Annotated in this window: 55 protein-coding genes and 1 tRNA gene (1 of these 56 running past the window's edge); 28 read left to right on the top strand and 28 right to left on the bottom strand. The window is 35.2% G+C overall.

What is annotated here, in order from left to right; all coding sequences use genetic code 11:
- Window positions 1–10: 10 nt before the first annotated feature.
- Entirely contained in the window at window positions 11–904 is an 894-nt protein-coding gene (locus tag ACXX8U_RS09550) for a restriction endonuclease (RefSeq protein WP_458565654.1), read from the bottom strand.
- Window positions 905–1313: 409 nt separating this feature from the next.
- Between ACXX8U_RS09550 and mtaB the strand changes: the two genes are divergently transcribed.
- Complete coding sequence (gene mtaB / locus ACXX8U_RS09545) at window positions 1314–2642, top strand: tRNA (N(6)-L-threonylcarbamoyladenosine(37)-C(2))-methylthiotransferase MtaB (RefSeq protein ID WP_458565653.1); 1329 nt, start codon at window positions 1314–1316, stop codon at window positions 2640–2642.
- 524 nt (window positions 2643–3166) lie between these two features.
- Window positions 3167–4042 (top strand): L,D-transpeptidase, encoded by an 876-nt coding sequence (locus ACXX8U_RS09540; protein WP_458565652.1) that lies wholly within the window; start codon window positions 3167–3169, stop codon window positions 4040–4042.
- Between the two features lie 272 nt (window positions 4043–4314).
- On the opposite strand, the gene ACXX8U_RS09535 is transcribed toward ACXX8U_RS09540, so the two are convergent.
- Both ACXX8U_RS09535 and ACXX8U_RS09530 read right to left on the bottom strand, forming a co-directional pair.
- Window positions 4315–5031, bottom strand: coding sequence for a 3-ketoacyl-ACP reductase (locus ACXX8U_RS09535; RefSeq protein ID WP_458565651.1), 717 nt, complete (start codon window positions 5029–5031; stop codon window positions 4315–4317).
- 136 nt (window positions 5032–5167) lie between these two features.
- Entirely contained in the window at window positions 5168–6007 is an 840-nt protein-coding gene (locus tag ACXX8U_RS09530; protein ID WP_458565650.1) for a DUF6929 family protein, read from the bottom strand.
- Between the two features lie 168 nt (window positions 6008–6175).
- Between ACXX8U_RS09530 and ACXX8U_RS09525 the strand changes: the two genes are divergently transcribed.
- Complete coding sequence (locus ACXX8U_RS09525) at window positions 6176–7054, top strand: PPK2 family polyphosphate kinase (RefSeq protein WP_458566402.1); 879 nt, start codon at window positions 6176–6178, stop codon at window positions 7052–7054.
- A 64-nt stretch (window positions 7055–7118) separates the two neighbouring features.
- Here the strand turns inward: ACXX8U_RS09525 and ACXX8U_RS09520 are convergent, their stop codons facing one another.
- On the bottom strand, window positions 7119–7703 hold the full coding sequence (locus tag ACXX8U_RS09520) for a hypothetical protein (RefSeq protein WP_458565649.1): 585 nt from the start codon (window positions 7701–7703) through the stop codon (window positions 7119–7121).
- Window positions 7704–7930: 227 nt separating this feature from the next.
- On the opposite strand from ACXX8U_RS09520, the gene ACXX8U_RS09515 reads away from it, so the two are divergent.
- From ACXX8U_RS09515 to ACXX8U_RS09505, 3 genes are all read left to right on the top strand, one after another.
- Complete coding sequence (locus ACXX8U_RS09515) at window positions 7931–9313, top strand: MATE family efflux transporter (RefSeq protein ID WP_458565648.1); 1383 nt, start codon at window positions 7931–7933, stop codon at window positions 9311–9313.
- A gap of 28 nt (window positions 9314–9341) precedes the next feature.
- On the top strand, window positions 9342–9572 hold the full coding sequence (locus ACXX8U_RS09510) for a DUF8828 family protein (protein ID WP_086453598.1): 231 nt from the start codon (window positions 9342–9344) through the stop codon (window positions 9570–9572).
- Between the two features lie 238 nt (window positions 9573–9810).
- Window positions 9811–10566: a hypothetical protein gene (locus ACXX8U_RS09505; protein WP_458565647.1), complete on the top strand. Its 756-nt coding sequence runs from the start codon at window positions 9811–9813 to the stop codon at window positions 10564–10566.
- A 15-nt stretch (window positions 10567–10581) separates the two neighbouring features.
- Here ACXX8U_RS09505 and meaB read toward each other — a convergent pair whose 3' ends face one another.
- Window positions 10582–11670: a methylmalonyl Co-A mutase-associated GTPase MeaB gene (gene meaB, locus ACXX8U_RS09500; RefSeq protein WP_458565646.1), complete on the bottom strand. Its 1089-nt coding sequence runs from the start codon at window positions 11668–11670 to the stop codon at window positions 10582–10584.
- Window positions 11671–11837: 167 nt separating this feature from the next.
- Between meaB and ACXX8U_RS09495 the strand changes: the two genes are divergently transcribed.
- Both ACXX8U_RS09495 and ACXX8U_RS09490 read left to right on the top strand, forming a co-directional pair.
- On the top strand, window positions 11838–12749 hold the full coding sequence (locus tag ACXX8U_RS09495; RefSeq protein ID WP_458565645.1) for an AEC family transporter: 912 nt from the start codon (window positions 11838–11840) through the stop codon (window positions 12747–12749).
- Between the two features lie 39 nt (window positions 12750–12788).
- Window positions 12789–14009: an MFS transporter gene (locus ACXX8U_RS09490; protein ID WP_236362932.1), complete on the top strand. Its 1221-nt coding sequence runs from the start codon at window positions 12789–12791 to the stop codon at window positions 14007–14009.
- Here the strand turns inward: ACXX8U_RS09490 and ACXX8U_RS09485 are convergent.
- The 7 genes from ACXX8U_RS09485 to ACXX8U_RS09455 all read right to left on the bottom strand — a co-directional run bounded on the left by ACXX8U_RS09485 (window position 14006) and on the right by ACXX8U_RS09455 (window position 20986).
- Window positions 14006–14893 carry a DMT family transporter gene (locus ACXX8U_RS09485; RefSeq protein ID WP_458565644.1) on the bottom strand — a complete coding sequence of 296 codons (888 nt, stop codon included), beginning with the start codon at window positions 14891–14893 and terminating at the stop codon, window positions 14006–14008. The two genes, ACXX8U_RS09490 and ACXX8U_RS09485, sit on opposite strands and share 4 nt — an antisense overlap.
- The gene (nudK, locus tag ACXX8U_RS09480; RefSeq protein WP_458565643.1) at window positions 14893–15474 is read right to left on the bottom strand and encodes a GDP-mannose pyrophosphatase NudK; all 582 of its coding nucleotides are present in this window, start codon (window positions 15472–15474) and stop codon (window positions 14893–14895) included. Before nudK ends, ACXX8U_RS09485 begins: the two co-directional genes overlap by 1 nt.
- Window positions 15475–15530: 56 nt before the next feature.
- On the bottom strand, window positions 15531–16802 hold the full coding sequence (locus tag ACXX8U_RS09475) for an adenylosuccinate synthase (protein WP_458565642.1): 1272 nt from the start codon (window positions 16800–16802) through the stop codon (window positions 15531–15533).
- Window positions 16803–16829: 27 nt separating this feature from the next.
- Window positions 16830–17318: a Fur family transcriptional regulator gene (locus tag ACXX8U_RS09470; RefSeq protein ID WP_166138460.1), complete on the bottom strand. Its 489-nt coding sequence runs from the start codon at window positions 17316–17318 to the stop codon at window positions 16830–16832.
- 114 nt (window positions 17319–17432) lie between these two features.
- Complete coding sequence (locus ACXX8U_RS09465; protein WP_458566401.1) at window positions 17433–19658, bottom strand: RelA/SpoT family protein; 2226 nt, start codon at window positions 19656–19658, stop codon at window positions 17433–17435.
- An 83-nt stretch (window positions 19659–19741) separates the two neighbouring features.
- Complete coding sequence (locus ACXX8U_RS09460; RefSeq protein WP_210788321.1) at window positions 19742–20143, bottom strand: acyl-CoA thioesterase; 402 nt, start codon at window positions 20141–20143, stop codon at window positions 19742–19744.
- Between the two features lie 57 nt (window positions 20144–20200).
- On the bottom strand, window positions 20201–20986 hold the full coding sequence (locus ACXX8U_RS09455) for a TrmH family RNA methyltransferase (protein WP_458565641.1): 786 nt from the start codon (window positions 20984–20986) through the stop codon (window positions 20201–20203).
- Between the two features lie 161 nt (window positions 20987–21147).
- Here ACXX8U_RS09455 and ACXX8U_RS09450 point away from each other — a divergent pair, with 161 nt between their 5' ends.
- From ACXX8U_RS09450 to ACXX8U_RS09420, 7 genes are all read left to right on the top strand, one after another.
- A complete protein-coding gene (locus tag ACXX8U_RS09450) occupies window positions 21148–21750 on the top strand; it encodes a trimeric intracellular cation channel family protein (RefSeq protein WP_458565640.1) in 603 nt (200 codons plus the stop codon).
- A gap of 36 nt (window positions 21751–21786) precedes the next feature.
- Window positions 21787–22788 carry a GNAT family N-acetyltransferase gene (locus ACXX8U_RS09445; RefSeq protein ID WP_458565639.1) on the top strand — a complete coding sequence of 334 codons (1002 nt, stop codon included), beginning with the start codon at window positions 21787–21789 and terminating at the stop codon, window positions 22786–22788.
- A complete protein-coding gene (locus ACXX8U_RS09440) occupies window positions 22781–23893 on the top strand; it encodes a DegT/DnrJ/EryC1/StrS family aminotransferase (RefSeq protein ID WP_458565638.1) in 1113 nt (370 codons plus the stop codon). Before ACXX8U_RS09445 ends, ACXX8U_RS09440 begins: the two co-directional genes overlap by 8 nt.
- A gap of 46 nt (window positions 23894–23939) precedes the next feature.
- Complete coding sequence (locus ACXX8U_RS09435) at window positions 23940–25175, top strand: O-antigen translocase (protein ID WP_458565637.1); 1236 nt, start codon at window positions 23940–23942, stop codon at window positions 25173–25175.
- Between the two features lie 290 nt (window positions 25176–25465).
- Window positions 25466–27187, top strand: coding sequence for a tetratricopeptide repeat-containing sensor histidine kinase (locus ACXX8U_RS09430; RefSeq protein ID WP_458565636.1), 1722 nt, complete (start codon window positions 25466–25468; stop codon window positions 27185–27187).
- Window positions 27188–27194: 7 nt separating this feature from the next.
- Window positions 27195–27863 (top strand): response regulator, encoded by a 669-nt coding sequence (locus ACXX8U_RS09425; protein ID WP_458565635.1) that lies wholly within the window; start codon window positions 27195–27197, stop codon window positions 27861–27863.
- A 252-nt stretch (window positions 27864–28115) separates the two neighbouring features.
- Window positions 28116–28286, top strand: coding sequence for a hypothetical protein (locus ACXX8U_RS09420; protein WP_458565634.1), 171 nt, complete (start codon window positions 28116–28118; stop codon window positions 28284–28286).
- Between the two features lie 82 nt (window positions 28287–28368).
- On the opposite strand, the gene ACXX8U_RS09415 is transcribed toward ACXX8U_RS09420, so the two are convergent.
- Window positions 28369–28442: transfer RNA gene (locus tag ACXX8U_RS09415), tRNA-Met, on the bottom strand.
- 153 nt (window positions 28443–28595) lie between these two features.
- Here ACXX8U_RS09415 and ACXX8U_RS09410 point away from each other — a divergent pair.
- Window positions 28596–28988, top strand: a complete 393-nt coding sequence (locus ACXX8U_RS09410; RefSeq protein ID WP_166138427.1) for an START-like domain-containing protein — start codon at window positions 28596–28598, stop codon at window positions 28986–28988.
- A 54-nt stretch (window positions 28989–29042) separates the two neighbouring features.
- Window positions 29043–29882 (top strand): aminotransferase class IV, encoded by an 840-nt coding sequence (locus ACXX8U_RS09405; protein WP_458565633.1) that lies wholly within the window; start codon window positions 29043–29045, stop codon window positions 29880–29882.
- On the opposite strand, the gene ACXX8U_RS09400 is transcribed toward ACXX8U_RS09405, so the two are convergent.
- The 5 genes from ACXX8U_RS09400 to ACXX8U_RS09380 all read right to left on the bottom strand — a co-directional run bounded on the left by ACXX8U_RS09400 (window position 29879) and on the right by ACXX8U_RS09380 (window position 34460).
- Window positions 29879–30439 carry a YqgE/AlgH family protein gene (locus ACXX8U_RS09400; protein ID WP_210788255.1) on the bottom strand — a complete coding sequence of 187 codons (561 nt, stop codon included), beginning with the start codon at window positions 30437–30439 and terminating at the stop codon, window positions 29879–29881. The two genes, ACXX8U_RS09405 and ACXX8U_RS09400, sit on opposite strands and share 4 nt — an antisense overlap.
- Before the next feature lie 118 nt (window positions 30440–30557).
- Window positions 30558–30830 carry an HU family DNA-binding protein gene (locus ACXX8U_RS09395; RefSeq protein ID WP_166138418.1) on the bottom strand — a complete coding sequence of 91 codons (273 nt, stop codon included), beginning with the start codon at window positions 30828–30830 and terminating at the stop codon, window positions 30558–30560.
- A gap of 168 nt (window positions 30831–30998) precedes the next feature.
- Window positions 30999–31946, bottom strand: coding sequence for a methionyl-tRNA formyltransferase (gene fmt / locus ACXX8U_RS09390; RefSeq protein WP_458565632.1), 948 nt, complete (start codon window positions 31944–31946; stop codon window positions 30999–31001).
- Window positions 31946–33841 (bottom strand): RecQ family ATP-dependent DNA helicase, encoded by a 1896-nt coding sequence (locus tag ACXX8U_RS09385; protein ID WP_458565631.1) that lies wholly within the window; start codon window positions 33839–33841, stop codon window positions 31946–31948. The genes fmt and ACXX8U_RS09385 overlap by 1 nt, the downstream gene beginning before the upstream one ends.
- An 85-nt stretch (window positions 33842–33926) precedes the next feature.
- On the bottom strand, window positions 33927–34460 hold the full coding sequence (locus ACXX8U_RS09380; protein ID WP_458565630.1) for an AAA family ATPase: 534 nt from the start codon (window positions 34458–34460) through the stop codon (window positions 33927–33929).
- Window positions 34461–34608: 148 nt separating this feature from the next.
- On the opposite strand from ACXX8U_RS09380, the gene ACXX8U_RS09375 reads away from it, so the two are divergent.
- The 4 genes from ACXX8U_RS09375 to ACXX8U_RS09360 all read left to right on the top strand — a co-directional run bounded on the left by ACXX8U_RS09375 (window position 34609) and on the right by ACXX8U_RS09360 (window position 38075).
- Window positions 34609–34893 (top strand): DUF493 family protein, encoded by a 285-nt coding sequence (locus ACXX8U_RS09375; RefSeq protein WP_458565629.1) that lies wholly within the window; start codon window positions 34609–34611, stop codon window positions 34891–34893.
- Window positions 34894–34981: 88 nt separating this feature from the next.
- On the top strand, window positions 34982–35707 hold the full coding sequence (locus ACXX8U_RS09370; protein WP_458565628.1) for a DUF4290 domain-containing protein: 726 nt from the start codon (window positions 34982–34984) through the stop codon (window positions 35705–35707).
- 95 nt (window positions 35708–35802) lie between these two features.
- Entirely contained in the window at window positions 35803–37113 is a 1311-nt protein-coding gene (gene murA / locus ACXX8U_RS09365) for a UDP-N-acetylglucosamine 1-carboxyvinyltransferase (RefSeq protein WP_458565627.1), read from the top strand.
- 95 nt (window positions 37114–37208) lie between these two features.
- Entirely contained in the window at window positions 37209–38075 is an 867-nt protein-coding gene (locus tag ACXX8U_RS09360) for a cation diffusion facilitator family transporter (RefSeq protein WP_458565626.1), read from the top strand.
- A gap of 63 nt (window positions 38076–38138) precedes the next feature.
- Here ACXX8U_RS09360 and ACXX8U_RS09355 read toward each other — a convergent pair whose 3' ends face one another.
- The 3 genes from ACXX8U_RS09355 to ACXX8U_RS09345 form a co-directional block, all read right to left on the bottom strand.
- Window positions 38139–40625 (bottom strand): DUF5686 and carboxypeptidase regulatory-like domain-containing protein, encoded by a 2487-nt coding sequence (locus tag ACXX8U_RS09355; RefSeq protein ID WP_458565625.1) that lies wholly within the window; start codon window positions 40623–40625, stop codon window positions 38139–38141.
- Between the two features lie 89 nt (window positions 40626–40714).
- A complete protein-coding gene (aroQ, locus tag ACXX8U_RS09350) occupies window positions 40715–41128 on the bottom strand; it encodes a type II 3-dehydroquinate dehydratase (RefSeq protein WP_458565624.1) in 414 nt (137 codons plus the stop codon).
- Between the two features lie 77 nt (window positions 41129–41205).
- Window positions 41206–41769: a porin family protein gene (locus ACXX8U_RS09345; protein WP_458565623.1), complete on the bottom strand. Its 564-nt coding sequence runs from the start codon at window positions 41767–41769 to the stop codon at window positions 41206–41208.
- A gap of 475 nt (window positions 41770–42244) precedes the next feature.
- Between ACXX8U_RS09345 and ACXX8U_RS09340 the strand changes: the two genes are divergently transcribed.
- From ACXX8U_RS09340 to ACXX8U_RS09330, 3 genes are all read left to right on the top strand, one after another.
- On the top strand, window positions 42245–42847 hold the full coding sequence (locus tag ACXX8U_RS09340; RefSeq protein ID WP_458565622.1) for a porin family protein: 603 nt from the start codon (window positions 42245–42247) through the stop codon (window positions 42845–42847).
- Between the two features lie 76 nt (window positions 42848–42923).
- Complete coding sequence (gene xerD, locus ACXX8U_RS09335) at window positions 42924–43823, top strand: site-specific tyrosine recombinase XerD (RefSeq protein WP_458566400.1); 900 nt, start codon at window positions 42924–42926, stop codon at window positions 43821–43823.
- 172 nt (window positions 43824–43995) lie between these two features.
- Window positions 43996–45510, top strand: a complete 1515-nt coding sequence (locus tag ACXX8U_RS09330; protein ID WP_458565621.1) for a sensor histidine kinase — start codon at window positions 43996–43998, stop codon at window positions 45508–45510.
- 117 nt (window positions 45511–45627) lie between these two features.
- On the opposite strand, the gene rny is transcribed toward ACXX8U_RS09330, so the two are convergent.
- The 3 genes from rny to ACXX8U_RS09315 form a co-directional block, all read right to left on the bottom strand.
- Window positions 45628–47193: a ribonuclease Y gene (gene rny / locus ACXX8U_RS09325; RefSeq protein ID WP_210788243.1), complete on the bottom strand. Its 1566-nt coding sequence runs from the start codon at window positions 47191–47193 to the stop codon at window positions 45628–45630.
- A 209-nt stretch (window positions 47194–47402) separates the two neighbouring features.
- Window positions 47403–47696, bottom strand: coding sequence for a cell division protein ZapA (locus tag ACXX8U_RS09320; protein WP_458565620.1), 294 nt, complete (start codon window positions 47694–47696; stop codon window positions 47403–47405).
- A 7-nt stretch (window positions 47697–47703) separates the two neighbouring features.
- Window positions 47704–47994, bottom strand: a complete 291-nt coding sequence (locus tag ACXX8U_RS09315; protein WP_458565619.1) for a coiled-coil domain-containing protein — start codon at window positions 47992–47994, stop codon at window positions 47704–47706.
- A 174-nt stretch (window positions 47995–48168) separates the two neighbouring features.
- Here ACXX8U_RS09315 and ACXX8U_RS09310 point away from each other — a divergent pair, with 174 nt between their 5' ends.
- The 4 genes from ACXX8U_RS09310 to ACXX8U_RS09295 are packed head-to-tail and all read left to right on the top strand — an operon-like array spanning window position 48169 to window position 53765.
- The gene (locus tag ACXX8U_RS09310) at window positions 48169–49866 is read left to right on the top strand and encodes a M23 family metallopeptidase (protein WP_458565618.1); all 1698 of its coding nucleotides are present in this window, start codon (window positions 48169–48171) and stop codon (window positions 49864–49866) included.
- Window positions 49867–49877: 11 nt separating this feature from the next.
- Entirely contained in the window at window positions 49878–52346 is a 2469-nt protein-coding gene (locus ACXX8U_RS09305) for a TonB-dependent receptor (protein WP_458565617.1), read from the top strand.
- Window positions 52343–52987, top strand: a complete 645-nt coding sequence (locus ACXX8U_RS09300; protein ID WP_458565616.1) for a hypothetical protein — start codon at window positions 52343–52345, stop codon at window positions 52985–52987. The genes ACXX8U_RS09305 and ACXX8U_RS09300 overlap by 4 nt, the downstream gene beginning before the upstream one ends.
- 55 nt (window positions 52988–53042) lie before the next feature.
- Window positions 53043–53765 carry a hypothetical protein gene (locus tag ACXX8U_RS09295; protein WP_458565615.1) on the top strand — a complete coding sequence of 241 codons (723 nt, stop codon included), beginning with the start codon at window positions 53043–53045 and terminating at the stop codon, window positions 53763–53765.
- Between the two features lie 9 nt (window positions 53766–53774).
- On the opposite strand, the gene ACXX8U_RS09290 is transcribed toward ACXX8U_RS09295, so the two are convergent.
- The 4 genes from ACXX8U_RS09290 to ACXX8U_RS09275 form a co-directional block, all read right to left on the bottom strand.
- On the bottom strand, window positions 53775–54476 hold the full coding sequence (locus ACXX8U_RS09290; protein WP_458565614.1) for a hypothetical protein: 702 nt from the start codon (window positions 54474–54476) through the stop codon (window positions 53775–53777).
- Window positions 54477–54670: 194 nt separating this feature from the next.
- On the bottom strand, window positions 54671–55318 hold the full coding sequence (locus tag ACXX8U_RS09285) for a DUF2306 domain-containing protein (protein WP_458565613.1): 648 nt from the start codon (window positions 55316–55318) through the stop codon (window positions 54671–54673).
- A gap of 110 nt (window positions 55319–55428) precedes the next feature.
- The gene (locus ACXX8U_RS09280) at window positions 55429–57258 is read right to left on the bottom strand and encodes an ABC transporter ATP-binding protein (protein ID WP_458565612.1); all 1830 of its coding nucleotides are present in this window, start codon (window positions 57256–57258) and stop codon (window positions 55429–55431) included.
- On the bottom strand, window positions 57258–57671 hold the 3' portion of the coding sequence (locus tag ACXX8U_RS09275; protein ID WP_458565611.1) for a phospho-sugar mutase. The gene runs 1314 nt beyond the window's last position; the window shows 414 of its 1728 coding nt (coding positions 1315–1728); its start codon lies beyond the right edge, outside the window; its stop codon occupies window positions 57258–57260. The genes ACXX8U_RS09280 and ACXX8U_RS09275 overlap by 1 nt, the downstream gene beginning before the upstream one ends.

Genomic DNA, 57671 nt, shown 5'->3' with positions numbered 1-57671 from the left:
TAAATTGTTTTTATTGTTCTTCAAAGAAATCTTCGTCCAATTGTTTTACTTCATAAGTTGCTTTTATTTGAATTCCGACGTTAAATTCATGCATTAAGTCAACTAATTTATTGCCGTCTAATAAAATTATTTTGTGATGTGCATTTTTAGCTTTTTCAATTGCCCCGACGTCAAACAATGAAGTTGTCACAAAAACACCCTTATTTGTATCTCCACTCATCGCGCCAATAAAATTTCTAATATCTTTTTCGCGAACTTTATTTTCACTAAATCTCTTTGCTTGAATATAAATTTTATCTAAGCCAAGTTTATCTTCATTTATAATTCCATCAATTCCGCCGTCTCCAGATTTTGAGGTTTCAATAAATTCTCCGTAGCCCATTTTTTTTAGCAATATTAAAATTACTTTTTCAAAATAATATGGGTCAATTGTCTTTAACTTTTCTAGTAAATCATTTTTTACTTCTTTCTCGATTTGAGAAAAACCTGTATCAATTAAATCTTGAGGTGAAGAATTTATTAATCCTTTTAGATCGCTTTTTTTGGAGTTAGTTTTTGGATTTTCTTCGGAATAAAAATTTACAATTCCAGAATCTTCAACAACATTTTTTAAAGATAACTCAGATTTTTGTTTGAGGCCTTTATCTGTAATTTTTACATTTCCTCTTTCAGGATAAAATATATAACCGCCTTTTTTTAAATATGATTTCCCCCAAGCAATTCGGTTATTTACTAAATTTTCTCCTGATTTTGTTTTTTCTATTAATTGTTCTTCAGTTAGTTGAGAAAAATATTTTTCAATTACCAATTTTTGCAATTCTCTTGTATGAATTGTTTCTCCATTACTTAATATTTCTAAAATAGGATTAAAAGTTTCGTGAAATTTTGGTATCTCTATATTCATTATCGTTTCTAAATGTTATTTTTTACGTGTAGTTTAGGTAATATCACTAACCACTTGAAAGGTGCAGCAAATCCTCCCCGATTTCAACCAATTGAAAATGATTTTCAGGTGATATACTTAGTTTGCACTTACCAAATATAGAAATAATAATTTTATTACAAAAGTGATAATTTGTTTCTTGTTGCCGTAGATTTGGTTTGCAGCGAGTTGGTTCGCGTGAGGGATAGCAGCGGCATCCTTTATTTTTTTCTTTAAAAAAATAAAGATAGAGCGTAGAGCCCGACCCGCAGTTTACGGAGGGGCACTCCCTAATTAATAAAAATTCAAATCGTTGTCGTATTCTCGTATTTGTTCGTAAATTTGCGCACGCTATTTTTTTGACAACGATTTCATTAGATAGCGCTTACTTATGGAAAAACGCAAAAAAGTAGCCTTTTATACTTTAGGCTGTAAACTCAATTTCTCAGAAACATCAACTATTGCGCGCAATCTTCAAGACGAGGGGTTTGATCGCGTTGATTTTGAAGAAGTGGCTGATATGTATGTGATTAATACGTGTTCAGTTACTGAAAATGCCGATAAACAATTCAAACAAGTGGTGCGTAAGGCTATGAAGCTCAACGATAAAGCTTTTGTAGCTGCGGTGGGTTGTTATGCGCAACTTAAACCGGAGGAATTGGCGGCGGTGGATGGCGTTGATTTGGTGCTTGGTGCTACCGAAAAATTCAAACTGGCCGATTATATCAATGATTTGTCTAAAAATGATATGGGCGAGGTGCATTCGTGCGAGATTGCCGAAGCTGATTTTTATGTAGGCAGTTATTCTATAGGCGATAGAACGCGTGCGTTCTTGAAAGTTCAGGATGGTTGTGATTATAAATGTACCTATTGCACGATTCCGCTGGCGAGAGGAATTTCTAGAAGTGATGATTTAGAAAATGTATTGAAAAATGCAGCTGAAATTTCGAAACAAGGCATTAAAGAAATTGTGCTTACGGGCGTAAATATTGGCGATTACGGTAAAGGGGAATTTGGAAATAAAAAACACGAACATACTTTTCTGGAATTAGTTCAGGCTTTGGATGAAGTGGACGGTATTGAGCGTTTGCGAATATCCTCTATTGAACCGAATTTATTGAAAAACGAAACGATTGAATTTGTATCCACAAGCAGGACTTTTGTACCGCATTTTCATATTCCGTTGCAATCTGGGAGTAATGATATTTTGAAGTTAATGAAGCGTCGTTACTTGCGCGAGGTATACACGGAGCGCGTTAGTAAAATTCGCGAGGTGATGCCACATGCGTGTATAGGTGTGGATGTCATTGTAGGTTTTCCGGGTGAAACAGACGAGCATTTTCTGGAAACGTATCATTTTTTGAATGATTTGGATATTTCGTACTTGCATGTTTTTACGTATTCGGAGCGTGATAATACCGAAGCTGCTGCTATGAATGGCGTAGTTCCGGCCAATGTGCGTGCGAAACGCAGTAAAATGTTACGTGGATTATCTGTGAAAAAACGTCGTGCTTTTTACGAAAGTCAATTGGGAACGCAACGCAAAGTGTTGTTTGAAAGCGAAAACAAGGAAGGTTATATTCACGGATTTACTGAGAATTACGTAAAGGTTAAAACGCCTTGGAATCCTGAATTGGTGAATACGCTACACGATATCAACTTGACTAGAATTGATGAGGATGGCAGTGTGCGCATGGATTTTGTATCTGTGTTAGTGTAGGTTTTAAACATATAAGTCATTTAAGTAAAAGAACTTTAAACCATTAAGTAAGTTAAGTTTATTAAGTTTTAGGCTTAATTTTCTTCATTTTCTTAATGATTTTTGTTTGAAACATATAAGTCATTTAAGTAAAACAATTTTAAACCATTAAGTGAGTTAAGGTTATTAAGTTTTACGCTTAATTTTCTTCATTCTCTTAATGGTTTTTTTCATACTAAAAAGTAAGTTCATTTATAGTTTTTGATGATAATTTTTCGTCAGTTCGAGTGTTTTTCGGTAGAAAAATGTATCGAGAACAAGAAAAATTTCAGTAAAAACAGTTCTCGATACAGGTCGCATCGTTCAGTCTAGCGAATCGAGAAGTTTGTTCCGTTTTAAAACACAAAAAAAACTCCAACTGTCGTTTTCTAATACTTTTATCTAATTGGTTTAAATGAGGTTTAATTCTATAACAACTAGTACAAATTGTGTAAGAGACTTGATAGCTGATTGAGGTAATTTTAGACTAATTAAAATTTAGCCTGATGAAGCCAATAGTTTATATCCTTAGTGTATTAGTTTGCTCTGTTTTGTTTTCTTGTAAAGAGGGCGCAGCAAGTTCTAAAAACAAAAATCAAACAGAAAAAGTTCCAACTAAAATTGAACGAAAAAAACCTGGTAAGGTCACTTATCATTTTGAAAACACGAAAGAATGGTTACAGACAGCTACCAATGATAGCACTCAATTGCAACTTGCTTATGCGATTAATAGAACAGATGCCGAGAACTTCAAAAAATTAGATTCGGTTATTGTTCCAAATGATTTTACGGGTGATATTGCTTATTATTTGCCTTTTCCTTTGAAAGTTTCGTCCTTAAAAGATGTTGACAAGATTATCTATTTTTCGTACCCAACACAAACCTTTGCAGCCTATGAAAACGGCGAATTGATTTATACCGGCCCAACCAATATGGGAAGGGAAAAAGATAAAACACCAACTGGTTTGTTTTTTACCAACTGGAAAGCTGAAGAAACAACCAGTACTTTTAATGACGAGTGGGATTTAAAATGGAATTTTAACATCGAAAATAAATTGGGTGTTGGTTTTCATCAGTATGCTCTACCAGGGTATCCTGCTTCGCACTCTTGTTTGAGACTACAGGAAGCGGATGCCAAAAAATTGTACAGTTGGGCGGACGAATGGATACTTCAAGATGATCAAAATGTAAAAGTAAAAGGAACTCCTGTAATTGTTTTTGGAGCCTATCCGTTTGGTAAAGCCAAACCCTGGTATGTTTTGGTTGAAGATGCTAAAGGTTTACAACTCACCGAAAGTGATATCGAAAGAGAAACAAAACCACACTTGAATTCCATTTTAAAAGAACAGAAAAATAGAGTTACGCAACAAAATCAAGAATAGCCACATCTTGTAAAATTGAAAAAACCATTGAGAATGCAATTAAAATGCGATTCTCAATGGTTTTTAGTTTTTAACCTATTTATTAATCCGTTGGTTGAACCAACTTTTAAATTATGATTTTTCATCTGTTCGAGTTTTTTCCGTCGAAGCTTCTGGAAGAAAAATATATTTAGAACAAGAAAAATTTCATTAAAAACGGTTCTCGATACTTTTTTTGTTCCGTTTTACTACACAAAAAACACTCGAACTGACGTTATCTATTAGTAAGACCTTTACGGATTAGTAGACCAAAGGCTACTGTTTTTAACAAACACGCGTCGGTTTAGTTTCAGTTGCGCGATTACGAGCTCTGCCATGTCTTCGGCTTGCATTACTTTATCCGGATTTCCGTCCGTAAGTTTTAGTTCTTTGGCCATATCAGTAGCTACTGTACTTGGTGTAAGTGCGGTAACACGTATGTTGTGTTTGCGCATTTCTTGCATCAAAGAGTCGGTAAGTCCTAACAACGCAAATTTAGAGGCACTGTACGCACTCGTCATGGCATTTCCTGCCAATCCAGCAGTTGATGAAATGTTGATAATATCTCCAGTTTGTTTTTCAATCATGTTCGGAACAACGGCTCTGGTTACATAATACGGTCCCATTAAATTCACTTGAATAATGCGTTCCCAATCGGTTGGTTCTAATTCTAAGAATTTTCCAAACGATGCAATACCTGCGTTGTTGATCAAAATATCAATAGCGCCAAATTCGCTTAGTGCTTTTTCTACCGCAGCGTTTACAGAGTTGATATCAGCAACATCTGCAGTAACAGCCAAAGCTTTTACACGTAGCGAGCGTACTTTTGCAGCTACACTGTCAATTTCTTCTTGAGTGCGCGCTACTAAAATTACGTTTACGCCTTCTTTGGCTAAAGCCAATGCAATTGCTTTTCCTATTCCTTTTCCGGCGCCTGTAACCAGTGCATTTTTATTTTTTAAATCAGTCATTTGGTGTTTTTTTTTAATGTCAGTTTTTGAAAACTTGTTTTACAAAATTACCACGTTTCCAGCGGCTAACTGCATTTGATTTTTATTTTAATTAAATTTTAACGCGCGTGGAGCGAATGAAAACTAAAGCAGCGGGCTATCTTTTTTTGTTGACTGTTAATTTGTAAATAGTGGTTTCCAAAACTTCGGTGTCATTGTCTTCGCAGAGTAAAAATTGAATTTTATCTGGCGTATCTGCAAATAGCGTTAATCCTTCAAATTTATGGGTGTCGCTAATTTTTTGAGTAAAATTGATTTTCATGGTTTTCAAGTCGATGCTCCCGATCAAGCTTCCTAAAACGGCACCATCATCATACGTTGATTGTGTATCTTCGGCAGAGGCCAAAAAATAAAGTTGATCACCAACCAAAACACCATCAGTAAAACTGGTTCGAACGCCTTTTATTTTGGGTAATTTGTAAGCATTTGAAAGAATTTGAAAATCGTTGCTGAGATTTTTGCCAGCTACGGTAAACAAGACGTTTTTGCCAGATTTACCATTGCCACGATTCAATAAATAATAATTTTCTCCGTCAAAAATAGCGCCTTCAATATTGAAATCTGCGGGTTGAATGCCGCCAAAGTTTTGCATGACTGCATACAAATCGGTCAAGTCATTTGTGCTAATTACTTGTTTGGTATTTCCGTTAAGGTGCACCATTTTATTCCGCTTTTGGGTAGAGCCGGAGCCAAAAATATAAAGGCTATCTTGGTAATGCGTTATCGCTTCAAAGTCGGCTTTGTCTTTTTTAGGAGTGTTTTCGGTTGGGTTTTCTACCAAAGGATGGCGTTGTAATTCTTTGGATTGTAGATCGTATTGGTACAGGAAACCGCTGTTGTCACCAATCACATAGAGTGAAGGGTCTTGGCAAATGAGTCCTGATGCTGATCCGATTCCGATGATTTGGCAAAGAATTTCGAGTGTGAATTTTTCCATGTTTTATAATGTTGCAGTAAGACCCTAGCCCTGATGGCAGCGGTATCTCCCGATTTAGAAAAACAAGGCTTTTTTGCCGTAGTTTTTATTTATCGGGAATATAGCGTACAGCAGGAAAAAGCTCCTAATAATTTGTTATATTTGAGAAGTAAAGATAAAATAAATACGATGAAGTTCATAAAGCCAGATGATTTTAGAGCAGTTGGACCAATTGATTTGGCTGCTATCCCAACGGAATTGCAGTATAAAATAAGCGATGACGAGAAAGAGGAAAAACTGAATGCGGTGCAGGCCAAGTTGAGCGCTTTGCAGGATGTGATGTATGCGCACAATCGTTATGGTGTATTGATTTGCTTGCAAGGAATGGATACATCGGGTAAGGATAGCTTGATTCGGGAGGTTTTTAAGGAGTTTAATCCGCGTGGAGTGGTGGTGCACAGTTTTAAAACACCCAATTCGACTGAATTAGAACACGATTATTTGTGGAGGCATTATTTGGCCTTGCCGGAAAAAGGAAAGTTTGCCGTATTTAACCGTACGCATTACGAGAATGTTTTGGTGACGAGAGTGCATCCTGAATATATTTTGAACGAGAATTTACCTGGAATAAATGAGGTGGCGGATATTACGCCTGAATTTTGGGAAAACAGGATGGAGCAAATTAAAAATTTTGAAAATCACCTGACTCAAAACGGCACGATTGTGTTGAAGTTTTATTTCCACATGAGCAAGGAAGAGCAACGCAAGCGATTGCTGCGTAGGTTAGAGGAGGAGGAGCATCATTGGAAATTTTCGGCGGGAGACTTGAAAGAGCGCGAGCGTTGGGACGATTACATGCACTACTACGAGGAAACAATTACCAAAACTGCTACTGAAAATGCACCTTGGTTTATTGTTCCTGCTGATGACAAAGCGATGGCTCGTTACATCGTAGCCAAAATTATTTGGGAAGAAATGCAAAAATATACCGATATCAAGGAGCCGGAATTGGATGAAAAAGTCAAAGCTAATTTTGAAACCTATAAACAAATGCTTCAAAAAGAGTAAACGCAAAAAAGGCACTGAGATCAAGCAGTGCCTTTTTTTATAACTAATTCAATGTGATTGCCTCTTACAATTTGAAACCGTAAGCCAAACGTACTCCAACCTGTCCAACACCTCTACCTACAGAACCATTATCGTTGATGCGGTCTAAATGATTGTAGTGTGTGTAGTTTAAAGATACGTCAATATATTTTGTTGCGTATCCGATACTTGGTGATAATAACAAAGAGGTTTTGTCTCTAGTATTGTCAACGTTACTTACTGCAAATGCTGCACCAGCTTCACCCATTACATAAAACTGATCGTCCCAAATAAAAGCTTTGAAACCCGCTTTTGCTGGAATTAAACCTAAATCTTTTCCTTCTGTTTGTCCAGGAAATCCGTCTGCTTTACTTTGAAATAAGTTGGTGTATCCAGTAGTTAAAGTCAATGAGTATCTTTTTGATAAATCATATTGTCCTCTAACATCGGCACCAAGTGCTAATTTGTAAGGATCGTTAGTAGAGTAACCTGCATTTAATCCTACTCCTAAACGAAATCCTTGGTCGTAATTTGTAGCTGCATTTTTAGTTTCTTGAGCTTGGGTTGTAGCTGTAAATATAAATGCCGCCGCTGCTAAAATTCCTGTTGTTACTTTTCTTGAAATTGTCATAATGTAATTTTTTTTATTAATATTTATTAATGTAGATGTGGTGTTGGTTGTAACAAATCTACAGGACAAAGATATATTGGCAGTGCGTTTAGCATGTTATAGAATTTAAAAGCATTGTTACAGAATTTGAGGGAGGCTTGTTTTTATGCATCAATAGCTACTTATAATGGTAGCTGTCACCTAAAAATTGAAAGCTTCTAATTATCTTTGCACTCAAAAAAACACAAGTGAATTTATCTCAGTACTTTAAGGAGTTTTCATATAACATTAAATTGGCTTACCCAGTAATTTTAGGAATGCTTGGGCACACCTTAATCGGAATTGTCGATAATTTTATGGTTGGTAAACTGGGCTCGACGGAGTTAGCAGCCGTATCCTTAGGAAATAGTTTTATTTTTATCGCCATGTCGCTAGGAATTGGTTTTTCAACTGCCATTACGCCACTAATTGCTGAGGCTGATGCCGAGCAAAAAGAAGATAAAATTAGAGCTACTTTTCATCACGGTCTTCTGTTGTGTACCATTTTAGGCGTTTCCTTATTTATATTAACCGTTTTATCAAAAGAGTTGATGTATTTGATGCACCAACCGGCAGAAGTGGCTGCTTTGGCCGCTCCTTATATTGATTGGGTGGCTTTCTCGTTAATTCCAGTAATTATTTACCAAGGCTACAAGCAGTTTGCCGATGGATTATCGCACACCAAATACTCCATGTATGCTATTTTATTGGCCAATGTGGTGCACGTGTTCTTCAATTATGTGCTTATTTATGGCGTTTGGTTTTTTCCTAAACTAGGTATTTTAGGCGCGGCTTTGGGAACGGTACTTTCCAGAATTATGATGGTAGTTTTCATGCATTATCTAATGAAAAACAATGAAGTACTGAAAAAATACTTTGCCAACTTTAGTTTTAAAGATATTCAACAGTCGATTTTAAAGAAAATAATCGATCTCGGTATGCCATCGGCCATGCAAATGTTATTTGAAGTAACTTTGTTCACAGCTGCCATTTGGTTGTCTGGTTCGTTGGGTAAAAATAGTCAAGCTGCCAATCAAATTGCCTTGACGCTGGCTTCATCAACGTTTATGGTAGCGATGGGTTTGAGCGTTACAGCGATGATTCGCGTCGGGAATACCAAAGGCACGAACGATTATAAATACCTTGTGGTGGTGGCGCGTTCGATATTTTTATTGGCTATTATTTTAGAAATTATTTTCGGATTAGTGTTTGTTCTGTTTCACAACTATTTACCTCATTTATTCCTGAATATGTCTGATCTTTCTCAGCTAGTGGATAATGAGGAAATTATAAAAATCACAGCACAACTCCTTTTAATAGCGGCTATTTTTCAAATTTCTGATGGAATACAAGTGGTTGTACTAGGTGCATTGCGAGGTTTGCAAGATGTCAAAATACCTATGTACATTACCTTTGTGGCCTATTGGGTTATCGGTTTTCCTATTTCCTATTATCTAGGAAAGTATACAGAGTTAAAAGCGGTTGGAATTTGGATCGGTCTTTTGGCTGGGCTAACAGCTGCTTCATTATTTTTGTATATTCGCTTTGCTAGACTGACCAAAAAGCTGATTTTGCAGCAAGACAAGAATTAAAAACAACAATTATTAAATAAAAATATTCATGGAATTACCAAAATTTTTACTAGGCGACAATACTGATTTCCCCGAAGATATATTCATTATTCACCTTGATTATCCGAGATTTATCATCAATTTAAAAGATGATGAAGTAGAATTCATGGAAGAAGCGGAGGATTTAGACGAAGCCGAATTGAATACAGAAATGGAAGGATTAATCGTTCTTGCCAATGAATTTTACGATCGCGAAATGGAGCGCTACGAAAAAGAGTAGGTTTTACTATTTTTTAAAGTATGTTTCTAATAATTTTTGAGCGGCTGCATATGGTGAAATTTCATCATTTTGCACCGCTTTTTTATTTCATATTTTTTGGTGATATAAAAATAAATTAGTTATACCTTTAACACTCTGAATTTTAATAGATTACAGGTAAATAAGATTAAGGAGGATTGAGCTAGAAAAAATAAACCTTTAAAACTGTATTACGATAAACCATTAAATCTAAACTGTCATGAAAAGTATAAAAACAAGTTCAAAAATCTTTTTCGCGCTAATTTTATTGGTACAAAATTGTTTTGCTCAACAAAAAGGGATAAGTACCACTGTTAAAGAAAAGGAAATACAAGGAACAATAGTTTATGGAAAAAGCAACATAAATAATATAAATGGTGGAATGCCTAATAGAATTTCGATGAATGTTACTGTTCCAAAACAGACTCAAGGGGCAACATTTGGGGAAAAAGTTAGCGCTGGTCAAATAACTGTGTCAGTAGTTGAAGGAGGTTGTGTCGTTTTATTTGCTTCTACTACAGGATACAGGGTTAATACCGCCAATAATAGTATTGTTGAATTGTCAAGGGATGAGTGTGTGGCTTTTGGAGAAAAAGTAAATCAAGGGTTACAAGCTGCCGGTGGTGCATTATCGCAAGGTGCTTCGTTATTGGGCGGTTCTATGCCAGGTGGTGCTATTATATCTGCGGCAGTTTCAAGCGTAGGCAATTTATCTGGTGGTGCAGGAGGAGGTGCTGCTACAGCTTCTTATGCAAAAACTGGAAAAAAAGCTTGGGAAATCAATGATAAAGGAGATGGTGTGACGTTAGAGTTGACTAACGGGGAATTTGAATTGATATTTGTTATAGCTGAAAAAGCTACCTCTGGTTTAAAGGATACTTTAAAAACTCAGGTCCGCATTGGTTTTGAAATAATAAGTAATGTTTTAAAAACCAAACACGATACCGCTAAAAACTCGGTGAGTAACATGCGTTAATAGTAGAATGTACTGCTAAAATTTAAAGTACGTCTCCAATAATTTTTGAGCGGCTGCAAAAGGTGAGATTTCATCATTTTGCACCGCTTTTTTATTGGTTTCAAGTAGCTTTTGAATTTCTGGATGTTGGTAGAAATTGTTTTTTAATTGCTCGTTGATCGTTTCTAACATCCAATATTGATTTTGTTCTTTGCGTTTTTCAAAGAAATAATTGTTGCCTTTAGTCAGAGTCAAGAATTTTTCGATTGTAGTCCAAACTTCGCTGATTCCTTCTTGAGTTATTGCGCTACAAGCTGCAGTGGTTGGTGTCCATCCTGATTTTTTGGCAGGGAACAAATGTAACGCTCTATTAAATTCCAGTTTAGCAAGATTCGCTCTTTTAATATTGTCACCATCCGCTTTATTAATCACGATAGCATCGGCCATTTCCATAATTCCGCGCTTTATACCTTGTAATTCATCGCCAGCGCCGGAAATTTTCAGCAATAAAAAGAAATCAACCATACTGTGAACGGCGGTTTCACTTTGGCCTACGCCAACGGTTTCTATAATAATGGTATCAAAACCAGCCGCCTCGCATAGCGTTATGGTTTCGCGAGTTTTTCGAGCAACACCGCCCAATGTATCACCTGAGGCTGATGGACGGATGAACGCATTTTTATCCTTCACCAATTCTTCCATGCGGGTTTTATCACCCAAAATACTTCCGTGTGAGATCGTGCTACTAGGATCTACTGCAAGTACCGCCACTTTTTTGCCTAAACTAGTTAAATAGGTTCCAAAAGCTTCAATAAAAGTACTTTTTCCCACGCCAGGAACACCTGTAATTCCAATTCGCACCGATTTATTGGCGTGTGGCAAGCAAGCTGTAATTACTTCATTGGCTTTCGCCAAATGCGCACTGCTAGTACTTTCTACAAGAGTAATGGCCCTACTCAAAGCAGTGATGTTACCATTCAAAATTCCAGCTACCAATTCATTAGCTGATGGTTGCAATTTTCTGAATTTTTGAATGTGTTGCACAGCAGAGTCGCTGATGGTTTCAGGAGCGGGAATGCCCGGTTTTTCGTGTAAGGCGCTAGGATGGTATTTTTTACTTGACAAAACTCTTTTTTATGAAAGTAAAAATACTAAAAATAGACGGTCTACGTGATTGCATTAGCCTAAAATTAAGATGCTTTTTTCTACTGTGGTTAAGAGAATGTTTTTGTAACAAAATTTGTTTTAAAGCATTCCTTTTCTAGTGTTTTAGTCAATACCTTTGCAGCTTTATGGTCAATTTAGTTTTAATTTTCGTTTATTTAGGTATAGGATTGTTGTTTCAAAACATCAAAGGGTTTCCCGTACGCATTTACCAAGCTTTAAACAAAATTGTAATTAATGTTTGTCTTCCTGCCTTGGCTTTGTATTACATCCCAAAGATACATTGGAGTACTGAATTGCTTTTTCCCATTGGTGTTGCTTGGATTGCTTTTGGGTGTTCGTATTTGTTTTTTAGTTTTTTGGGTAAAAAATTGGGTTGGTCCAAAAAGTTAACAGGATGTTTGATTTTGACTGCGGGTTTAGGAAACACTTCCTTTTTAGGTTTCCCGATTATTGAAGCATTGTACGGACAAGACGGATTAAAAACGGCTATTTTGGTAGACCAGCCCGGTACATTTGTGGTTTTGTCAACACTCGGGATTGTGGTAGCCACTTTATTCTCTGCCGGTAATCCGGAGCCGAAGCAAATAGCTAAAAAAATTCTGCTTTTCCCACCATTTATCACTTTTTTATTGGCTTGTTTGATTAATGTATTTCAGATAGAATTTATTTCAACTCTTCAAATTTTGTTGCAAAAGGTAGGTAGCGGAGTGACACCATTGGCGCTAATTTCGGTAGGTTTACAATTAAAATTTGAGAAGAACAGTAAACATTGGCCTTTTCTTGCCATTGGTCTTTTGTATAAATTAATACTCACGCCAGCATTATTTTTTTTAATTTATGTCGTGATGCTACAACAACATTCTACCAGTATTCAAATTGCAGTTATGGAAGCAGCTATGGCTCCCATGATAACCGCTTGTATACTCTCGGCCACACACGGACTTAAGCCTAGGTTAAGCAGTATGATGATTGGTTTCGGAATTCCGATTTCATTTATCACTCTGACTTTTTGGTATTTTATGGTCCAATTTATTTAATCTTTTTACCATAATTATTTATTTACAATTTTCATACTAATGCAATCTACTGATTCTACAAATCCTGAAACTATCGCTAGCAGTACAGCACAAAAAACAGCGTATTCCATACTTTTTTCCATTGCTTTTGCTCACTTATTAAACGACTTGCTACAGGCCGTAATTCCTGCTGCTTATCCTATTTTGAAAGAAAATTATAAGTTGACTTTTACCCAAATCGGACTCATTACCTTAGCATATCAATTGGCAGCTTCAATATTACAGCCACTTGTAGGTTTATATACGGATACTAGACCAAAACCTTTCTCTCAGATTTTCGGGATGCTGTTCTCACTTTCGGGAATGATTGCTTTAGGTTACGCATCGAGTTTCCCGATGATTATTTTGGCGGTAGTTTTAGTGGGAATTGGTTCTTCGATTTTTCACCCTGAAGCTTCTCGAATTTCATTTTTGGCTTCGGGAGGCAAGCGCGGTTTGGCACAATCGATTTTTCAATTAGGAGGAAACGCAGGAACAGCAATTGGACCGTTTTTAGTAGCCTTAATCGTTGTTCCCAATACGCAAAGACATATTGTTTGGTTTGTAGGAGTTGCACTAATTGCGTTAGTGGTGTTGAGTAGAATTGCCTTTTGGTATCAAAATCATTTGAGTTTAAGAGCTACCAAAAAAGCAGTGATTGATTTGCCGCAGTTATCTCAAAAAACAATTGTGATTTCGGTTGTTATCTTGTTGGTTTTGATTTTTTCAAAATTCTTTTACATGGCCAGTATGTCTAGCTATTTTACTTTTTATTTAATTGAAAAATTTGGCTTATCCGTACAAGAGGCACAATTTCAATTGGTATTGTTTTTAGCATCTTGCGCTTTCGGAACCTTAATTGGAGGTCCATTGGGAGATAAATTTGGACGAAAATATGTGATTTGGTTTTCGGTACTAGGAGCAGCTCCTTTTACCTTACTATTGCCATTTGTTGATTTGTTTTGGACCGGAATTTTATCAGTGGTGATTGGTATTATTATTTCTTCTGCTTTTCCAGCTATTTTGGTGTATGCTCAAGAGCTTTTGCCAAAAAAACTAGGTATGGTTTCAGGTCTTTTTTATGGTTTTGCGTTTGGGATGGGTGGTTTAGGATCGGCGCTTTTAGGAAATCTTGCTGATCATAGCAGTATTACGTACGTATACGAACTTTGTGCTTTTTTACCGCTGATTGGCATAATTGCTTTGTTTTTGCCCAATCTGAAGAAAAAAGAAACGGTTTAGTTCGAATTCTTATTCGTTAGTAGCAAACCCGTTACAATAATGCACATACTAATTAGTTGCGACTGTAAAATGGCTTGATCAGTAATAAGATAGGCTATGAGTCCGCTAAAAACAGGAATAAGATAATAAATCAGTGCTGTTTTAGCAGTGCCAATAAGTGCTATGGCTTCGTTCCATAAATAAAAGGAAACTAGCGAAGCAAAAATGCCAACGTACAATATTACCGATATTGTTTTAGTATCAAATTGTACAGTTGTAATGTAGCAATGTTCGTAAAAGTAAAACGGAAATAAAGCCACGGTACCCATTACAAAAACCGAAAAAAGAAAAACTTTTGAATCTATTTCTGCCGGTTTTTTGCGAACCAAAAGTGTATATGAGGCAAAAAAGAAACTGGCAATTAGCATCAGAATATCGCCAAAACTAAAACTTATCGAGCGTAAGGCTTGCCAAGACCCTTTTGAAATTAATACTAAAACACCACAAATAATGGTGGCAATGCCAACCAATTTGAGTGTTGCAATGCGTTCTTTTAAAAAAATTCGAGACAAAAAAATGATAAAGAGGGGAATAGAAATGGCTATTAAAGACAAATTAATGGCACTTGTTGTTTTTCCTGCAAAATAGATTAATGTATTAAAGATGGTGATACCTAAAATGGCAGTGCAAAAAAGATACAACCAGTGTTTTTTGACGATTGATAATTGAGCAACCGTACTTTTTATGGCAAATGGTGCGAAGACTAAACAAGCTACACACCAGCGCCAAAAAGCCAGGGCAATTGGTGGAATGTGCCCTTTGATGCTGCTTGCAATAACCATATTGACAGACCAAAGCAAAGTAGCTAAAAGAGCAAATACAATTCCTTTTGTTTTGTTATTCATTATACAAGCTGGTGAATTTTGGCGTATTGCAATAACATAATTGTTTTGGCATCTTTAATTTCACCTGTTGCAATCATCGCATAAGCTTGGTCAAAAGGCATTTCTAAAACTTCGATGTTTTCCTCTTCATGCGCTACACCGCCGCCTTCGCTAACTTTCATCGAGGCATTGTAAGCACCGGTAAACAGGTATAATATTTCAGTAACGGCACCAGGAGACATATACGATTCAATGATTTTTGTTACGTTTGATAATCGATAGCCGGTTTCCTCTTCCGTTTCTCGAATGATGCATTGCTCCGGTTGGTCTTGGTCTAATAATCCTGCACAAACTTCAATACTCATTCCTGATGCATTTCCGTTTAAATAGGTGGGCAGCCTAAACTGACGCGTTAAAATTACTGTTTTTTGTTCCGTATTGTACAACAAAATGGCTGCACCGTTGCCTCTATCATAGACTTCTCTTTTTTGCGTAATCCAAGAATTGTCTTTTTTTTGAAAGTCGAAAGTTACTTTATTTAAAACATACCAATTATCAGATAGTAATTCTGTTTTTTGAATTTTTATAGCAGGGTTTTTCATTGTTTTTTTATTTTTACAAAAAAAACGCCCTGAATTTCAGAGCGCTTTTTGTATTTTTATTTTAAAATTGTCTGTTTTCTATCTGGTCCAACAGAAACAATTTTGATTGGCACTTCGATTTCTTTTTCAATAAAATCAATGTATTCTTTTAATTCAACCGGTAGTTCATCATAAGTAGTCATACCTGTTAAATCTTGTTTCCAACCTTTGAACTCTTGATACACAGGAGTTACATTTTCAGGCTCGATATTGTACGGGAAATGCGCTATGTTTTCACCTTTATAATTGTAAGAAGTACACACTTTTAAAGTTTCGAAACCAGATAAAACATCACCTTTCATCATCATTAATTGCGTAACACCGTTTACTTGAACAGCATATTTAAGCGCTACTAAATCCAACCATCCACAACGTCTTTGACGACCGGTAACTGATCCAAATTCGTTTCCTACTCTTGCCATGGTAGCTCCATCTTCATCAAAAAGTTCTGTAGGGAACGGTCCGCTACCCACACGAGTTACGTAAGCTTTGAAAATTCCGTAAACCTCTTTGATTTTGTTTGGTGCAATACCTAAACCTGTACAAGCTCCAGCGGCTGTAGTATTTGATGATGTTACAAACGGATAAGTACCAAAATCAACATCAAGCAATGAACCTTGAGCGCCTTCACATAAAATTGATTTTCCTGATTTTTGAGCTTGGTGCAAGTACTCTTCGCTATCAATAAAATCTAATTTTTTAAGTTCTTGAATGGCTTCAAAAAACTCAGCTTCCATTTCGGCTAAATTGTATTGAATAGCTACATCGTAAAACTGAATCATCTCTTCGTGCTTGTCAGCCAAAGCTCTATAACGATCAGCAAAATCTTCCAATTCAATATCACCTACACGCAAACCGTTTCTACCTGTTTTGTCCATGTAAGTTGGTCCAATACCTTTTAAAGTAGAACCAATTTTTGCTTTTCCTTTTGATGCCTCAGATGCGGCATCAAGCAAGCGGTGTGTTGGTAAAATTAAGTGTGCTTTACGCGAGATGATTAATTTCTTTTTGATGTCAATATTAAATTTTTCAAGACCTTCAATTTCTTTTTGAAAAACAACAGGATCAATTACCACTCCGTTTCCAATGATATTTACGGCAGTTTTATGAAAAATACCTGAGGGAATAGTTCTTAGGACGTGTTTGATGCCATCAAATTCTAATGTGTGTCCTGCATTTGGACCACCTTGAAAACGTGCAATGATGTCATATTTTGAAGTTAAGACATCCACAATTTTTCCTTTTCCTTCATCTCCCCATTGTAATCCTAGTAATAAATCAACTGTCATTCTAAATGTTATTTGTAGTTAGTTTTTTTAAATTTCTGTACGATCTTCCTCGTTCAAAACTGGTGCTTGCCTTTTGTTGCCGTATAAGTAAAGCGAGTGATTGGTAATTTCGATATCAAAAATATCCTCAATCGTTTTTTTAATGCTTTGAATTCTTGGGTCACAAAACTCAATTACTTCGCCTGTATCAGTCATAATAATATGATCGTGCTGCTTGTCGAAATATGATTTTTCGTAGTGCGCTTGATTTTGCCCAAATTGATGTTTGCGCACCAAAGCACAATCCAAAAGTAATTCTATGGTGTTGTATAAGGTAGCTCTGCTGACACGATAGTTTTTGTTTTTCATTTTGATGTACAAATTTTCTACATCAAAATGTTCTTCGCTATCATAAATCTCTTGAAGGATCGCGTAGCGCTCGGGAGTCTTGCGGTGTCCTTTTTTCTCAAGGTACATTGTAAAAACATTTTTTACAATTTCTTGGTTTTTAGTATTGTCTGTGGAAATGAGTGTCATATGCGCGCAAAGATAATTTTTTTAGTTCAAAGTTTAAAACTTCCCGTTTGTTTAGTTTTTAATTTTCTGCTTTTCTTGATTTTTTTATCTGAATGTAGAAAGACTTTCTAAATGCTACGTTTTGTATTCTCGGGTTACTTTATCAACACCATCTATTTTTTTGATGTTGCTGATTAATTTTTTCAAAATGGTATTGTTTTGAACAATTACAGCTACTTGTCCTTCAAAAATTCCGGCATCAGTGCTCAGCGCAATGCTTTGAATGTTCACGTGCATGTTGTTGGAGATGACTTTAGTCAATTGGTTAGTTAAGCCTAGAACATCCATTCCTGTTATGTTAATGATGGCTTTAAATTCTTCTTGCGACGAGTCAATCCATTTAGCGGACATGATGCGGTAAGCATAGTTAGATTGCATACCAATGGCGTTCGGGCAATCTTTTTTATGGACTTTGATGCCTTCATTTATGGTAACAAAACCAAAAACATCATCACCCGGAATTGGGTTGCAACAAGGTGAAAGTTTATAGTCAAGTTTGTCGTGTTCTTTTCCAAAAACCAACATGTCATAATTACTGCTAATAACAGGTTTATGAATGTCTTCATCCGATGTGGTACTGCTGCCAGATCGTTTGATTTTATTTTTGAAAAAGTTGATAAACGAATTGCTTTTTTGCGAAGCGTAATCTTTAAGTTGTTGGTTTTCGATGGAACCAATACCCACGCGATAAAACAAGTCTAAACTAGTTTTTAGTTTAAAAAAATTAACTAACTCATTAACCACTTGTTCGCTCATCGTGATTTTTAAGTGCTTTAATTTTCTGGTAAGCAATTCTTTTCCTTCCTCGCCAATTTTTTTGGTATTCTCGTTGAGGACATTTTTAATCTTTGTTTTGGCGCGTGATGTTGTTACATAATCCAACCAGTTGATAGTTGGTTTTTGATGTTGCGAAGTGATTACTTCTACCTGATCGCCACTTTTTAATTCAAAGTTTAAAGGAACTAATTTGCCATTTACGCGTGTTCCGCGGGTGCGAATACCAATTTCGGAGTGAATCCCAAATGCGAAATCCAATGATGTTGCTCCTTTTGGGAGTGATTTAATTTCACCTTTTGGGGTAAACACAAAGATTTCTTTTGAATACAAATTCATTTTAAAATCTTCTACAAAATCAACAGCGTTTGTTTCTGAATTTTCTAAGGCTTCACGTAAAAGGTTCAACCAGACATCTAAACCACTTTCTTCGGTAGCTCCATTTTTATATTTGTAGTGAGCAGCATAACCTTTTTCGGCAATCTCATCCATACGTTCACTGCGCACTTGTACTTCTACCCAACGTCCTTTTGGTCCCATAACAGTGATGTGCAAGGCTTCATAACCGGTAGTTTTTGGCGAAGAAATCCAATCGCGCAAACGACTTGGACTTGGTCGATAATGATCCGTAACTATAGAATAGATTTTCCAAGCGACAAATTTCTCCTCGTTTGGATTGGCTTTGTAAACAATTCGTAAAGCAAATTTATCGTAAACCTCGTCAAAGCTTACGTTTTGAGCCTTCATTTTCCTGCGAATAGAATATATTGATTTCGGTCGGCCCTTAATCATATATTCAACTCCTTCTTTGTCCAAAGATGCTTTTAATACTTCGGAGATATCAGCAATGTAGGCGTCTTGCTGCTCTTTGGTTTCTTTAATTTTACTCACTATTTCATTGTAAATAGCGGGTTCAGTATATTTTAAACCTAAGTCTTCAAGTTTGGTTTTAATGTTGTACAACCCTAAACGATGCGCTAATGGAGCGTATATGTATAAGGTTTCTGAGGCAATTTTAGTTTGTTTGTCCTCTTGCATAGAATCCATTGTTTGCATGTTGTGCAAACGGTCTGCCAATTTGATCAAAATCACTCGAACATCATCATTGAGTGTCAAGATCATTTTTCTGAAATTTTCAGCTTGCATAGAGGCATTTAGGTCTTTTTGAACTAAGGATATTTTGGTCAATCCTTCAACCAATTGCGCTACTTTTGGATTGAACAAACGCTCAATATCTTGCACGGTAGTCGGTGTGTCCTCTACTACATCGTGCAATAGTGCCGCTGCAATTGAAGTGGCACCCAATCCAATTTCAGAAGCAACAATTTTTGCTACGGCAATAGGGTGGAAGATGTAGGCTTCGCCTGATTTTCTGCGTTGGTCTTTGTGTGCCTCAACAGATACATCAAAAGCTTTTCGGATGAGTTTTTTATCTTCATCGGTCAAAGTTTGGTAACTAATGCGTAAAAGTTCTTTGTATTCTTGCGCAATCGCTTTGTTTTCTTTCTCGATATCAATTTCTATCATAACGTCATGGTTCATTTTCTAAAAATAGCAATAACTAATCAAAAAAGCAAGAAGATTTTAGGTTTTGAAAATCTGTTAAATAGTTAAATAGTGTCATTATTGTCGAGAATGCGAATCGGTTTTTTGTTTTCATCTAATGCAACAAAAGTAAAATTACCAGATATGGCTTTTTCTCTGTGGTTGCTGTACATTTGCTCGATGTAAATATCCACTTTTACATCTAAACTAGTATTGCCGATTTTAGATACTTTCCCAACAAGCTCCACAATCGTACCAGCAGGAATAGGTTTTTTAAAATCGATTCGGTCAGACGAAACCGTAACACATCTTTTTCTAGTAAATCGGGTAGCTGCTATAAATGCTACTTCATCCATCATCAACATGGCCGTTCCTCCAAATAGAGTATCGTAATGGTTTGTTGTACTTGGAAAAACGGTTTTAAAAATTCTTGTTTCAGCTTGTGAAATTCTTTCTTCTAGATTCATTTTGTTGCTTGTGATTGGTTTATTTGCTGAGAGATTTCTAGGTTTATGGCTAGCAATTTAAAATCCTCTTTGTCTTTTGGCTTCAAAAATTAAAATTGCCGCTGCAACTGATACGTTCATGGAGTCAATTTCGCCTTGCATGGGTATAATAATATTTTGCGTTGCAGCTTCGCGCCATTCCTGCGTAAGTCCAGTTGCTTCGGTACCAACTACCAAAGCTGTTGCGGAGGTGTAATCTTGCGTATGGTATGCGGTTGAATTTTGCAAAGTGGCACAGTAAAAATTGATGTTGTGCTCTTTTAAGTATGCAATAATTTCTGTTGTAGTTCCTGTTGCAATCTGATTGGTGAATAAGCAGCCTACGCTTGAACGGACGATATTTGGGTTGTATAAGTCGCTTTTTGGATTGGCAATTAATACGGCATCCAAATTAGCGGCGTCTGCAGTGCGTAATAAAGCACCAATGTTTCCGGGTTTTTCAGGAGCTTCGGCTACCAAAATCAATGGATTTTTAGATAATTTCAAATCCTTTAATTGCATCGACTTGGTTTTGGCTACAGCCAAAATGCCTTCGGTGGTATCGCGGTACGCTAATTTTTGATACACATCTTTGGTAATCGAAATCAATTCGGCTGTTCCGTGTAAAGCAACGATTTCAGATTCTGGGCAAATTTCAGGTACAAATAAGACTGTAATCAATTCGTAACCGCCTTTTACAGCAATGCTAATTTCGCGCTTTCCTTCCATTAAAAAAGTGCCAGTTTGTTTGCGCGTTTTTGCTTTTTCTTGCAATTGCACAAGCGTTTTAATATAAGGATTTTGAATAGAAGTTATGTGTTTCAAGGCTTTTCACGATTATATTTGCGAGTACAAAGATACAGAGAGAATTGGCAGTTTTTAGGAAAATATGGCATTTATTTGTTTCCTAATTACGGATTAATTGATGGTGTTAATAGGATAAAGTAGCGGTGTTTTCTGTATTTTTGTCCAAATCCTTTACAACTATGTTTCATTTTTTAGACATTATTGGTACAATGGCCTTTGCTATGTCAGGCGCTTTAACGGCTATGAGTAAAAAGCTTGATCCGTTTGGCGTTTTTATTATTGCATTCGTTACGTCAGTTGGCGGCGGAACTTTGCGTGATGTACTAATTGGAAGAACTCCAGTAGGATGGATGCTCGATTTAAAATATGTTTATGTGATTTTTATCGGATTTATGTTGGCAATTGTCTTTCGAAAAAAACTAGATAAATTACGAACTTCTCTTTTTTTATTTGATACTATCGGACTTGGTGTTTTTACTTTAATAGGTCTCGAAAAAGGTCTTGAAATAGGTTTGCATCCTGTAATTTGCGTCGCGTTAGGAACTATGACCGCTTGTTTTGGTGGCGTAATTCGAGATATTTTGTGCAATGAAATTCCAGTTATTTTTCGACGAGAAATTTATGCTACTCTCTGTATTGTGGGAGGCGTTTTGTTTTTCATTTTGAGGTCGATGAATTTAGAAAATGATGTATTGTATTTATTGAGTTCGTCAATAATTATTTCTTTGCGATTGATGGCGGTAAAGTTCAAATGGTATTTGCCTGCTTTCGAAAATCAGTAAAAATTAACTACATTCACAGTCAAGAAAAAATTTAGGGTGAAAAACTACACGGTAAAAGCATATCAAAAAACTGATTTTGAGATCTGGAACGAATTTGTTTCAGCGGCAAAAAATGCTACCTTTTTATTTCACCGAAATTTTATGGAATATCATAAAGAGCGGTTTTCTGATTGCTCTCTTATGGTTTATGAATCAGATCGATTAGTAGCTCTTTTGCCGGCCAATCGCAGTGAATCAAAGGTTTTTTCGCATCAAGGTCTAACCTATGGCGGTTTGATTTATAAAGATTCTTGTAAATTAACATCAGTAATTGGGTCATTTGCGGCAATTTTGAAATATCTGGAATCTGAAGGTGTTAGCACTTTACAAATTAAAACACTGCCTGCAATCTATCATATAAAACCAGCTGAGGAATTACATTACGCTCTGTTTTTGACCAAAGCTACGCTTACTCGGCGAGATGTTTTGGCTGTGATTGACAGGCCAAGAGGTTTTTCATTATCTAAAATACGTAAGAGAGGATTGTTGCGTGCAAAGCAACATGAATTAGAGGTGAAAGAAGAGCAGGATTTCAACTCTTTTTGGAACGAAATATTAGTGCCGAACCTTAAGCAACGACACCAAGTTGAGCCAGTGCACACTATAAACGAAATACATTATTTAAAAAGTTGTTTTCCTCAAGCTATTCGTCAGTTTAATGTTTATTACCAAGGCGTAATTGTGGCAGGAACAACAATTTTTGAAACTGAAACCGTGGCGCATTGCCAATATATTTCGAAATATGAAAAGGGATTAAATTTAGGCAGTTTAGATTTCTTGTGCCATTATCTACTCACGGAAGTTTATGCGGACAAACGTTTTTTTGATTTTGGTATTTCAACAGAGTCGAATGGTTTGCTTTTAAATGAAGGTTTGAGCTATTGGAAAGAAAGTTTTGGGGCAAGCGCCATTGTGCATGATTTTTATGAATGCGAAACGGTGGCGCATGAACTTTTGACAGATTATTTCACAGTCCCTAAAAATGCTGACCATGATTAAATTTTTAGACTTAAAAAAAATAAACGAGCCTTATCATTTGGCTTTTCAAGAAAAATTTGCAACTATTTTAGATAGTGGTTGGTACATTTTGGGAAATCAAGTTCAGGAGTTCGAAAAAAATTTCGCTACCTATTGTGGTGTGCCTTTTTGCGTAGGCGTCGGAAATGGATTTGATGCATTAGTGCTTATTTTTGAAGCTTACATTGCTTTGGGTAAATTGAAAAAAGGCGATTCCGTTTTGGTTCCTGCGCATACTTATATTGCAAGTGTACTGGCTATAAAGCAAGCTGGTTTAGTACCAATTTTGGTAGAACCAAATATTCAAACTTTTACAGTAGATCCTGTCGATCTGCAAAATAAAATTTCGGCTTCCGCCAAAGCGATTTTGGTTGTTCATTTATACGGTAGATTAGCTGATATGGATAAAATGCGCGCCATCGCAAAGGCTAATAATTTGTTAGTTATTGAGGATGCAGCTCAATCCCATGGCGTATTATCTGCCACTGAGATGCAATTCAGTAAAAATACTACTGTTGCTGCCTACAGCTTTTATCCCGGTAAAAATTTAGGCGCATTAGGCGATGGAGGAGCAGTTGTAACTACCGATGCTGAGCTAGCAGATCGTATTAAAGCATTACGTAATTATGGCTCTCAAACCAAATACATTCATGATTTAGCGGGTATAAATTCTCGATTAGATGAGGTGCAAGCTGCCTTCCTGAATGTGAAATTACCCTATTTGGATGAAAGCAATTCAAGCCGCCGTGCAATTGCCAAACGGTATCTTGCAGAAATTAAAAATCCTAAAGTAATACTTCCTAAAGGAGTAGACGAAATGGGAAATTTACCGCCACATGTGTATCATTTGTTTGTAGTGCGCACTGCTGATAGGGCTAGTTTTCAAAACTATTTGCAGCAGAATGGCATTGAAACAGTCATTCATTATCCTGTTCCGGTGCACCATCAAAAAGCCTTGTCAGAATTCCGTCAGCTTTCACTTCCCATTACTGAAAAATTAGCTCAGGAAGTACTCAGTTTGCCGATAAGTCCTGTGCTTACTGATGAGGAAATAAGCGAAATTATTGCAGTTGTAAACCGTTACTAAGATGTTGTTTTTGCACAAAATAGCTAAAAGCAAATTTATAAAACTATTGTCATTAAATAGTTTAAGTGTTTTTGTAAAGATTATTTCAGGCTTAATTACTTCAAAATTATTGGCTGTTTTTGTGGGGCCAAGCGGTATGGGTTTAGTGGGGAATTTTAGAGTATTTTTTAGTGCTTTAGAAGGAATTTCGACACTAGGTTTTCAAAATGGAGTAGTGAAATATACCGCTGAAAATGAGAATGACTCCTTCTATCTTAAAAAGATGGCTTTCACTGTCAGTTTTACTTTGATGCTTGTGTCGATTATTATCGGAGTTACATTGTTTTGTTTCGCCTCTTATTGGAATGCAGTCGTATTTGGTTCTTCACTTCGGTATGAGTTTGTATTTAAAGTTGTTGCACTTAGTTTGCCATGGTATGCTTTGTCTTTGATTTGGGTTGCAGTAGCAAATGGATTGGGTTATTACAAACGAGTTTTGGGCGTTGCTATTGCTGGTAATAGTGCCAGTATTTTGCTTGCTGTTTATTTGATTTACCAATTCAAAACTACGGGAGCAGTATTGTTGGTTGCTCTTGTCCCTGCAGTTTGGTTTTTGGTTACTATGCTTTTGATGCCCAAAGTGGTTCAGATTGGAACCTTGTTTTCTATGCGATATTTTGATTTTAAGATTCTGAAAAGCTTGTCTAGTTATTCAATCATGGCACTGTTTGCAGCTGTTGCTAGTCCGTTTGTGTACTTAATAATCCGTAAAGAAATTGTTCTTTCGCTAGGATTGGAGCAAGCGGGTTATTGGGAAACGATGGCTCGAATAGCTAGTTACTACATGTTATTTGTTACCTCAATTGTAAGTATTTATTATTTTCCAAAATTAGCTCAGGCAAAATCAAAAACAGACTCTAAACTCATTTTTCGAAATTTTTACCAAACTATTCTGCCCTTATTCATAGTGATGGTTGTTTTGATTTTTTTATGTCGCAATTTTATCATTCAATTCTTATTGGCGACAAGCTTTAAACCTGTTACCGATTTGTTTTTTTTGCAATTGCTTGGTGATATTTTCAAAGTTGCAGCACTGATTTTGGGTTATCAATTTTTTGCAAAAAAACATACAATTGCATTTTTGGTTTCAGAGTTCCTTTCTCTACTGTTTTTGTATTGGAGTAGTCATTTTTTAATGAATATTTATGGCTTAAAAGGTGTTGTGATGGCACATGCACTTGATAATGCATTGTATTTTGTTGTATTGTTGATTTATTTCCGAAAGATTTTGTGGGGAAAATAGCTTTCGATTTCAAATGTAATTAAGAACCATTTATACTTCTAAATGCAAGCATCATTAGATTTGCTTTTTTGGAACCTTTTTTATAATACTTCGTAAAAGAACAATTGTGCGACTTATGTCGAGCTGATGTTTTGAATAATAATATCAAATTCCCCAATTACTGCCACTCAAATTTTTGCCAGTGAAACGTGCGGGAGCGGAGGAGATTCTAGTGGACAATCTCCAACAACTTCTCCAAAAAATAGAATTTGATTTTACATTTATTAAAATTAATTTGATATTTTCGGGAAATGATACTACAAAAAGTACGTTTCCCATTTTTTATTTTGCTCTTATTCATAGGGGCTTTTTTTTGTTCCTGTTCAAAAACAACTCCTAATCAAACAGCAGTAAAATCGGTTACGGTTTATGAAAAGTACATTACAACTGCAGAAGATTTTTATGCGAAGGGTGTTTATGACAGCGCCTACTATTATTACAATCAAATTCGAACCCAAAGTTCCGCTAAGGAAGATGCAGAGAAAATAGTATATGCACTCCTAAAAATGGCCGCGATACAGCAAACACAGGGAGATTATGTAGGAAGTGAAGTTACTGCTACAGAGGCGATTTCCTACTTTAAAAACAAAATTGAAACCCAGTATAAAGCGGCGATATACAATTCGTTGGGGATTAATTATAAGAACCTTTACGATTATCCCCGTGCCATTACGTATTACAAAAAAGCAAGTGAATTGGCTGATACGCCTTTGCAAAAAGAAATCATGCAGAACAACATTGCGGTGGTGCACATGGAGCAACAAAACTACAAACAAGCCATACAGTCACTTGAGGTGCTCTCTAAATCACCAATTGCTCAGGCCAACTTAGAACACTTTGCCAGAGTTTTAGGTAATCTAGGCTATTGCTATTACAAAGTAGGAGATAACAGAAGCGGTCTGGTCTTAAAAAGAGCTTTGAAGATTCGACAACAATTGCAATTTGACTTTGGTATGGTCACAAGTTTTAACAATCTTGCTCAGTATTATCAGAGGAGCCAGCCACAATTGGCTATTAAATATGCACAAGAATCCTATGCTAAAGCCACAGCGATAAAAAGTATTGATGATCGCTTGTCGGCTTTGGCATTGCTGATGGAAATAAGTACTCCATTACAAGTGCCTAACTACACAAAAAAATACCTTCATCTGAATGATAGTATTACTAAAGTCAGGCAGATTGCTAAAAATCAGTTTGCCAAAATCAAGTATGATGCTACCCAAGCACAAAATGAGAATTTACAATTAAAAACTGATAATGCAGAAAAAGCTTTGGCATTAGAGCAAGAAAAACTTCAAAATTATATGTTGTTTTTTATCTTGCTCTTGGGGGTAATTTTGGCACTCATTTTATTCCTCTATCTCCAAGATAAGAACAAGAAGGAAAAACAAGCAGCAGTGTATGAAAGTGAAATTCGAATTTCTAAAAAATTGCACGATGAATTAGCCAATGACGTTTATCAAACCATTGCTTTTGCGGAAACGCAAGACTTGCAAAATGTAAGTCAAAAAGAAACCTTGTTAGATAATTTGGATAAAATTTACCGTCGAACACGCAACATATCGAGAGAAAACAGCCCTATTCCCACGGGTGAAACCTATGAAAGCGAATTAAAGGAAATGCTCTCTAGTTTTAATGCAGCCCAAGTACAGGTTATTTTAAAGGATAGTAATAGCATTCCATGGAACAAGATTTCCGAAGAAAAGAAAATTGCTCTTTATCGTGTGTTGCAAGAATTAATGATCAACATGAAAAAACACAGTAAAGGAACTTTTGTAGTGTTGCGTTTTGAGACTAACAACAAACAATGTTATGTTTATTACTCAGATAACGGAATTGGTATAAAAAATCCTCTTCAAAGTAAAAATGGACTGCTTAATGTGGAAAACCGTATTCATGCCATTGGAGGAAGTATTATTTTTGACTCGAAAAGCTCAAAAGGGCTAAAAATCAGATTAACATTTCCTAAATAAGTGACTTATGTTTCAAAAAATTTTAATAGTTGACGATATTGATTTCAATGATGTAGCAGCGGTCAGTGTCTTAAAGGAAATGGGAATCCCACAAATTGACTTTACAAAATACTGTGACGATGCTTTGCTGAAAATAAAAAAAGCAGCTTTAGATGAGGTTCCCTATGATTTGTTGATAACCGATTTGTCATTCAAAGCTGATCATCGTACCACTTTATTATCATCTGGCGAAGCTTTGATTGATGCAGTAAAGGGAATTTTCCCGGATTTAAAAATCATTGCTTTTTCTATTGAGGACAAATCCTATCGTATCAAAGCCCTATTTGAACAATTAGGTGTCAACGGTTTTGTTATGAAAGGTCGAAATACAATGGTCGAGTTGCGCAAAGCTGTCGAGGCAATTGCGGCTCAGGATACTCCGTATTTACCCGCAGATTTACAGTTTATTTTTCAAGAAAAATTAGTAAACGAAATTGATGACTACGACATTCAGTTATTAGAGTACCTCTCAAAAGGTGTTTCTCAAGAAGCAATGGAGTCTGTTTTTAAAGAAGCAGGAATTACCCCAAACAGCAAAAGCACCATCGAAAAGCGAATTGGAAAACTGAAAATTTACTTTAGAGCGCTCAATACTACCCATTTGGTATCAATCGCAAAAGATCTGGGTCTGATTTAAAAACACATAATTTTTATTCCTTTACTACATATTCATACTAAATTTGATTCTTGTCAAGAAAAGAATACTGTTTTACGGTTTCCCGCAAAGAAATGATTTTGTAGCTCGTTACTTTTGGATTTATTCAAAATTAATGAATCGCTATTTTAAAAATGATAACAATTCCAGTTCCCAAGAAGTTAGTTATACTCGTGTTTTTTTTATGTTCGTTTTTTTATGTCAATGGAAAAACAGTCTGGCAAAATCAAACGCATGCAAAAAAAAGGTAATTTAAGTAATTCAGTTCCGCAATTGCAGAATGGTTTTTGTTGTTTTGGACAACCACAAGTGCTAAAAGAATTTCAAAAAAATATTTCCTCCTACCATCAAAACTTTGGCTCTCAAAGAAAACGAAAAGGAAAAGTAGCGTATGAAGTTAAATAGATATTTTTTTAAAGGCTATTTCCTGCTAATACAATTTTAATAAAAAACCCTTAAACAATTGATGTTTAAGGGTTTGTTTTTGTAGCGAGACCGAGATTTGAACTCGGGACCTCAGGGTTATGAATCCTGCGCTCTAACCAACTGAGCTATCTCGCCATGGTCAGGTGGTTAACTATTCCTGATTGCGGGTGCAAAGATAGCAACTATTTTAGACCTTGCAAGCATAAAGTGAAGAAAAAAAAATATTTTTAAAAATGCTTTTTTGTTGTAGTTATATTCTATATATTTCCAAAAAATTAAATGTAGCTCATGGATCAAAAAGTACGTTACGAAATCGAATTCCCAATCAATTCTTCACCGCAATTATTGTATCAGTACATCTCTACGCCATCTGGATTGTCAGAATGGTTTGCAGATAATGTTAATTCACGAGGCGAGTTTTTTACTTTTATCTGGAACGATTCACAAGAAAAAGCACGTTTGGCATCTAAAAAAACAGGTGAGAAAGTTAAATTCAAGTGGGTTGATGATAGTAACAAGGATTCAGAGTATTTTTTTGAACTACATATTTTAGTTGATGAATTAACTAAAGATGTTTCGTTGATGGTAGTTGATTTTGCAGAAAAAGGAGAAATTGATGAGGCGAAATTACTCTGGGAAAATCAGATTTCTGATTTAAAACATCTTATAGGTTCTGTATAAAAAATCATATTTTAAAACTTATCTTTGCCCTAAATCTAATTTAGGGCTTTTTTTATGATTAATTTTAACGGAACATTACTATCAGAAGAGAATACAGAACTTACTCAAAACAGAGGCTTTTTATACGGAGACGCTGTTTTTGAAACACTTAAAATAAGTAACGGAAAAATTCTTTTTCTCGAAGATCATTATTTCAGACTAATGGCTTCTATGCGTGTGATTCGAATGGAAATCCCTATGAATTTTACAATGGAATTTCTAGAAGAGCAGGTTTTATCAGTGGTTAAAGCGCAAGATATTCTTGACTCTGCAAGAGCACGTATTACTGTGTTTCGCAACGACGGAGGATTTTATTTACCCACAACAAATACAATATCGTATTTAATTCATGCTGCGCCACTTGAAAACGCTAAATACGTTTTTCAAAATTCTGTTTACGAGGTTGACTTGTTTAAAGATTTTTACATCACAAAACAGTTGCTTTCGTCTATTAAAACAACAAACAAATTAGTTAATATTACAGGAAGTATTTTTGCGTCAGAAAATGGTTTGGATAATTGCTTGTTGCTTAATGATGCTAAAAATGTGGTCGAGGCTTTGCAAGGAAATTTATTTATGCTTGTGGGTAACAAATTAAGTACGCCGCCATTAACTGAAGGTTGCTTAAACGGAATCATGCGCAAGCAAATTTTACAACTTGCCAAAAATATTGATGGACTTGAAGTGGTGGAAGAGGTTATTTCACCATTTGATTTACAAAAAGCAGATGAGTTATTTTTAACTAATGTGATTCAAGGAATTCGTCCCATCACACAATACCGCAAAAAGAAATTCACAACACAATTATCAGAACAATTGAACGGCAAATTAAATGATTTGATCGCTAGCGTTTAATTAAGATACGGGTTTTCTGGAGCATTAGACCAAATAATATAATCGCCACCTAACTCAATGAGTTGTTCTTTCCAAAAGTGGGTGGCTGATTTACCAATGATTTTGTTTTCGTAAGTATTCGCTGTAATGATCCAAGAGTTATTTTCCATTTCGCTCTCTAGTTGTTTTTCATGCCAGCCAGTATAGCCAAGAAAAAAGCGAATGTTCTCATTGCTAATAGCGCCTTGGTTGATAAGCTCTTTAGTGAACTCAAAATCGCCACCCCAATAAATACCGTTAGAAATTTCGATACTATTAGGTATTAGGTCTGGAATATTATGAATAAAATACAAGTTATCCTGCTCTACAGGGCCACCATTATAGATTTTAAAGCGCGCGTGAATTTCTGGAATTAAGTCGTTAATCGTATACTTTAGGGGCTTATTAATGATAAAACCAATGGAGCCCTCCTCGTTATAATCAGCTAATAAAATCACCGATCTGTTGAACGATACATCTCCAATTATCGAAGGTTCTGCAATGAGCAGGGATCCTTTTTTTAATTTATCTGTAGTCATACGATTTGATTTTTTATTAAAATTAAGGTTTTTATTATAATAATGCCAAATTTTTTCGAATAAATATATAAAAAAACCCTCCAAAAGAAGGGTTTTAATTATATATTGCTAATTACGATTAGTTTACAGCGCCTTCTAATTCAGCTCCGGCTTTAAATTTTACCACATTTTTAGCAGCAATCTGGATTGTTTTTCCTGTTTGAGGATTTCTTCCATCTCTAGCAGCTCTTGAAGATACAGACCAAGATCCGAATCCTACTAAAGATACTCTTCCACCTTTTTTCAAAGTTTCACCTACGTTTCCTAAAAACGACTCTAAAGCTAGTTTTGCAGCAGCTTTTGTAATTCCTGCATCCGCAGCGATAGCATCGATTAATTCTGATTTGTTCATAATAAATAGTTATTAATTGTTGGTTAAATAAATTGTTAATACACAAATTTAGGAGGATTTCCGTTCCTTGCAAGTCTTTTGTGTTAATTTAGATAATTTTGTTAATAACTTGATTTTTTTGTTCATAAATATCTTGTAAAAACCCTAAAGCCCTTGTTTTTACGGGGTTTATTGTACTTTTGCGCCATCCGAAAACGATACGCCATTTAAAAATTCTGCAGTGTTCATTCTTTTTTTACCAGGGAATTGTAAGTTTAATATTTGCACGAAGCCATCCTTAACCGCAATTTTTATTTCTTTTTTAGTACAGATAATTTGTCCAATCTCAAATTGATGCTGCTCAATCTGGAATGTTGCTTGATAAATTTTTACATTCCACTCGTTTTCTTGATCTACAAAATAACTCCAAGCTGCTGGATAGGGAGATAGCCCGCGAATTAAATCATGAATCTCCACGCCAGATTTTGACCAATCAATTTTGCAGTTTTCTTTGTTTAGTTTGTATGCTGTTCTAATGTTGCTGTCTTCTACTTGAGTCGTAGTAGTGGCATCATTGTTTGCTATTTTCTCTAAGGTCTCTAAAACCGTCTCGCTTCCTAAATGCATCAATCGGTCATGAAGTGTCCCTGCATCTTCATTTGGATCGATGTTGGTTTCACGTTTCAGGATCATAGCGCCAGTATCAATCTTATCATCAATAAAAAAAGTGGTAACACCTGTAGTTTTTTCGCCGTTGATGATAGCCCAGTTAATAGGTGCGGCTCCACGATAATTAGGTAGGAGTGAGGCGTGCAAATTAAAAGTGCCTAAATTTGGCATTTCCCAAACTACTTTTGGGAGCATTCTAAAAGCTACTACAACTTGCAAATTGGCATTAAGTGCTTTTAAATTCGATAGAAAATCGGGATCTTTTAAATTGGTTGGTTGCAGTAAATGAAGTTCATTGACTAATGCATACTCTTTTACTGCAGAATATTTTATTTTTTGACCACGTCCAGCAGGTTTGTCAGGAGCTGTTATGACGCCTACAATTTCAAACCCATTTTTTTTGATACTATCTAGAATTCCCACAGCAAAGTCGGGAGTTCCCATGAATACGATTCGTAATTTTTCCATTATTTGACTAAGGTGTATTTATTATTTGGTAAAATCTTAATTTGATTGTTCTCTTGTAATTCTTGTAAAATTGGAATAAGTTGTTCGGCTCTGTTTTGACTCATAAATTGCAATTCGCGTGAGCTTTTGTCGCCCTCTTCTAGCAATTGCAGTACTTTTGCATCAAGCGTATCACTTTTTTTTGCTGGCTTTTTTTGGGTAATGCAATACGAGCAAATACCACAATTTGTTTTGTTTTCTTCGCCAAAATAGGCTAGGATTAAATTGCTTTTACAGCTATCGCTAGTTGTGACGTAATGGATAACAGCGTTCAATTGGTCTTTTTTGAGTTCGTTTTGCCTTTCAAGATATTTGGCTACTTTACTTATTGTTCTATCGTCTTCTCTTATTTCATTAAAAATTAAAGTCGCATCATTGTTTTTAGCCTGGTACAAAATGATTTCCTTTTCTTTTAATTTTTGAAGGACATTTTGCACTTGAGCTTCGGTATGTTTTGATTTTTTAGCGATTAGTGCCAAGTTAAAAACGGTTGGCATTTCGTAAATTCCCGGATAGGTTCTTAATATTGCTAAAATAATTTCTTCATCATTTGGGTTCAGACTCGTATAGCGAATAACCTCTTTTGAAGGAATTAAAAATTGTAAATTTATTTTTTCTGAAAATTCCTGAGACAGACTAATTACTCCTTGACGATCTAAAAACTGTAGCGCTTGATAGGTACGAACCGCAGGAAAGTTATAGCGCAAGCAAAAATGATTAAGGTTAAAAAGGAAAGTTTCGTGTATCCCTTCACCGTAAGCAATTTGAAAATAATTACACAGTTTAATGTACATGGTTTTTAAAAAAGCCTTGTCGGGTAAGTCAGCTATAAATTGGCCTTGTGCCTGATCAACGTCAGATGGGCTCGTGAGTAAAACAGCAAACGCTTTGTCTCCATTTCTGCCTGCTCTTCCTGCTTCTTGGTAATAGTTTTCCATGTTTTCAGGAAGTTGAATGTGAATGACCGTTTTTACATTTGCCTTGTCAATCCCCATACCGAATGCGTTGGTAGCTACAATAACTTGTACTTTTTCGGTCATCCAAGCTTGCATGTTTTTGTCTTTCTCTTTTGCGTGAAGTCCGCCGTGATAATAGGTAGCTGTAAATCCTCTTGAATTGAGTTGGGCAGCAATATCAAGACAGGATTTTCTGTTGCGCACATAAATTATTGCTGTTTGCGGATTTTTTGTTAAAATTTGTTCAATGCGAAAAAATTTATCAGCAACTTCAAACACCATGTAGGCAATATTAGCACGTGCAAATGATTGTTCAAAAACTGCTGGTTGCCGCAATCCTAATTGGTTGATAATGTCTTCTTTTACCCTTGTGGTAGCCGTAGCAGTAAGTGCGACAAAGGGCGTTTTGGGGAAATACGTTTTTAGAATATTTATTTTCAAATAAGCAGGTCTAAAGTCATGACCCCATTGGGATACGCAGTGTGCCTCGTCAATTGCAATTAAATTTATAGGTAGCCCTTTAATTCGATCTAAAATCCAATCAGATTGTAAGCGTTCGGGCGAAAGGTATAAAAATTTGTAGTTGCCATATTGACAATTATCCAGTAAATCGATGATTTCATCAGAGCGAATGGCACCTGTTAGCGCAATAGCTTTAATGTTGCGTTCGGCTAAATTGGCAACTTGATCTTTCATCAAAGCCACTAATGGCGAAATGACTAAGCATAACCCTTCTTTCGCTAATGCCGGAATTTGAAAACATACAGATTTACCCCCGCCAGTTGGTAAAAGTGCAAAGGTATCTGCCCCGCCCAAAACGGACTGTATTATTTCGCTTTGTAGAGGCCTAAAAGAATAGTGTTTCCAATATTTTTGAAGAATAGCAACTGCTTCTTGCATACGGAGCAAATTTCGTTGTTACAAACTAATGTATTTAATTGGAATAAAAGATACGTAATTTTAAATGAGAAACAAAAAATCAGGCTTAAATGCGCTCTAATATGTATTGAATCCTATTTTCAACGGTGTCTTTAGGTACTTCAATCAAATTGTAACCGTATTTTTGGTATGTTTCAACCAAGTGGTTATAAATGATTTGTGCTTGTTCAAAATTTTCATAACGTGCTTCGTCACTAATATAAATTTCTTCCCAAGGTGGTAAAAGGAAAATTTTAGAATAAAGGTGTTCTCTGCAAGCAGCATCAAAACTGTCAGGATAGGTATCGCCTATATAGTGCATATAAGCCAACACATCCGGAATACCACGATCGATGAATACAACCTCATGAGGCTCTTTCGCAGCATTGGAGAACTGTTTTTTACGCCCTTCCAACAACATTTCACTAAACAATAAAGGTTTTTCAAGGAACAGTTGGTCTATTCCTTGTTTTTTGGCTTCAAGTGTTACTTCCCGAGAAATCTCAGGGTAACAACAATGTCCTTTTTCTACTAAACCGTCTATTAATGTAGACTTTCCTGTTCCTGGACCGCCAATGATAACTATAATTTCTTTTTGCACTTTTAAAAAATAAGGGGCAAATTTACTTAAACTTATTGGGATTTGAAAAATTCAAGCCATTTAAAATTTAAGCTTTCAAAAATTCACATGTCAATATTCATATTTTACGTTTGAAAACGTATCTTTGCCCTTATTTTTTATACCCAAAATGGACAAAAAGACGGAAGAATTTTATGATCGATTAAAAGGCGAATTAGAGTCGAGTACTACTTGGCCCTCAGCTTATTTATTCAAATTTATTGTGCCCACAACCACTACTAATGTTGAGTTTGTGCACAAGTCCTTTGATGGTTTAGGAGCTGTCATTAAAACCACTGCATCCAAAACAGGTAAATTTACAAGTGTTTCTATTGATGTGATGATGACTGATGCACAACAAGTTATAAGTAAATACCAAGAAGTTTCCGTGATCGAAGGTATCGTATCGCTATAAAAACAAAAACTATAATTTTTTTGAAAGCAGGGTTGAATTATTTTATTTTCGACAGCATGTGAATCTTTCAAAATTGATACAACCGAATATGAATCCAAAATATATAAAAGAAAATGCCAACGATGTCGTACACCATTTGGAGTATAATGCAGAGCGTACGCACCTCATTATCCCGGAATACGGCAGGCATTTACAAAAATTAATTGATCAAGCTACGGTAATAAAAGATGATGTAGAACGCAACAAAGCGGCTAAATATATTATCCAGGTTATGGGTAGTTTGAATCCGCATTTGAGGGATGTGCCTGATTTTCAGCATAAACTTTGGGATCAACTTTTTATCATGTCTGATTTTAGATTAGTTGCAGATTCTCCTTATCCAATTCCATCGCGTGAAGTCTTGCAATTGAAACCAGATGTGTTGCAATACCCACAAAACTTTCCAAAGTACCGTTTTTACGGAAATAACATCAAGTACATGATTGATGTGGCTAATAAGTGGGAAGAGGGCGAAATGAAAAGTGCATTGGTTAAAGTAATTGCCAATCACATGAAAAAATCATATTTGAGTTGGAATAAAGACACCGTTAAAGATGATGTGATTTTTGAACACTTATACGAGCTTTCTGACGGTAAGTTAAACCTAATTCAAAGTTCAGAAGAGTTGCTAAACACCACTGATTTACTGCGAACCAATAAGCGTATGTCGAATAAAATTACGCCTCCAGGTCAGCCGAAAATTATGGGTAACAAAAATCAAAAGTCAGGGAAATTAAATCCTGCACATAAAAATCAAAATAGAAAACCTCAATAATTTAAAGAGGTCTAAGCGTGATTGTTTTTAAAAACAGCAAAGCTTTACGAGATAAACGAAAGAAGAATTAATTTATAACTCATAACTGTAAAAAAATGGGAATTTTCAAAATAGAAGGAGGCATTAGTCTAAAAGGTGAAATCACGCCACAAGGAGCAAAAAACGAAGCGTTACAAATTTTATGTGCCGTTCTTTTAACCCCTGAAAAAGTGACGATTAATAATATTCCAGATATTATTGATATAAACAAACTAATCACCCTATTAGGAAATTTAGGAGTTAAAATTCAAAAAATTGGTTCTGGATCGTATACATTTCAAGCTGATGAGGTAAATGTACAATACCTAGAAACTGAAGCTTTCAAAAAAGAAGGTGGTTCATTGCGTGGATCAATTATGATTGTAGGGCCACTTTTAGCTCGTTTTGGTAAAGGTTACATTCCAAAACCAGGTGGAGATAAAATTGGTCGCCGTAGATTAGATACCCATTTTGAAGGTTTTATCAATCTAGGTGCCAAATTCCGTTATAATAGAGAAGATCATTTTTACGGTGTAGAAGCAACTGATGGACTTATAGGAACGAACATGTTACTAGACGAAGCGTCAGTAACAGGAACTGCAAATATTGTGATGGCAGCAGTTTTGGCAAAAGGAATTACAACTGTTTACAATGCCGCTTGCGAACCTTATTTGCAACAATTATGTAAAATGTTGAACTCTATGGGTGCCAAAATTACTGGTGTGGGTTCTAATTTGCTTACTATTGAAGGGGTAGAAAGTTTAGGTGGTTGTGAGCACAGAATTTTACCTGACATGATCGAAATTGGTAGTTGGATTGGATTGGCAGCAATGACAAAATCAGAAATTACTATTAAAAATGTAAGTTGGGATAACCTCGGACTTATTCCAAACACCTTCCGTAAACTGGGAATTACATTGGAGCGTCAAGGAGATGATATTTATATTCCTGCGCACGTAAACGGATATGAAGTAAAAACAGATATTGATGGCTCTATCTTGACAATTGCCGATGCACCTTGGCCAGGATTTACTCCTGATTTATTGAGTATCGTTTTAGTAGTAGCTACTCAAGCAAAAGGCGATGTGTTAATTCACCAAAAAATGTTCGAAAGCCGTTTGTTTTTCGTTGATAAATTAATTGATATGGGTGCCAAAATTATGTTGTGTGATCCGCACCGCGCTGTAGTAATGGGGCATGATTTTCAGTCTCAATTGAAAGCCACAACCATGTCATCACCAGATATTCGTGCGGGAATTTCTTTATTGATAGCAGCGCTTTCAGCAAAAGGTACGAGCACAATTCAAAATATTGAGCAAATTGATCGCGGTTATGAGCGCATTGACGAGCGTTTAAGAGCGATTGGTGCAAATATTGTACGCGCATAAATACTAGTTTTATCACAATTTTCGTTTAAGTAAATAGCAATTGATACAAGTGATCTGCATTTACTTAAACGATTTTTATTTTTATATATCAACACATGTCAAGGGAGCAAACAGCCATAAAAGCAACTTATTTTAGTATCATAGGCAATACTACATTGGCATTAATTAAAGGTGTTGCAGGTTTTTTTGGTAATTCGTATGCGCTTATTGCTGATGCTATCGAATCTACAACAGATATTTTTGCTTCATTCTTGGTATTGTTCGGAATCAAATATTCCAATAAACCAGCAGATGACAATCATCCCTATGGTCACGGCCGAGCCGAACCCTTGATTACGTTTTTAGTAGTTGGTTTTTTAATTACATCGGCAACTATAATTGCCTACGAAAGTATTGTCAACATTCGTATACCCCATGATTTGCCTAAACCTTGGACATTATTAGTTCTAGGCGCTATTATTTTGTGGAAAGAATATTCGTTTCGGGTTGTTATGAAACGCAGTATTCAAACCAACAGTTCGTCATTAAAGGCTGATGCTTGGCACCATCGATCTGATGCTATTACTAGTGTAGCTGCTTTTATAGGAATCTCGATTGCTTTATTTTTAGGTAAAGGTTACGAGGCTGCCGATGATTGGGCGGCTCTTTTTGCTTCTTTCTTTATTTTGTACAATAGTTATTTGATATTCCGACCTGCTTTAGGTGAAATTATGGACGAGCATTTGTATGATGATTTGATAGAACAAATACGTGAAGTAGCGCAGCAAGTAAATGGAATTATTGATACTGAAAAATGTTTTATTCGAAAAGCAGGTATGCAATACCATGTTGATTTGCACGCCATTGTCGATTCGACTATTTCAGTAAAAGAAGGTCATGATTTAGCACACCAATTAAAAGATACCTTGCGAGAACGTATTCCAGAGCTAGGTCATGTTTTGATTCACGTTGAACCCAATTAAATCGATATAAAAAAACACCCAATTGGGTGTTTTTTTTTTGAAACTATTGAAGATATTTTCGATTTATTCCAGAACATTTAAAATTTTCAAACCAAAAACGACTCCGTCTTTCGATACTCCATTTTGAAAAGATCGGACATAATCAACACGAAACAATTTTAATTTACCAAAACCAAGATTGTCTAAACCAACACTAAGTTCGGAATACGATTTTGCCGACGGAGTTGAAAGTTGGTGTGCTCCCAAAATCAAAGTCGATTTTAATTTGTTCAAAAGCGGAATTTTATTCATCAAGTATCCGTTGTCATTGTACTCTGTGTGTGCTTCAAAGTAGCGATCATTCGTACTCTGTGAATAATACGGTAACAAATTGAAAGTGTTTAAATAACGAGCAGTTTGTCCAATACTGGTTTGATTACCATTAAAATGTTTGTAATCTGTAAATGCAATGTTTTTTGCATTTGTAAACAAGCCTGCTTTCAGATTGATACCCAAAAGGCCTTTGTTGCCTAGCTTTAAATCATAAAAAGCGCTCGTATTCCAGTGTTCAAATTCGTACTTTTTATCAGATGCTGCCCAAGCTTTCTCTAGACCAAAGTACAAAGTGGGGTAATCACTGTTGCGAATGTTGAATTTTCCGTCAGGACGTGTGGCATATTTATTTCCTAAATTGATACGTAAAAGTAAATTACTTTTCATTAAATGATGTGTTTCAAATGGTGACGATAATTCATTTGTGGGATCTAGCGGATTATTCGAACTGTAGAAATCTTCTTTTTTAAAGTAAGAGAAATCAGTTGTGTTGAACAAAGGTTTGCGTTTTTCATAGCTGGTTCGCACGCCTAAATTGAGTCCGTTTGCAATATTTTGATTGTATCCTGCAGCAACCGATTCTAGTTGGTACAGCTTCATGAAATTGTTTTTAAAGAACAAGGAACTGATGCTGTTCATGAATTTGCTTATAGGTTCACTGGCATTAAATTGTTTTACTTCGCTTCCACCAGTTGCATAAATTGTTGCATAGTTTTGGTTGTTAAAACGATGCGTAAATTGACCTGTTGCGCGTAATCTATCTTCGGCAAATCCGTAATTAAATTTGGTGCCAATTGAGGTATATTGGCCTTTGGTTTCTTGATTTTTACGTGAAGTAAATCTAAAACCAGTATCAAAATTATAACCTTGAACGGTATTAAAACTTAGTGAACCCAAATTCAATAAGCCATCATAACTAAAACTTTGTTTTTTAACGCTGTTGGTGTACGTATAGCCGGTCAGGATTTTAAGAAATCTGAATTTATTATTCTTGGCATCAATAGAGTCGAGGTAGCGAGGCGAATTACGTGTTTTGTAAATACTATCTTTTCGGATATAATCTAAATTTTCTTCGCTAGTAAGCGGAATCGGTCGATTACTACTCCAAAAAGTACTGTCTTTTTTATTCGCGTTTATTTCAATTCGTGTAATTTCATTTGAAAATGTTTTGGGTGCAAAGGCAGAAATAAAATCGTAATTGTTGTAAACGTAGTTGTATTTTCCGTTGAATTTAACACCAAAAGCGCCGGCAACAAGTTCTAAACTTTGTGTGTTTTTTGCCCAAATAGCGGCGGTTTTATTAAAACTAAAATTTTGCTTTAAAGTCATTACATCTACAAATTCTTCTTTCATTCGATATCCTTTTATATCTAAGTCGACGGCGTAAATAGCCCAAGAATCTTCTACAATGTAAATATGTCCTTCAAAAACAGGTTCGCTATCGCGTTTGGCCGAGACTAAAATTTTATTAATTTGATTGTTGTTTTCGTCAAAAAAAGTACCTTCTAGTTTGTAATTGTAATAGTTAAACGCACCACTAGCAATGGGTGAAATCATGGGTACGCCAAAATCTATAGTATTGTCATAAAAATCATAAAATGACGACCGTGCGGTATTGTAACTATAGCCATTATTGCTTCCGCTGACTTTAGATGCGGTTACTACTTCTTTTAATTTGTTGGGTTTCTCGAAGGAAATTTTAGAAAATGTTTCCGATAAGGAAATGATCCCTGTTCCCGTTGAGTCGAGTGCGCCATCTAAATCGCCAATTTTTTGACCTAATATTTTCTTTGGAGCATTTTCTAATTTAAAAATACCACGGGAGTAAAAATCGGCGGTAAATCGGTTGGTTTTTTCGGTATTTCGTTTTCGTGCGGCAATTGCTTTTTTAATAATAGCTAACGCGGGATTGACGTTTCTGCTAATAACCACTTCGTTTAACGAAAAAGTTTCCTCGATCATTTTAACTACAATAGAGTACGGTAGCTTAGCAGTTTCAATTGTAACTTTTTGTGTTTTAAAACCAAGAAATTGAAAAACGAGTATGGGTTTTTCGCTTTTTTTCAGAGTGAATTCAAAATTACCTTGATCATTGCTGGTGGTCCCGTAAAAAGAATCTTCTTGTAAGATAGTAACGTAGGGTAGTGGTTTGCCTTGTTCATCAACAATAGTTCCTTTAATTTGAGCTTGACTCCAAATAGAAAGGAGCAGCAAAAAAATAGCGTAGTGTTTTTTCATGAAAGTTTTTTCTTTCTCAAAAATAACAGAACTTTATCAAGAAGCTATTAATAATTTGTTAAACGTTTCGTTTTGAGTTTTTTGAAAAATTATAAAAAAGACAGTAATGCTAATTCATAACTTTTCATTCCAAATCCTACTATAACCCCTTTAGAATTACCTGATAAGTACGACTGATGCCTGAAACTTTCGCGGGCATAGGTGTTTGAAATATGAACTTCTATTACTGGAGTTGAAATAGCTTTAATAGCATCACCAAGACCAATAGAGGTATGCGTATAGGCACCAGCATTCAAAATAATGCCATCATATGAAAAACCAACATCTTGTATTTTTCCAATCAATTCACCTTCAATATTACTTTGAAAATAATTGAATTCTACGTCCATATATTTTTTCTCTAAAATTATTAAGTAATCCTCGAAAGACTGACTGCCATAAACTTCAGGTTCTCGTTTACCCAACAAATTAAGATTCGGACCGTTGATAATACAAATTTTCATGATTTAACTTTTTTGGTAAAAATAAAAAAACCGTTCCAATTGAAGGAACGGTTTAGGGATTTAATTTTATGATTGGTTTAAAATTTGAAACCAGCAGATACTTGCACCACTGAATTTTTAATTTCAGCATTTCTAGAAGCTTCCGTAAGGCCAGCTACATATCTACCTTGTAAAAATAAATTTTTAGTAAGGTTTACTGTTAAACCAGCTGCTGCACCAAATTCGAATGTTTCAGATTTCTTAAAATCTACATTTTCTCTTTCGCTTAATAAATATGATGCTTGCGGACCTAAATCAAGACTCAAAGCATTACTTAGTTTAAACTTTGCAAGAACCGGAATAGACAAGTAGCCCAATTCATTTTTAAACTCTTCGGTTGCATTTTTATATGTGGCTCCTTGTGTTGAGTACAAAAGTTCTGGTTGTATAGCAAAACCTTCTGTAATATTAATTTCGGCAATTAAACCCGCGTGGTAGCTCGTAATGGCTTCCTTGTCAAAGTTATCGCTATTTACAGTAATATCACTTCCAGACTGATTGGCGTAGTTAATACCCGCTTTTAGTCCGAATTTAATACTTTGTGCATTCATACTCATTGTGGTTCCGCATAAAACGATGGCAGCTAAAATTAGTTTTTTCATTTTTTTCTATTTAAAAGTTAGTATTCAATAAGAGACAATAGGTAAAACAGCTTTGTTGTATAAATATTGTCTTTTATTCAATTTTACAATTATTATTCCAAAGATAATTTAATCAATTTATTTACATAAAATACACTACTTCTTTTTTATAAATGACTCTTTAGCTTTAAAAAAAGTTAATCATTTTCTGATTTAAGTTAGTTTAAAATTCTTTAGAAATACAATTAAAAGATGCTTTAATAATTATTTTTATTAAGCTTTATATTACTTTTTTAGCGCTTAAATTGTTTTTTTTTATCTCACTATTTTCCGGTATATTCTTTTTTTTAATTTATTGATTATTAATGCTATGTTCATTTTTAAAAATAGAATTATGATTCTGATTTTAGTTTAAGCATGTTTGATTTAGGTATAAATATTTTCTAATAAATAATGTTTTACTTACATTTGCACTTCAAACAAATTAAAAAACAAAATGAAAAAAATTATTTTAACAGTTGCGGCTGTATGTGCTTTTGGATTTGCTAGTGCACAAGAATCAAAATTTGGTATCAAGGGTGGGTTAAACCTCGCTAACTTTTCAGGTGATGTAGAAGACAATTCTACAAAGGTTGGATTTAATGTGGGTGGTTTTGTAGAAATCAAAATTTCAGAAAAATTTTCTGTACAACCTGAGTTACTCTTTTCTACTCAAGGCGCTCAATCCAAATATACTGAGGATACTATTAAATTCAAAGAGGAACTTAATTTAAGTTACATAAATATTCCAGTGATGGCTAAATTTTATGTTGCTGATAAATTTAGTTTAGAAGCAGGTCCTCAAATTGGATTTTTGGTTAGCGCCAAGGCCAAAGCTGAAGTAACAGATGGTACGAACTCATCTAGTGAAAAACAAGATGTAAAAGAAGCATTTGAAACAACTGATTTTGGTTTGAACTTTGGAACTGGATTCGATTTTACAAAGAATGTCTCAGCAGGAGTTCGTTATAACTTAGGTTTGTCTAATATTTTTAAAGATTTTGGAAATGACAAAGTTCAGAATACTGTGTTGTCAGTTTCTCTAGCATATAAATTTTAATATTCATTAAAATATTCTTAAACCTCTTTGTAATAAAAGAGGTTTTTTTTTGCCTAAAAATACCTTTCTTTGGGGTATGAATTGGAGCACGTACATCAAAGAATACCAGTCGTATTTACAGATTGAAAGGGGTTTGTCAGAAAACACCATTCTTAATTATACCTTTGACATTGAGCGATTGTGTTTGTTTCTTGAACAAAATAACCTTTCTGCTTCGCCAATTTCAATAACTGATGAAACACTGCAAGCATTCATTTACGCTGTCGCAAAAGAGGTTAATACTCGTTCGCAGGCACGTATTATCTCTGGCCTCAAAAGTTTTTTTAATTTTTTAATTTTTGAGGAATACCGCAAAGATGATCCATTGCAATTAATTGATACACCAAAAACAGGGCGTAAGCTTCCAGATACCTTATCTGTAGCCGAAATAGATGCTTTAATTGCAGCTATTGATTTAAGTACAAACGAAGGCGAACGCAATCGGGCCATGCTAGAAACCTTGTACGGCTGTGGTTTACGGGTTTCTGAATTAGTAACTCTAAAAATTTCGGATTTGTTTTTTGAAGAAGGTTTTATCAAAATTACAGGTAAAGGCAACAAACAACGTTTTGTACCTATTAGTGAATTGACGCAAAAATATATCAATATTTATAAGGATCACGTTCGGCCACACCTAAATATTCAAAAAGGTTTTGATGACACCTTGTTTTTAAATCGAAGAGGAAGGCAATTAACGCGTTCCATGATTTTCACGATTATTAAGAATTTGGCGCTATCCATCGGACTTCATAAAACAATTAGTCCACACACATTACGTCACTCTTTTGCTACGCATTTGTTAGAAAATGGAGCCGATTTGCGCGCGATTCAATTAATGCTCGGCCACGAATCTATTACTACTACTGAAATTTATGTGCATTTAGACCGCAGTTTTCTTACCGAAGTGCTGCATACTTTTCATCCAAGAAAAAAATAAATAAGATTAACGATCTTTTTCAGATTACTTCTAAAGAAAGAAAAAGTTTATAGTTGCTATTGTTTTTGTTTTAATCTTCAAAAAAAGAGACTTAATCCCATTTTCTTCATCTTTTATTTTATAAATTGTCAACTTATTAATGAAATAAAGTTCGAATAATTAATACGAGCATATGGTTTTTGATTTTTTCCAAAATGAATCTTATCAAGAGGTAAATGATTTTTACAATAAATTATTTAATGAAATTCCTGATTTAATTTTTGAATTCGTAATTGCCCCTGATAATACCTATCTCTTTCCTTTGGTTAGTAGGTCGGCTAATAATTTTTTCGAACTGTCGGCTACACATTTCTTAGATAGTGACAAAACATTAATTTATGAACGCATTGTTGAGGCAGATCGTGTTCCCTTTTTTGAATCTTTGCTACAAGCAAAACGAAATTTAACTAGTTGGGAATTTGAGTTTAGAGTTCAGTTGCCTCTGAAAGGGTTACGATGGTTAAAAATTGCTGCAAAACCAGAGTTGTATCCTGATAGTAGTATTGCTTTTTATGGTCGTATTTCAGATTGTACAACACTAAAAGACAATGAGAATCGATTAAAAGTAAGTGAGGAACGTTTTAAATTTGCCCTTGAGGCATCTACTGCTGGCGTTTGGGATTGGAATGTTGCCACTGATGAAGTATTTTATTCTGCACAATCCATGAAGATCTTAAATGAAGATGTTGCAGATGTTTTTGATTCTCCAAAACGTTGGGACAAAATCGTGCATCCAGATGATTTAAATCGGTATTTTTCAGATATTCAGGATCATTTTGATGATCGTACTCCTTTTTACGAAAACCACCATCGCGTTCTTACTAGTCAAGGAAAATACAAATGGATTTTAGATCGTGGGAAAGTTATTGAACGCGATTTACATGGAAAACCTTTACGAGTAATTGGTACCCACACCGATATCTCAGCGCAAAAAGAAAAAGAATTAGAACTAGAGCAGGCTATTGACTTGGTGCAAAAGCAAAATAGTAGACTTTTGAATTTTTCCCATATTGTTTCGCATAATTTGAACACACAGGCAGGCAATATTAAATCTATCTTAGATTTAATTGATGCCGATTCTGAAGAAAGTACTATTGAAGAGATGCTTCCCTATTTACGAACAGTTTCAAACGATCTCAACGAAACGATCCGAAATTTAGTGCAATTGGTGTCCATACAAAATAATACCAATATCCCTGTTAGTGCTCTAAATTTAAAAAATTATGTAGAAAAAACCTTAGATCTTGTTCATTCGGCTCAGGCCCAAATTCCATTTCAAATTCACAATCAAGTACCTGAGCATGTAGAGGTAGATTTTAATCCTGCTTATTTAGAAAGTGTTTTACTCAACTTTACCACAAACGCAATCAAATACGCTGATCCGAAACGACCTTTAGAAATTACTTATAAATTAGAAATTGAAAACAACCAAAAAGTATTGTCAATTTCAGACAATGGGCTAGGAATTAATCTAATGAAATACGGAGCATCATTGTTTGGATTATATAAAACTTTTCATCAGCATGCAGATGCACGTGGTTTAGGTTTGTATATAACCAAAAATCAAATTGAATCTATGAAAGGTACTGTTTCTGTCGTAAGTGAAGAAGGAGTTGGGTCTACGTTTAAAATTCATTTTTTCAGCTAAAGCTAATTTGATAAAGCGATGTCTATCATAGCTTCTTCTAATCAAATCCAAAATTGATACATATAAAAAAAAGCTTCCGTTACTGGAAGCTTTTTTTATATCATTATATGACATTATCTATTTAGCAATATTTACGGCGCGAGTTTCGCGGATTACCGTAACTTTCACTTGTCCTGGATATGTCATTTCTGTTTGAATTTTTTGAGAAATATCGAATGATAAACTAGCTGCATTATCATCGGAAACTTTTTCGCTTTCTACAATAACACGTAATTCTCTACCTGCTTGAATAGCATATGCGTTTTTAACACCACTAAATCCGTAAGCTACTTCTTCAAGGTCTTTCAAACGCTGGATATAAGAATCTAAAACTTGTCTTCTTGCTCCTGGTCTTGCACCTGATATAGCATCGCAAACTTGAATAATTGGAGACAATAAAGATTTCATTTCGATCTCATCGTGATGCGCTCCAATGGCGTTGCAAACTTCTTCTTTTTCACCGTATTTTTCAGCCCACTGCATTCCTAATAATGCGTGTGGCAAATCGCTTTCAGCATCTGGTACTTTTCCTATATCGTGTAATAAACCTGCTCTTTTGGCCAGTTTTACGTTCAAGCCTAATTCAGCAGCCATGATTCCACATAATTTAGAAACTTCACGTGAGTGTTGTAATAAATTTTGTCCGTATGATGATCGATATTTCATTCTACCTACCACTTTAATTAATTCTGGGTGTAAGCCGTGAATTCCTAAGTCAATTACAGTTCGCTTACCAACTTCAATGATTTCGTCATCAATTTGTTTGGTAGTTTTTGCTACTACTTCTTCAATACGAGCGGGGTGAATTCTACCATCTGTTACCAATTTGTGCAATGCCAAACGAGCAATTTCTCTTCGAACTGGATCAAAACAAGAAAGAATAATAGCTTCTGGAGTATCATCTACAATGATTTCTACACCGGTTGCAGCCTCTAGCGCACGGATATTTCTACCTTCACGACCAATGATTCTACCTTTTACGTCATCTGATTCAATGTTGAAAACGGAAACGCAATTTTCAACTGCTTCTTCAGTTCCTACACGTTGAATAGTGTTGATGATGATTTTCTTAGCCTCTTGTTGCGCAGTAAGTTTTGCCTCCTCAATAGTGTCTTGAATGTGTGACATCGCTTTGCTTTTGGCTTCTGCTTTTAATCCTTCTACCAATTGATTTTTAGCTTCTTCGGCAGATAATCCAGAAATCAATTCCAATTGTTGCAATTGGCTTTTGTGTAAACGATCTACTTCAGCTTGCTTTTTGTCTAAATTTTCAATTTTAGACTTGAATTCAGCAGATTTCGCTTCGAATTCGTCATTTACTTTTTTAGCTTTTGATAGTTCGTTAGATACTTGCGATTCTTTGTCACGAACTCTCTTTTCAATTTCGGCTACTTTTTTGTCGCGTGCCAAAATTACTTGCTCATGCTCTGCTTTAAGTTCAATGAATTTTTCTTTTGCTTGCAGAATTTTATCTTTCTTGATGTTTTCAGCCTCTAAGTTGGCATCCTTTAAAATCGATGCTGCTTCTTTTTTGGAGTTCTTAATGAGATTAGAAATATTGCTTTTCTCAATTAATTTTGCAATAGCAAATCCTGCTGCAATTCCAAGTATTCCTGAGGTGATAATCGTTATTATGTTGTCCATGTTTATTAAAATTTATGTATAAAAAAAGCCTACATTAGTGGGATTGTATAAACTCGAAAAGACAAGTTTTGAGCTAACTCACTGTTCAAGTTTCCTCGCCGGGGCGTGGCATGCTATAGTAGTGACGATTCGCTCATCCTAAATTGTTAGTGTTGAGTTTACCAAATAAGAACTAATGTAGGCAGTATCTTAGTTTTTGTAAAGAACGTTTATTTGTCGAGATATTGATCGAGTTTAGCATTGATTTTTTTTAATCTCTCAATCGTTGCTTCACCATCAATGGCATTATCAATTTGTTTTTGTTCAGTTTGTGAGGCAAATTGCAGGGCACACATGGCCAAAACATCTTGCTTATCTCTCACGGCATAATTTTCTTCAAATTGCTTAATCATAGTATCAATTTTTTTGGAGGCGCTTCTCAAGCCTTCTTCCTGCGCCATATCTACATTTAGTGGATATACACGGTCTGCAATTGATATTTTTATTTTAAGCTTTTCGTCCATATTTTCTTTAATCTGATAGTTGTGCTATACAGTAATCAATTTCTCGAATTAATGAATTTATTTTAAGCTTTGTATCTCTTTTATTTTCGTCACTGCCTAATAATGAATGCGCCATTTTGAGTGTTTCATATTGTTTTTTCAAGGTTTCAATTTCTTGCGCTTGATTTTCAATAAGAGTAGCAGCTTTTACTAAATCATTTTTTAATTCCTGATTATTTTGTTCTAAACTTTTCGTTTTAGCAAAAAGTTTATCAACTTTATATTCAAGAATATCAATAATTTCTGCAATTACACTCATTATAGATTTAATTCATTACATAATCATACAAAGTTAGTATTCCTTTTTAATTTTCCAATATTTTATTTTTATTTTTCGGTAAAATTGATTAACTCTCTTTCCATCAGTTGTTTAGATTTTTTTGTATAAGGAGTGTTTTAAAATGTTTTTTTTACCTTAGCAAAAATTGCCGTTATGAAATTCATTTTAGTTTTTTTCTTGTGTTCGTGCTCTCTTTTGGCACAAACTGATTATCCAAAAGATTATTTCAGATCTCCACTCGACATTCCGTTGCAATTATCAGGGAATTTTGGTGAATTAAGGCCCAATCATTTCCATGCAGGTTTTGATATGAAAACCCAGCAGCGTGAGGGCTTGAAAGTATATGCTGTGGCAGATGGGTATGTATCACGGATTAAAATTTCAACTTTTGGAAACGGAAAAACCATTTATATCAACCATTCCAACGGATATACATCTGTTTACGGGCACTTGCAAAATGCAGTAGGTTCAATTCACGATATAATTACCAAAGCGCAATACAAGGAACAATCATTTGAAGTTGAACTTTTTTTTAAGCCTGATGAAGTTCCTGTAAAAAAAGGTGATGTAATTGCTTTATCTGGAAACACAGGAGCATCCGAAGGGCCGCACTTGCATTTTGAATTTCGAGATACCGCTAGCGAATTTGTAATTAATCCGCTTTTGTTCGGATATGATTCGTTATTGAAAGATACTAAAAAACCAACAATCTCTGGCTTGTATGTGTATCCTCTTGATGGAAATACTACGGTGAATTATGCCAAACGCCCGTTGCTCTTAAACGTTTCGTTACAAAAAGATGGTTCTTATCTTTCAGATAAAGTGATTGCAAATGGTGTAATTGGCTTTGGAATCACTGCGAACGATACCGATGACGTTTCATTTAATAATAATGGGGTTTATAAAGTACAGTCGTTTTTGAATGGAAAGCCAAATTTTGGATATGAATTTAACACCTACTCTTTCGAAGATATGCGATTCATCAATGCTTTGATCGATTATCCTCGGTACAAAACAACGCAGCAGCGAGTTCAAAAACTATTCATGAAAACGCCGTACAATTTGCGTTTTATTCAAACAGATGAAACCAAGGGTGTCTTGACAGTTTCTCCCAACCTCTCTTTGTTGTATCGAATTGAGGTTGCTGATTTTTTTGGCAATAAAAAATTGATTAACGTTCCTATTCAATACGATTTGACATCTACCAGAATTGCTAAAGAGGAAGTTAGCGGTCCTTATCGAGTTAAAGCCGCCAAGGATAGCAATTTTGAAATGGAAAATGCCTCGGTGTTTTTTCCAGCAGGAACATTTTACGACGATTTCAATTTGAATTTCAAGGTAAAAAACAATACGGTTACTGTTCATGATGATTCCGTGCCGGCACATTCCAATTTTACAATCACAATCAAGGATTCTACTTTAACGGCAGCACAGCGCGAAAAAATGTTCATTGGTCGTGTCGATGGAAAAAAAATAAGTTACAATTCAACTTATCGTAAAGATGATATTTTTCAAACTAAGGTAAAAGTATTAGGATCCTACGCTTTGGTTTCAGATACGGTAGCGCCTCGAATCAGTATGGCAATTCCTATTGAAGGCAAATGGATTAATCAACAAAAATCGTTACAGCTCACGATTGCTGATGATTTGTCGGGCATTAAATCGTACAACGGTTACCTTAACGGGAAATGGGTTTTGTTTGAATACGACAATAAAACGCGAAAAATAACCCATTTTTTCACCGAAGGATTAGTTGCTGATGGTGCCAATGAATTAAAAGTGGTTGTGGTGGATAATATGGGGAATTCAACTACCTTTGAAACGCGTTTTTTTAGAAACTCTAAACCTTAAAAGCATATCATTTGAACTCAATCAAACAGCTAATTGTCCTGTTTTTGGTCTTGCTAACTACATCAATAGCGGCGCAAACTGCCCGAATTAGAGGTGTTGTTTTAGATGCCAACCAAAAAGTGGTACCTAACGTAAACATCAGTTTTTTAGATAAAAGTACAGCTACCAATTCGAATGGTTTTTACGAACTTAAAGTTCCTGCCAATCAAAATGTTACGTTGGTTTTTACACACGTTTCTTTAAAAAAAATCACTGTTACTTTTTTTCTTGAAGCCAATGACCAAAGGGAGTTTAATCCCGTAATGAATGATCGTGAGGAGCAAATGACTGCCGTAGTAGTTAAGGCTAACAATCGAAAAGCAGTTCAGGGAATTACAAGTTTAGAGCCTGAAATATTACGAAAAATTCCTGGAGCGAATGCAGGTGTCGAAAATATTTTGAAATCGTTGCCTGGCGTGAATTCTAACAACGAATTAAGTACGCAATATTCCGTTCGTGGCGGGAATTTTGATGAAAATTTAGTGTACGTAAACGAAATCGAAGTGTACCGACCATTCTTGATTCGCTCAGGACAACAAGAAGGATTGAGTTTTGTTAATTCTGATTTAGTACAGAATATTGATTTTTCGGCGGGTGGTTTTCAAGCTAAATTTGGAGACAAACTGTCTTCTGTTTTAGATATAACGTATCGTAAACCAGTGGCATTTGGTGCAAGTATGGAAGCGAGTTTCCTCGGCGGAAGCCTTTCATTTGATGCCGTTTCTAAAAATAAAAAATGGTCGGCAGTAACAGGTCTTCGCTACCGAAACAACAGTCTTTTGGTCAATAGTCAAGAAACGCAAACCAATTTTACGCCTTCGTTTGCCGATATTCAAACTAATATCAATTACCAAGCTTCCGCAAAGTGGCAATGGAGCTTTCTCGGAACTATTTCGCAAAATAAATACAATTACCAACCGCTAACACGTCAGACCAATTTTGGAACCATTGATAATCCGATGGCGCTTACGGTGTTTTATGAAGGCCAAGAAAAAGACAAATACGATACCTATTTTGGTGCCATGAAATCGGTTTTTAATGTTTCGGACAATTTTACCTTAAAATTTATTGGATCGGTTTTTCATACGATAGAGCAGGAGTACTTTGATATTTTTGCACAATATCGCTTAGGTGAAGTAGATACGAATATAGGTTCTGAAACACTCGGTGAGGTTACTTTTTCTCGTGGTGTAGGTTCGCAGTTGAATCATGCGCGTAACGATTTGGATGCCTTAATAGTAAATACAGAAATCAAAGGTTTTTTGGATTGGAAAAAAAGCCAAATTGAATGGGGCGTAAAATACACACGCGAGTCGATCCGAGATAGAATTGTAGAATGGGAAGTGATTGATTCGGCTGGTTTTTCTCTGAATCCACCACGAATTGATTTGCCCAAAAATGACCAACCGTACACCTCGTATACCGGACCTTTGGTTCCTTTTCAAGAAGTTCGTGCTTTAAATTTTAACTCGATTAATCGTTTTTCTGGTTATGCGCAGTGGAGCTTAAAATCGAATATCGGAGCGCATACAGTTTGGTACAATGCCGGAGTGCGTGCTCATCAGTGGCAGGTGCAAGGTGCTGCTATAGACGGAAAATCGCAATTTACTGTGAGTCCGAGAGCGCAAATAGCACTCAAGCCCAACTGGGATGCCGATGTGGTGTTTCGATTTTCGGGTGGTTTGTACCATCAACCGCCTTTTTACAGGGAATTGCGAGCGACAAATGGAGCGGTGCAGCCTGATGTGAAAGCACAGCAATCAGTTCATTTGGTGTTAGCCAATGACTATAGTTTTACCATGTGGAACCGACCTTTTAAAATGGTTTCTGAATTGTATTATAAATCGTTGACTGATGTAAATACGTATACGATTGATAACGTTCGAATTCGATATGCAGCTAACAACAATGCAGTGGCTTACGCTCAAGGTGTAGATGTGCGTTTGAATGGTGAGTTTGTACCGGGAACCGAATCGTGGATTAGTTTTGGGTATTTAAAAACCGAGGAAAATAGCAATGACCGTGGATTTATTGCAAGGCCAACAGATCAACGCTTAAAATTTGCGATGCTTTTTCAAGATTATATGCCAAATATTCCGAGTGTGAAATTGTATTTGAATTTAGTATACAATACCGGATTACCTGGTGGAGCACCCTCGTACGCAGATCCTTTTTTGTACCAAAATAGATTGAATGACTACCGCAGAGCAGATATTGGTTTTTCTAAAGTTTTTATAGATGAAACCAATGCTGGAAAGGTAAAAGGCATATTTAAAGATTGTAAAGAACTGGCTTTAGGTTTAGAAATTTTTAATCTTTTTAATAACCAAAACGCAATTACAAACACTTGGGTGCGAGACGTATATTCTAAGAACCAATACGGTATTCCTAATTATATGACTACACGTGTTTTTAACATAAAGTTGACAGCAAGACTATGACAAATAAACAAAGAAAAAAGATTTTTTACGTTCCAGGAATGATTTCTTTAATTTTTATTCCTTTGTTATGTTTGGTTTATTTTTATAAAACGGATTCTTTTAATGTTTATGGAAGTTTAGTTTTTGTTGATTCAGATGAAGACTTTTTTTATGAATATAAAGTGCCGAGCCTACGTAAATATAAAAAATTTGATCTTAATGGAAGTTTGTCAAAAGAACAAAAGAGCTTAAATGAATTACAATTTTTTTTACGAGATTTAGTTAAAGAAAAGGATACAATAAATGGAGCAAAAGTTATTTTTGGTCCAAAAACTCATTACGATGTTTTTATAAGTGTTCTTGATATTTTGGCTGTAGAAAAAGTTTCTACTTCGGTTTTACATAATGATGATATTTATATTATAGGTTCTAATAATAAACCAAAGAGAGATAAAAATAAAATAACTGCAACACGGATGAATTGTGGTACATCTGAATTGATGAGGCAAGAATATTTGAGAAAGCAAGAGAATTTAAGAGTAGAAGAAAAACTTCAATATCAGATTTTATTCTTTAAAAGTCAATGGATTCTTTTTCTAGGTTATTTTGGTATCGTACTTATTAATATTTTGGTTTTAGTAAAGTTTAATAAAAATAAATAATTCAATTACCCTTTTTTTTAAAATGATTACATTTGAGTTTTAATACCATCAGCACATGAAAAAAATACAGATCACCTGTTTAGGAATTGCATTGCTATTTTTAGCAAGTTGTAAAGAGGATGCAGCAACACCAAAAGTAACTTACGATGCAGCTAATAAAGCAAAGTCAATTGTAAGGGCAGACTCAACCCAAATAGAAATAGCTGATTTACCTTGGCAAATGGAGGGGACTGATTATTTAATTCATCCTATTGCTGATTTGAGTATTCGTGATCGCGGCGTTAAAACCCGCTATGGTTCATCAAGTGTGAATGATTTGAGTTTTACGATTTCAAATTATGGCGAATATGAAATTACAGGTTTTTTACAAAATATTAAATTCCAAAAAATCGATTCAGACTCTATAACCAAATTAACTGACAAGCCGGTTTTAATTCAAACTGCAACGTATTTAAAAACGGTTGCAGATAGAACCAAAAATCAAATTATGGTGTACACCATGGTCGATATGGATACCAACAAAGATGGTAAATTAGAAACTAGCGATATTAAATCCTTGCATTTGAGTACTATCAGCGGGGAGCGTTTCACTAAAATTTCACCTGACTTCGAGGAATTAATAGATTGGAAACTTCTAGCCTCTCGCAATCGTTTGTATTTTAGAACGGTTGAGGACACTAATAAAAATGGTCAATTTGATAAAAATGATTTGGTTCATTATTATTATACTGATTTGACTGCGAAAGAGTGGAAGATCATTGCTTACGAGCCAATTTAGTTTTTTAATTTAAATCAAAATATCACTTTCTAAATCTGATTTTTCAATGGTAATAGCATAGCCCAATTGTTTTACCAATTGAATTACTAGGTTTTTGTACCAATTCTCAGATTTTGGGTGAATGTATATTTTTTCAATCAAAGTTGTCACCTCGACGTTTATTTTAAGTCCTTCGTTTAATTTGTTTTCACTTTCGCCAATATCAGTAATGATGCGTACTTCGCGCTCGTACTGAAAACTTTTTCTTTTGAACAAAAACGGGAAAAACGAATCATCAAACGGAATGTGTTCTTTTTTGTAATCGATGTAGTTGACTTCACCAATGAATTGCTTGTGGTCGCTTTCTAAATGCAGCGCTTTTTGTAATCTGCCCAAAGTAGACTGAATGGCAAGTCCCTCTGTGTTTTGAGTAAATATTTGCCACATTGCAAAAGATTCGTATTCATTAATGTGCCAGCTGCTAATAGCTACTTTTTCGCGATGCTTTTTGTAGTAATTTAAAAAATCAGGATTGTCTTGCGATAATTTTTTGATTTCCTCAAAAGTGGGTTCGCTAAAGGTACCTTCGTATTGATCCTCAAACTTATCTGAGCGCGACATGAATAGCTTCTTCGAAAGCAATAAATCCAGAAATTTAGATAAGTCTAGGTATTTCCAAACGACTGTGTTCGGATCTTGAGGAAGTTTAATCGAGGTGTTATTAACGTACATAGCTACAATTTATAGGAAATGCTTTTGTGTAAAGTTCACCAATTTTTTTCACTTATGATTTAAGAACTTGTTTTTTCAACGTTATTTTTTTTCATTTGCTAAGATTACTTGCATCGGATCTATTTTTGTGTTTTGAGCATAATTTGAAAATGAAAATCTCAAGAATAGTGTTAAAGCAAAAATTCTTTTCATCATTAAATTTTATTTAAGTTAGACTTTAATTTTTGGATGGATCTTGATATAAAAATACCGCCTATAATTCCGGGTAAACTCCAAGCTACCACATCAGGTAAAAAAGTATTGTTAACTACAATAAAAGCTGTAAAAGCTGCAATATAAGCGCCTGTCATACGGCCAATATGATTTTTTAAACCGTATAAAGGATCAGTTACTTTGCCAGTATAGGCTTTGTATTCTATGTAACACAATCTTAAACTGGCTGATCCAAATAATAGAAATACGATACCAAAAACTTGTTTAGCTAGTACATAACGAATCCCAATGTAGTAAAAAATGACTGAGCAGATTAACATGGCAATCGTTAGCAGTGCATCACCAAGTTGCGGTTTCTGACCCAAATTGGCTTTTTTTAATTGTATCATTCTGTAGCCCGAAATGGCCAAGTAAATCGTAAAAACACCCACGATAAAAAGAAATAAATTAGGATGTACATACGATAAGTAAAAAGCACACAATCCGGTGCTGACCATTGCTATGGTAAAAATCAGGCCAATTTTTTTATGAATTCGGTCGCCTTTTTTGCGAATTAAAACTATGGTGCCTAACAGTAAACCAGTAAATCCAGAAAGAATGTGAAGTATTAAAACAGTTTTGAATAGCATAACAGATTGTTTTAAATGAAAAAGGTTACGTAAATATATTGCTATCTTACGTAACCTTTAAAAAATGTATACTGAAATGTCTTACTTCAGTGCTGAGTTGTCGATTTTAATTACTCAAGCGATTGTAAACTAACTAGTTTATTGTAAACGCCTTGCAGTGCAATCAATTCTTCGTGGTTTCCTTGCTCTACAATTTTTCCTTTTTGCATCACGACAATGACATCTGCTTTTTGAATTGTGGATAATCTATGAGCAATAACAATTGAAGTTCTGTTTTGCATCATGTTCTCTAGCGCTACTTGAACGAATTTTTCGCTTTCGGTATCCAATGCTGAGGTTGCTTCATCCAAAATCATGATCGGTGGATTTTTCAAAACCGCACGAGCGATAGACAAACGTTGTTTTTGTCCTCCAGATAATTTATTTCCGCTGTCGCCAATGTTTGTGTGAATTCCTTTTGGTAAATCTTGAACAAACTCAAAGGCATTGGCAATTTTCAAAGCTTCAATGATTTCTTCGTCGGTAGCATTTGGTTTTCCTAATGAAATATTGGCTTTGATGGTATCATTAAATAAAATACTGTCTTGGGTTACCAATCCCATTAAACCACGCAATGATTGCAAATCAAGATCTTTGATGTCTATTCCATCAATTGAAATCGTGCCTTCGTTTACATCATAAAAACGAGTTAGTAAATTGGCAATGGTACTTTTACCACTTCCTGATTGTCCTACAAGTGCAACCGTTTGTCCTTTTTTTACTTGCAACGAAAAGTTCTTTAGCACTTTTTCGTCTTCGTACTTAAAGTTGATGTTTGAAATGTTAATATCCGATTCAAATGCGTCTTTTTGAATAGCATTTTCTTTGGATGTGATTTCGTTTTCTACATCTAAAACCTCAAATACACGTTCAGCAGCTGCCAATCCGTTTTTCACAGAATAAGTTGCTTTTGAAATGGCTTTTGCAGGAGTTAAAATATTAAAAGCTAGTGTTAAATACACAATAAACGAAGCGCCGTCAAGCGTTTTGTCATTCAAAACCAAAAGACCTCCGTAAAAAAGTAAAATAGCAATTGTGGTTACTCCAAGAAATTCGCTCAATGGTGTAGCCAAGTTGTTGCGGCTTCCGATGCTGTTAGTTAAGTTCAATAATCTTGTTACAGACTCGTTAAAGGTACCTTTAAATGAAGGTTCAGCATTATAACTTTTTATGACTTTTAAGCCTCCTAATGTTTCTTCAACTACAGAGATTAAAGACCCACTTTCTTTTTGTGCTTCTCTCGATTGGCTTCTTAAATTTTTAGCCAATTTAGAAATGATGTAACCCGAAATAGGCATGAAAATAAGGACGAATAATGTTAATTTGGTACTTATGGCAAACATCATTCCCAATGCAAAAACAATAGTCAAAGGTTCTTTTACTACCAATTCTAAAATAGAGAAAAAGGAGTTTTGAACTTCGTTGACATCACCCAGCATGCGCGCCATCATATCGCCTTTTCTTTTTTCAGAATAATAGGAGATAGGCAATTCAATAATTTTGGCATACATCGAGCGTCTCAAATCCTTCAATACACCGTTTTTTAAGTGCATGATGTGATAGGAAGCCAAGTAGTTGAATAAATTCTTAATGAAAAATGTAGTGATAACCATCGCTACCACAAACAACAATACTACTTCAGTACTTTCATTATCTGATAAAGAGGAAATTTTAAAGTTGATATATTCGGTTACATAATCCTTTAAGTTACCAATTCCTGTGTAAACAGGCTCCTTGTAAACTTTCTCAGTTTTACCAAAAAGTACCTGTAAAACAGGAAACAAAGTCAACATAGATATTGTACTAAACAAAGCATACAAAATGTTGTATATAATGTTCCATACAATATGTGATTGATAGGGTTTTGTAAAAGGTATTAATTTTTTTATGTTCTGATCCATTAGTTCAATTGCATTGCAGTAATAATATTGGCGATTTTTTGGTCCAGAATTGCTTCTACTTCCTCAAAATCTTCAACAGCATCGAGTGTAGTATTTACACTGATATAAAATTTAATCTTTGGTTCGGTACCGCTTGGTCTAGCACATATTTTAGAACCGTCTTCGGTATAGTAAATCAATACATTCGATTTTGGAATCGTCATTTCAGATACGCTACCGTCTAAAAGGTTTTTAGCTGTACTTGATTGGTAATCTTCTACCATAATCACTCTTTCGCCGTTGATTTCTTTCAAAGGATTTTCACGCAAGTCAATCATCATTTGTGTGATTTCTTGTAATCCTTCCATTCCTTTTTTAGTAATTGAGACCAAGTGTTCTTTGTAAAAACCGTTGTCTACATACAATTTAACTAG

It is taken from the genome of Flavobacterium sp. GNP001, assembly GCF_054343775.1.
The sequence above is the reverse complement of the archived record's forward strand: the minus strand, read 5'-3'. Positions and strand labels throughout refer to the sequence as shown.

Excerpts from the sequence above, each read along its gene's own strand:
- ACXX8U_RS09550 (WP_458565654.1), bottom strand. The coding sequence starts at position 904 with ATGAATATAGAGATACCAAAATTTCACGAAACTTTTAATCCTATTTTA.
- mtaB (WP_458565653.1), top strand. The coding sequence starts at position 1,314 with ATGGAAAAACGCAAAAAAGTAGCCTTTTATACTTTAGGCTGTAAACTC.
- ACXX8U_RS09540 (WP_458565652.1), top strand. The coding sequence starts at position 3,167 with ATGAAGCCAATAGTTTATATCCTTAGTGTATTAGTTTGCTCTGTTTTG.
- ACXX8U_RS09535 (WP_458565651.1), bottom strand. The coding sequence starts at position 5,031 with ATGACTGATTTAAAAAATAAAAATGCACTGGTTACAGGCGCCGGAAAA.
- ACXX8U_RS09530 (WP_458565650.1), bottom strand. The coding sequence starts at position 6,007 with ATGGAAAAATTCACACTCGAAATTCTTTGCCAAATCATCGGAATCGGA.
- ACXX8U_RS09525 (WP_458566402.1), top strand. The coding sequence starts at position 6,176 with ATGAAGTTCATAAAGCCAGATGATTTTAGAGCAGTTGGACCAATTGAT.
- ACXX8U_RS09520 (WP_458565649.1), bottom strand. The coding sequence starts at position 7,703 with ATGACAATTTCAAGAAAAGTAACAACAGGAATTTTAGCAGCGGCGGCA.
- ACXX8U_RS09510 (WP_086453598.1), top strand. The coding sequence starts at position 9,342 with ATGGAATTACCAAAATTTTTACTAGGCGACAATACTGATTTCCCCGAA.
- ACXX8U_RS09505 (WP_458565647.1), top strand. The coding sequence starts at position 9,811 with ATGAAAAGTATAAAAACAAGTTCAAAAATCTTTTTCGCGCTAATTTTA.
- ACXX8U_RS09495 (WP_458565645.1), top strand. The coding sequence starts at position 11,838 with ATGGTCAATTTAGTTTTAATTTTCGTTTATTTAGGTATAGGATTGTTG.
- ACXX8U_RS09490 (WP_236362932.1), top strand. The coding sequence starts at position 12,789 with ATGCAATCTACTGATTCTACAAATCCTGAAACTATCGCTAGCAGTACA.
- ACXX8U_RS09485 (WP_458565644.1), bottom strand. The coding sequence starts at position 14,893 with ATGAATAACAAAACAAAAGGAATTGTATTTGCTCTTTTAGCTACTTTG.
- nudK (WP_458565643.1), bottom strand. The coding sequence starts at position 15,474 with ATGAAAAACCCTGCTATAAAAATTCAAAAAACAGAATTACTATCTGAT.
- ACXX8U_RS09475 (WP_458565642.1), bottom strand. The coding sequence starts at position 16,802 with ATGACAGTTGATTTATTACTAGGATTACAATGGGGAGATGAAGGAAAA.
- ACXX8U_RS09470 (WP_166138460.1), bottom strand. The coding sequence starts at position 17,318 with ATGACACTCATTTCCACAGACAATACTAAAAACCAAGAAATTGTAAAA.
- ACXX8U_RS09465 (WP_458566401.1), bottom strand. The coding sequence starts at position 19,658 with ATGATAGAAATTGATATCGAGAAAGAAAACAAAGCGATTGCGCAAGAA.
- ACXX8U_RS09460 (WP_210788321.1), bottom strand. The coding sequence starts at position 20,143 with ATGAATCTAGAAGAAAGAATTTCACAAGCTGAAACAAGAATTTTTAAA.
- ACXX8U_RS09450 (WP_458565640.1), top strand. The coding sequence starts at position 21,148 with ATGTTTCATTTTTTAGACATTATTGGTACAATGGCCTTTGCTATGTCA.
- ACXX8U_RS09440 (WP_458565638.1), top strand. The coding sequence starts at position 22,781 with ATGATTAAATTTTTAGACTTAAAAAAAATAAACGAGCCTTATCATTTG.
- ACXX8U_RS09430 (WP_458565636.1), top strand. The coding sequence starts at position 25,466 with ATGATACTACAAAAAGTACGTTTCCCATTTTTTATTTTGCTCTTATTC.
- ACXX8U_RS09425 (WP_458565635.1), top strand. The coding sequence starts at position 27,195 with ATGTTTCAAAAAATTTTAATAGTTGACGATATTGATTTCAATGATGTA.
- ACXX8U_RS09420 (WP_458565634.1), top strand. The coding sequence starts at position 28,116 with ATGCAAAAAAAAGGTAATTTAAGTAATTCAGTTCCGCAATTGCAGAAT.
- ACXX8U_RS09410 (WP_166138427.1), top strand. The coding sequence starts at position 28,596 with ATGGATCAAAAAGTACGTTACGAAATCGAATTCCCAATCAATTCTTCA.
- ACXX8U_RS09405 (WP_458565633.1), top strand. The coding sequence starts at position 29,043 with ATGATTAATTTTAACGGAACATTACTATCAGAAGAGAATACAGAACTT.
- ACXX8U_RS09400 (WP_210788255.1), bottom strand. The coding sequence starts at position 30,439 with ATGACTACAGATAAATTAAAAAAAGGATCCCTGCTCATTGCAGAACCT.
- ACXX8U_RS09395 (WP_166138418.1), bottom strand. The coding sequence starts at position 30,830 with ATGAACAAATCAGAATTAATCGATGCTATCGCTGCGGATGCAGGAATT.
- fmt (WP_458565632.1), bottom strand. The coding sequence starts at position 31,946 with ATGGAAAAATTACGAATCGTATTCATGGGAACTCCCGACTTTGCTGTG.
- ACXX8U_RS09385 (WP_458565631.1), bottom strand. The coding sequence starts at position 33,841 with ATGCAAGAAGCAGTTGCTATTCTTCAAAAATATTGGAAACACTATTCT.
- ACXX8U_RS09375 (WP_458565629.1), top strand. The coding sequence starts at position 34,609 with ATGGACAAAAAGACGGAAGAATTTTATGATCGATTAAAAGGCGAATTA.
- ACXX8U_RS09370 (WP_458565628.1), top strand. The coding sequence starts at position 34,982 with ATGAATCCAAAATATATAAAAGAAAATGCCAACGATGTCGTACACCAT.
- murA (WP_458565627.1), top strand. The coding sequence starts at position 35,803 with ATGGGAATTTTCAAAATAGAAGGAGGCATTAGTCTAAAAGGTGAAATC.
- ACXX8U_RS09360 (WP_458565626.1), top strand. The coding sequence starts at position 37,209 with ATGTCAAGGGAGCAAACAGCCATAAAAGCAACTTATTTTAGTATCATA.
- ACXX8U_RS09355 (WP_458565625.1), bottom strand. The coding sequence starts at position 40,625 with ATGAAAAAACACTACGCTATTTTTTTGCTGCTCCTTTCTATTTGGAGT.
- aroQ (WP_458565624.1), bottom strand. The coding sequence starts at position 41,128 with ATGAAAATTTGTATTATCAACGGTCCGAATCTTAATTTGTTGGGTAAA.
- ACXX8U_RS09345 (WP_458565623.1), bottom strand. The coding sequence starts at position 41,769 with ATGAAAAAACTAATTTTAGCTGCCATCGTTTTATGCGGAACCACAATG.
- ACXX8U_RS09340 (WP_458565622.1), top strand. The coding sequence starts at position 42,245 with ATGAAAAAAATTATTTTAACAGTTGCGGCTGTATGTGCTTTTGGATTT.
- xerD (WP_458566400.1), top strand. The coding sequence starts at position 42,924 with ATGAATTGGAGCACGTACATCAAAGAATACCAGTCGTATTTACAGATT.
- ACXX8U_RS09330 (WP_458565621.1), top strand. The coding sequence starts at position 43,996 with ATGGTTTTTGATTTTTTCCAAAATGAATCTTATCAAGAGGTAAATGAT.
- rny (WP_210788243.1), bottom strand. The coding sequence starts at position 47,193 with ATGGACAACATAATAACGATTATCACCTCAGGAATACTTGGAATTGCA.
- ACXX8U_RS09320 (WP_458565620.1), bottom strand. The coding sequence starts at position 47,696 with ATGGACGAAAAGCTTAAAATAAAAATATCAATTGCAGACCGTGTATAT.
- ACXX8U_RS09315 (WP_458565619.1), bottom strand. The coding sequence starts at position 47,994 with ATGAGTGTAATTGCAGAAATTATTGATATTCTTGAATATAAAGTTGAT.
- ACXX8U_RS09310 (WP_458565618.1), top strand. The coding sequence starts at position 48,169 with ATGAAATTCATTTTAGTTTTTTTCTTGTGTTCGTGCTCTCTTTTGGCA.
- ACXX8U_RS09300 (WP_458565616.1), top strand. The coding sequence starts at position 52,343 with ATGACAAATAAACAAAGAAAAAAGATTTTTTACGTTCCAGGAATGATT.
- ACXX8U_RS09295 (WP_458565615.1), top strand. The coding sequence starts at position 53,043 with ATGAAAAAAATACAGATCACCTGTTTAGGAATTGCATTGCTATTTTTA.
- ACXX8U_RS09290 (WP_458565614.1), bottom strand. The coding sequence starts at position 54,476 with ATGTACGTTAATAACACCTCGATTAAACTTCCTCAAGATCCGAACACA.
- ACXX8U_RS09285 (WP_458565613.1), bottom strand. The coding sequence starts at position 55,318 with ATGCTATTCAAAACTGTTTTAATACTTCACATTCTTTCTGGATTTACT.
- ACXX8U_RS09280 (WP_458565612.1), bottom strand. The coding sequence starts at position 57,258 with ATGGATCAGAACATAAAAAAATTAATACCTTTTACAAAACCCTATCAA.